Genomic DNA, 57671 nt, shown 5'->3' on the forward strand with positions numbered 1-57671 from the left:
GGTTTTAAACGGGTAACTCCTACTCCTAGCATTGATGTTAAGAAAATCCGTAAAAACTTACACATGAGCCAAAAAGATTTTTCACAGTATTTTGGCTTTAACCTCAAAACATTACGTGATTGGGAGCAACACCGTAGAGAACCAAGTGGCGCAGCTAAAAACTTACTAAAAATTATTGAGTTGGAGCCTAAAGTGGTTCAAAGGGTATTATCCACAAACTAAGGACATCATTTGATTTTTGCGTCAGGGCGCAAATTTCGGAGCACTAGACCAGGATGTGCGTATCCTTGATTATCATGATTGAGGAGAAAAAAATGTTACCCACTAATCGAACACCTGCCACTCCGGGAGAAATGCTTTTAGAAAAGTTTATTAAGCCAATGAACTTAACGCAGAAAAACTTTGCTTCTCATTTAGGTTGGCCTTATACCAAGCTCAATGAAATTGTCCATGGCAAACGAGGAATCACGCCTGAATCTGCTTTAGACTTAGCAGATGCTTTAAATATGGAACCTGAATTTTGGCTTAATCTACAAAGAGATTGGGATTTTTGGCATGCGAAACAAAAACATAAAGTAAAAAAAACTGCCTGAAAATATGGAAGCAGTTGAAGTAGGATCAAAGTCTTCAGGGACCAGTTCTAAGCTTACTATTGCATCTTGAACGTCTCTTGGCAAATGAGTACTCAGATAAGCCAATTGATGATTAGCTGGCCTCATATCAAATGTACTGATTTTTTCATCAAGAAATCCATATCGCAAGCCTGTAAAATTAATTCCAAGCACTTTCGCTACATCTAACATGCGCTCTAAATGCCGTTTTTTATCATCTATCATAACAATATGTGCTGGAAATTTTGGACATTGTGTTATAAATTGTTGCCACACTTTTATTTTTCCCATTACAAAAAATAATTCCTTTTTCATAAGATGGGTTATTAACATTAATACAGTTTCTAGAAAAATCAATCCCAATAGCCTCCATCTGACGAATAGTAGATTGTTTAATAGCTATGTCGCGTGCCGTTAGTGCAAATACAGGAATCCCAATGTCTTGTAATGCTTTAATGATCTTAACTATTCCTGGTTCCACTGCCTTAGTGCGAACATGCACTTGAACGGCACCATAAATCAAGAGAGCTAATCTCGTAGCTTCCCTTTGATCGAGAAAGACCTTCATTGCATAATCAACTAAGTTAGTAAACCATTGATCACTACCTACTTCCAGAACTGATTCCATAACCGTATTATCTAAATCAAGAACAAGCCAAGTATCGTAGCTAATATTTTTTAAAGCAGTTTTAATCGTTAGGGTTTCCTTGATCTCTTGTTCACTTTGTTTGTATGGCTTTGAGAAAAATGGATATAATCCTAGAGGAAATGCTGATTTTTTAAAATCAGCTCTAATTAATAACTCAATACGCTCTAGCAGTTCGATCGTTTCTTCATAAGCCTCCGATACTCCTGTGATTAGCTCCGTTTGCTGAGACGTTTGCGAGGAGAGTGATAAAAATTTTCTTGCTTCTAGCAATGCGCCTTTAAATTCTGACAAAGTTCCCCAACAACCTTGTTCATAAAATTCTCGACCAAAATTACGCCGGATTTTATTTTCAACTTTTGTTGTATCGCTTAAAACAATACCATCAAGATTCCTCAACGAAGCAACCCAGAAACTCTGGGTATTCGCCCCTCGTTTTCCAGAAAGACTTTGAATAGGTAATTGTACTAACATATTTAATAAAGAATGATCGCACCCCTCATTTTTTCGTAAATCAGCGCATGCTCCTCACGTGTTTCATGAATGGCTGTTACTAAGGGGTTTTCAACATAAATTTCAAATTTATTTTCAATTAAGCAAGTAATGATGTCTTGATAAGTTTGGTCTCTAAACAGTTTTCCAACGAACTTTTGTAAAAATCATATTCTAAACCAGTAAAAGGTTTTCCTACTTCTAGAAAAAAACGCTGTTCATCTTTTATGACAAGAATATCTTGAATTCCTGCTGGTGGCGCAATAGTCGTAGGTCCTACACGGTTTGATTTAACGCATCCCCAAATAATTTGATTACCTTGACGATAATAAGGTAAAACACCACAGCGCATAGTTGGGTAAGGATATAGCCCATTTTCACCTTTTTCTAAAAGTATAGGCGGATATTCACTGATATCATTTAGTTCGACTATTTTTGGCATGTGTGACCTTCCTATTCTTGAGGCTAAGTTTTTAGAAAGCAACATCCTTATCAAAAGCACTCTTTCAATGCTTATTCGGTTTATTAAACATTACTTTTTTAGGATAAAGTTTTTATGGATAAAATAGTCCACCAACCCCTATATCTTTATGCTTGATTAATACATCGATAAAATACGGAGCGACTTACCTTCATCGTGTCACAAATTTTTTTCACTGACATTTTACCTGCTTGGCGCAATGCCATTGTGGCTTCTGCTTTATCATCTGTCAATGTCTTTGGTCTACCTCCTTTTCGACCTTGCTGTTTCGCTGAGTCAAGTCCAGCTTTTACTCGTTCACAAATTAATTCACGCTCCATTTCAGAAAACGCGGCGCATATGTTGAATAACAGCATTCCCATATGTGTTGATGTATCTAAATTATTTTCTAATGATACAAATTCAATGCCTTTTTCTTTAAATTGATTAATCAGATCGACCAATCTCATCATGCGACGTCCAAGTCTATCTAATCGAACAACACAAAGCGTATCGCCTTTTCTTAATTTTTCCATCAAGGCTTTTAATTGTGGTCTATCATCTTTTGCTCCTGAAATTTTTTCTTGAAAAATGTCATCACAACCTGCTGCACTAGTGTCCGGGGAATTTGGTTCATGGCCGAGTGTCCACTCATTATAGCCTCGCCCTTTAAGCTGAATAGGACTGCTATCGAGCTTACGCACTACTTTGTGGACCTCTTTTCGTTTTTGCTTCGGGAGTAAGCTCATCAGCTGTTCGGCTAACCATAAGAAACACTCTGATGGCCGGCGGGCATTCGCATCACTCAGTGTAGAGCGACTCACAGAACTACAAGAGAGCCGGCTTTGTAGTGTTTTTTGACTATTAAACGCAATCTCAAGATCACGTAAACTTTTTACATCATGCAATTGAGCATAGAGAAGAATCAATAAGTGATCATAGGTCTTCAATGATTTACTGTAATAGTCCGAATCAAATCGTTTAACACCTTCTTCTAATAAATTTCTCGTAATAGGTGTTAATAATGCTTCAAATGTTGTAAATTCTTTCATCGTCCTTGTTCTTTATGAATGACTAGTTCAGCCGCTATTTTAGCGGATTAACAAGGACGTGCCCCTTTTTTTCTTCTTTTTTTTTAAATGTCCCTTTTTTAAACTAATTCCCCGGACACTAGTGCGTTTTCACGGGAATGACCTAAAAATAATTGAAAAGGTGTTTAACAATCACACAAAAAATGAGAGGATTACTCAGCGCGCAGGCGGGAAAGACAAGTCATGGAACAAAGTCTGGAAAGAAAATTTGCATATCCCGTGAACACTTACCCATACATTCAGTCTGAGGAGGCGCAAAGCCTTGTGGGATGAGACAGCTGCTTTGCATTCTCCTCAGACCGAACGGTGCAAAAATTCCTGTATCACTTTGCCAGGCTCTTTAGCTCTTGTAATAGATCGCCCTATTACTAAAAAATCGCTTCCCAGTTGAGCTGCCCGTTCTGGTGTCACTACCCTTGCCTGATCGTCTTTTGCATCACCAGACAGTCTTATTCCCGGGGTCACTGTCAAAAAAGATTGACCACACGCTTTTTTAATTAATGGCGCTTCCAATGCAGAACAGACCACACCATCTAATCCTGCTTTATGAGCAAGCATTGCCAGTTTTCTAACCTGGTTTTCCATTGAGCTGTTTAAGCCAATCGCGGGGAAAGCATCTTCTGTCATACTGGTTAATACAGTGACCGCAATTAGCAGCGGACGGTTGTTACCATAAGGTTCCAGGGCTTTTTTTGCAGCCTCCATCATTGCCAAACCACCCAGTGCGTGGACATTAATCATCCAGACCCCAAGTTCAGCGCAAGCACAACAAGCGTGGGCAACAGTATTAGGAATGTCATGAAACTTTAAATCAAGAAAGATTTTAAATCCTTTTTTTATTAGGCAGCGAACCCAATCCACTCCAAATAAAGTAAACATTTCACTGCCAATTTTTAACGCACATTGATTAGGATTTAATTGATCAACTAAAACCAAAGCCTCGTTTTGATTAGAAAAATCAAGGGCGACAATAAGTTTTAAACTCACTTACACTTCTGCCAATTCAGCTACAAGAGAAGTTTTAACCGCATTAGCAACTCGCTGTTGCTCCTCCAGACTCATATAAGGATGCATAGGTAAACTTACTACGTGCTGACTTGCCCGTTCAGCATGAGGAAAATCACCCGATTGATAACCAAAATTTTTCAAGGCTTGCTGTTGATGCATCGCGACCGGATAATGAACTGCTGTAGGAATCCCTTGTGATTGCATGTTTTTCTGAAATTCATCACGGTTGGGAACTTCTATAGTATATTGGGCATAGACACTCGTGTTACCTGGCTTAATCATGGGCGTTTTTACCAAGTCGGCCAGCAAGGTTTCATAGCGCTGCGCAACCCGTTGACGCATAATAATTTCATCGGGAAATAATTTCATCTTTTCAAGTAAAATAGCCGCTTGAATAGTATCCATACGACCATTAATACCAATTCGACCATGGCAATATCTTGCATTTTGTCCATGAATTCGTATTTCAATCAATCGTTCTGCCAATATATCATCATCAGTAAAACAGGCACCCGAATCACCATATCCGCCTAAAGGCTTTGAAGGGAAAAAACTCGTACATCCTATCGTTGACAAAGCACCAGAATAAATCCCATTATAAGTGGCTCCAAAACTTTGAGCCGCATCTTCAATAACAGGCAAACCATATTGTTTTGCAATGTAATTAATTGCCTGCATATCGGCACATTGACCATAAAGGCTAACAGGCATAATAGCCCTGGTTTTCGATGTTATCGCTGCTTCAATTTTTGTAGCATCGATATTATAGGTAACAGGATCAATATCCACAAAAACCGGTTTGGCTTGACATAGCGCAATAACTTCAGCAGTCGCAAAAAAACTAAAAGGACTGGTAATTACTTCATCACCAGGCCCAATATCCAAAGCCAAAAGTGCCATCAATAAAGCATCTGTACCACTTGAATTGACTATAGCGTGCCTTACGCCTAAAAACTCAGCCAATTGACGTTCCAGGCGAGTAATTTCCGGACCCATAATATATTGACCGTGCTCCAAAACTGTCTGGATCCCACGTAAAATATCTGTTTCAATTAATTTATATTGTTTCTTAAGATCAATAAATTGCATAATTTTCTCAATAATTAATAGCGCTCTATTTCGCAGCCTGATTTATAACAGGAATCGCACGGCAAAATCATTACTTATCTTACCTAATCGCCTTCTAGTCCATGAACGGGCTTCATTCTACCCCACTGTTTACAACTTGGGCAATGCCAATGCAAATGTTTACCGCCAAAACCACAATGACCGCAGCGATAAATGGGCTTATTATCTAAAAACTTGGACGTGATATCATATAACATTTGCAATTTATCGCGAACTCTTTACCGTGTGCTGTTTCAAGATGCCAGCAAATTAAACGATTTAATCCTCGTATAGATGGGTGCGTGCTGAGCTTTTCGGAAACAAAATCAATAGCAATATCCATATCTTTTTCGCGACGTAAAAATTCTGCTATAACAAAAATAATTGACGCACGAGGATGCTCTGCCAAAATTTGTTGTAAATATTCAATACAGGCTTCCATTTCATTTAGTTCACGATAGCAGACAACCAACGGATCAATAATTTCACCAAGAAAATCAGGATCTTGTTGAGGAACACGTTTTAAAGAGCGAATCGCCTGCTTATAACGCCCATATTGCATATCTAACGATGCCTGCATAAGACTGGCGCGCACTGACATTTTATCAACGAAGAGCGCTTGTTTGGCAGCGTATTGTGCTTTATCCAGAGCATTATTTTTCAAAGCCTGGCTTGCAATTTCACAGTAGTAGTGTGCAGCTTGAATGTGCATGCTTTGGCCAATGGACAATTCCAGTTTTTTAATCACATCCAATGCTTTTTCCCAGGCTTTCTCTTGCTGATAAATGGCAAGTAAACCATGTAAACTGGAAGCTTCGCGACTGCCGCCAAGCTCCACTACTTCAAGAAAGATTCGCTCGGCTCTGTCAAATACTCCGGCACTCATATAATCCTGTCCCAAAGCCATCAACGCCTCCTTACGTTCCTGTGGACTTAATTGGGGGCGTGCTATTAAATTCTGATGTATCCTTATTGCTCTGTCCACCTCGCCACGACGACGAAAAAGAGAACCTAAAGCCAAATGAGTTTCTACTGTTTCGCTATCCACTTCCAGCAGTTTGATAAACACATCGACTGCTTTATCAGGCTGTTCATTTAATAAGTAATTTAGTCCTACAACATATTCACGAGACAAACGATTATCAAAGCGTGTTTCTTTAGCAGAATAATTACGGCTTGCAACCCACCAACCTGACCAAGCCGCAGCAGGTAACAATAAAGGCCATAAATTAATCATTAAAGCTCTCCATTATTCAGCTTAAATCCAAATATTGCTATTAACGAGGGCGTACGCACTGCCATTTATCTGTAGTCACACTATCTATTCAACTAAATTTATAGCGCAGTGCTGTCAATATACTAATCTTTCAATTACAGTTCTGGCTTCATTTGTTGACAGCCATCATAACATCTAATTTTTGCTTGCAGTATAAATAATAAAATTTATCGACACGAGTATAAATTTTGAATTAACCAAGGTCAATTCCAAGATAGATCAGCTTCAAGTATTTCATACTCGCCAATAGAGTTCATTTACCGCGAAGTAAGCAGTAAATACATCCAAACTAACCAATCCCGGATTGATTAATGTTGATCTTTTAAAGGAATAGCCCTTAAATTTTTTATTTCTTTTTCTGTTAATTTTAATTGACTCTTAATTTTTAAATAAGCCACTTTAAGACGCCAATATCGATATAAAAATAACAAAAAACCTAATAGCAGCCCGATCCCGAGCATAATAGTCATTAATACTGATATAGGCATGGTAATGGTTTTAAAATAAAGATTAACCTCTACCGAAGAAGCATTCAGCGCAGCAAAACTTACTCCCAGCAATATTAATAACAAATAAAACAACATCATTAATAGGCGCATAGATTCACCTTTGATCTGTATATATCCAATATAATAGCCTAGTTGCAGGATTGATTAAATCGATAATCCTTCTTGGGGCTATTACCACCCTGTACTCTCAATCCGGGCGAGAGATTCTTAATAATTCTTTAATCTTAAGCTGACGTTATTGTGTGAACACTTACAATTTTTTTACCTATTCTCAAAAAAAAAGCGTAGTTAAACTACGCTTTTTTCATCAAGAAAGACTTATTCGCTCTCTTTATTTGCCATTTTTTCTTTTAATAAATCACCTAACGTTGTTGAAGCAACCTCTCCGCTACGTGAATATTTTTTAATAGCTTCTGCCTGATCATGAGCATCTTTCGCTTTAATTGAAAGCGCTATTGTACGATTTTTCTTATCAATATTGATAATTTTCGCTTCGATTTCATCGCCTTCCTTAAAGAGAGCAGAGGCATCGTCCACTCTGTCTTCAGACAATTCATTAGCTCGAATTGTACCGATCACTTCGGGAGCCAGATCAACAGTCACTGCTTTGGCGTCTACAGCAGATACTTTACCTTTGACAATAGAACCTTTTGTATGCTCTTCAACATAAGTGGTAAAAGAATCTCCTTCCAATTGTTTCAAACCTAAGGAAATCCGCTCCCGCTCAGCATCAATGGCAAGAATCACCGCTTCCATTTCCTGACCTTTCTTAAATTGCTTGACTGCTTCTTCACCAGGAATATTCCAGGAAATATCGGATAAGTGAACCAAACCATCAATTTCACCGTCCAATCCAATGAAGATCCCAAAATCAGTAATGGAACGGATTTTACCGTGAACTTTTTGACCTTTACTATGTGTTTGGGCAAATTGATGCCATGGATTACCAACGCATTGTTTCATACCTAATGATATACGGCGTCGCTCTTCATCGATTTCAAGAACCATAACATCGACCAAATCACCCATTGACACCACTTTACTTGGATGCACATTCTTGTTAGTCCAGTCCATTTCAGACATATGAACCAACCCTTCAACACCCTCTTCAATTTCAACAAAACAACCATAATCAGTGATATTAGTCACTTTACCTTGCAGTTTTTTACCGACTGGATAACGCTCAACCAAATCAACCCAAGGATCGTTTCCTAATTGCTTCATTCCCAATGAAACGCGGTTACGCTCACTGTCAAAACTTAAAACCTTCACTCTTACATCCTGTCCAACTGTCAATAGTTCGCTGGGATGTTTGACACGTTTCCAGGAGATATCGGTAATATGCAGTAAACCATCAATTCCACCCAAATCAATAAACGCACCATAATCGGTAAGGTTCTTAACAATACCATTGAGGATTTGACCATCATGTAATGACTCAAGAAGAGCTTGCCGGTCGGCACTACTTTCTTCTTCTACAACTGCACGGCGTGAAACAACAATGTTGTTACGTTTCAGATCCATTTTAATAACTTTAAACTCAAGTTCTTTTCCTTCAAGATAAGAAGGATCACGAACTGGTCTGACATCAACCAAAGAACCAGGTAAAAACGCACGAATGGTGCCAATTTCCACAGTGAAGCCACCTTTGACTTTTCCGGAAATTAAACCTGTTACAGTATCATTGTTTTCATGGCACTTGGATAATTTACGCCAGGCTTCCTGACGTTTCGCTTTTTCTCTTGATAGAAGTGTTTCGCCATAGCCATCTTCAACGGAGTCCAGGGCAACTTCAACCGTATCACCCAAATGGACTTCCAACTCGCCATTTTTATCCTGGAACTCTTCAACAGCAACGATACCTTCTGATTTTAAACCCGCATTCAAGGTTACAAAATCATCATCAATACCAATAACTTTTGCGGTAATAATTGCCCCAGGATAAAACTGGGCACCAATGATACTTTGTTCAAACAATTCTTTGAAACTTTCAGACATGTTAATAAACTCTTTAGTAAAAAAATGGAAGTCAGGCTCCCCCCAGCTTCCCCCTGTAGCCGTTTCATTTGCCAATCAAAACCGAGAAGTTCATCATTGAATAATGTTCAGGCCCACATTTAACTATGAAACAAGCGCTCATTTGTTAATTTTAATACATTATTGAACACCTGCACAACAGTTAAACCAGTTGTGTCGATTAAAACCGCGTCCGCTGCAGGTTTTAATGGCGCGTGCAAACGCGTGGAATCTCTTGCATCACGTTTAACCAATTCATCAACAACCTCCGCGAGGCTAACATCAATTCCTCTTTCTTTCAACTGAAAATAACGACGAGAGGCTCTTTCTTCTACTGTAGCATCCAAATAAATCTTTAAAATTGCGTCAGGGAACACAACTGTTCCCATGTCGCGACCGTCTGTCACTAACCCGGGGGGCATCGCAAAAGCCCTCTGTCGAGCCAGTAACGCCTCTCTGATTTGAGGCACTACTGCAATTTTAGAAGCATCCTGACCACATTGCTCCGATCTTATTTCATTAAAAACATCAATTCCTTCCAGAATAACCTGACTTTTTTGATGGGGATCAGTTTCAAAACGTAAATTCAAGGCATGAGCCAGTTCAACCATACTCAAAGTGTCATTAAAATGGAGCCCTTTTTTTTTCGCTGCATAAGCAAGAACACGATATAAACAACCACTATCGAGTACATGCCAGTCTAAATGATTGGCCAACATATGACACAAGGTTCCCTTTCCAGTGCCACTTGGCCCATCAAGGGTAATAACGGGTATCTCTTTATCTGACCTCATCCTATATTTCCTTTATAGCCAATTTAATTGTATTGGCTGTTTTTACAAAAGCCGGAAATGACGTTGCAATATTCGCACAATTTTTTATTGTAACCGGATTTTTAGCCACCGCTCCTGCAATAGCAAATGCCATGGCAATACGATGATCATTGAAACTATTGACTTCACCACCCTGTAATCTGCCGCCGATAATAGATAACCCATCTTCAAAAGCTTGAGCTTCTATACCTAAACGTTGTAAACCTTCCACCATAGCGCCTATCCGATCACTTTCTTTACAACGTAATTCCTTAGCACCATGTAGTAATGTTTGCCCCCTGGCACAAGCTGCTGCTACAAAAATAATCGGGAATTCATCAATGGCCAATGGTACAAGAGAGGCCGGGATATCAATTCCTTCCAACGGTGCATATTTCACCCATAGATCGGCAACTGGTTCTTCGCCATAAAACCGTTGGTTAATGCAATTTATATTAGCACCCATACTGGTTAAAATCTGAATAATACCGATACGAGTCGGATTGATGCCAACATTGCGAATCAGCAGTTCTGAATCAGGAATAAGCGTTGCGGCTACCATAAAAAAAGCAGCAGAAGAGATATCGCCGGGAACAATAACCTCTGTACCCAGACATTCACTTTCCGAATTTATTATAATCGTTTTTTCAGCGTTCTGAACAGGATAGGAGAATGTAGTGAGCATTTTTTCCGTATGATCGCGAGTAAAGCTTCGTTCAATTATTTTTGTTTCCCCTTGAGCATAAAGACCAGCTAGCAAGAGGCAGGATTTAACCTGCGCGCTTGCCTCTGGTATTTCATAACTGATGCCATGCAGTAAATGTCCGCCATGAATGGTTAAAGGGGCATGTCCGTCTGTTGTTATTATCTCAGCGCCCATTTTCATCAGCGGACGACTAATACGTTCCATCGGCCTTTGCTGCAGACTTTCATCGCCAAGAAGTGTGCTGTCAAATGCCTGCGCTGCGAGTAAACCCGCCAGCAAGCGCATACTGGTACCCGAATTACCACAATCGATAGCATCCGATGGACGCCTTAAACCATATTTACCTACTCCATGAATAACAACCCGCTGAGCGACAGGTCCTTCTATAACAACCCCCATGGACTGAAAAGCCTTTAGTGTGGCGAGACAATCCTGACTATCTAAAAAACCATTGATTGTTGTAGTTCCCTTTGCAATGGCACCGAAAATAACAGATCTGTGGGAAATAGATTTATCACCCGGAACGACTATATCTCCCTCTACAGCTTTTACCGGGCTGCTTATAAGACTCAGCAGCCCCATTATCTGTGTTTCCTGGCAAAATCATTCATAAATTCAACCAAATGCTCAACACCCTCCAAGGGCATGGCATTGTACATACTCGCGCGTAAACCACCCACAGTACGATGCCCTTTTAGTGCAAGCAGTCCTCTTGCCTTCGCCTCCTCAAGAAACACTTCCTCTAGCATGGGATCATCCAGAGAGAAACAAATATTGACTAACGAACGTGCTTCTTTAGCCACTCTGCAATGATAAAAATCAGAAGAATCGATACATGCGTATATTTTTTCTGCCTTTTTACAATTTATTTTGTAAAGTGCGTCTACTCCTCCCTGCTCTTTCACCCAACGAAACATTTTTGCAGCGAGATAGCAATTAAAAGTAGGTAAAGTAGCATAGGTTGAACGAGTTGAACTATAAGTTCGATAATCCAGCATGGTGGGAATATTTTCATTGGTAATTGTGTTTAATAATGCATCGCTAACAATAACCAGAGTCAGTCCGGCATTGGCAATATTTTTTTGCGCGCCGGCAAAAATTAAACCATAATCGCTTACATTAAGTGGCTCACTTAACAGACAGGAAGTCATGTCTGCAATAAGGGGGACATTGGAAACACCAGGTATTTTTGTAAAATGAACACCATTGACCGTTTCATTCGGCGTGAAATAGAAATAGCGCGTGTTGTCCTTAATTTGCCATTCTCGTTTAGGGGGAATATGGGTAAAACCTGTTTTCTCACCGTTAGCTACGCAATAAGCGTTTTTTAGTTTATATGCCTCTTCATAAGCGAGATAGGACCAAAGTCCTGTGACCAAATAACCAGCCTGTTCTTTTGCATCAAGAAAATTCAAGGGAATCATGGCAAACTGCATCCGTGCAGCGCCGCTTAAAAATAAAATATGATAATTATCAGGTATGTTTAAAATCTCTCTGAGATCGCTCTCTGCCTGCTCCATTAACTGGGTAAATGCCGGCGTACGATGACCAATTTCCATCACTGACATGCCCATATCCTGCCAATTTAAAAGCTCTTCTTGCGTTTCCCGCAAAATGGATTCGGGCAGCATAGAAGGACCGGCACCAAAATTGTACCCTCTATTCATCATCTGTTTCTTCAATGACGTTTTCATCACTATCCACACTATCCTCTGCAATGTCTTCTATACGCTGCATACCCACTACATGTTCGCCAGAACTGACATTAATAAGACGTACACCTTGAGTATTGCGGCCAATAATGGATAACTCATCCACTTTGAAACGAACTAATGTTCCCTTATCGGTAATCAGCATTGCTTCATCGGTATCTGCAACCTGAAGTGCACGAACTACTTTTCCATTCCGTTCATTAACCTGAATTGAAATAACCCCCTGTCCTCCACGTCCTGAAACACGGTATTCCTCCACATGAGTACGTTTACCGTATCCATTTTCAGTTGCTGTTAAAATGGTGCCGTGTGATTGAGCCACCACTAAAGAAATCACGGATTGATTTTCACTCAAACGAATACCTCGCACGCCACGAGCAGTACGTCCCATCGGTCTGACCAAATTTTCATCAAATCGAATCACTTTCCCCGCATCGGTAAAAAGCATGATATCTTTTGAGCCATCAGTAATATCAACACCCACCAGCCGATCATCGTCATTCAGGTCAACCGCAATAATTCCAGTGGAACGCGGGCGACTAAACGCTTCTAAAGGCACTTTCTTCACTGTACCCTTTCGGGTGGCCATAAATACAAAATAACCTTCCTGATAGTCACGAACAGGCAACATGGCATTGATTGACTCATCGGCTGCAAGAGGCAGGATATTAACAATCGGTTTGCCACGAGAAATCCGGCTGGCCAAAGGTAACTGGTAAGCTTTAAGCCAATACAGCTTGCCATGATTAGAGAAGCACAACAAAGTATCGTGAGTGCTTGCAATAATCAACCGTTCTATAAAATCCTCATCTTTTACATTCGTGGCTGACTTGCCTTTTCCACCACGGCGTTGAGCCTGATAAGCAGAAACAGGTTGATACTTCACATACCCCTGATGTGATAGAGTCACCACTACATTTTCTTCAGTAATTAAATCCTCTATCGTCAAATCTTCCTGTGAAGCGGTAATTTCCGTGCGGCGCGCATCGCCGAACTGTGACTTGACTTCGATCAACTCTTCACGGATAACTTCCATCAAACGCTCAGGAGAAGCAAGGATAGTCAGTAATTCTTTAATAACACCTAACAGCTCTTCAAACTCAGAAATAATTTTATCCTGTTCAAGTGCTGTTAAACGATGCAATCTTAATTCCAGAATAGCTTGTGCCTGATTAGGTGATAAGCGATAACCTGCCGCGACTAAACCAAACTCTTCTGACAAATCATCCGGGCGACAAGCGCTGCTACCTGCATTTTTCAGCATGGCTTCCACCATGCCTGCCTGCCATAAGCGTCCCAGCAACGCTTCTTTAGCGTCCTGTGGTGTAGGCGATTTTTTGATGAGATCAATCATTTCATCAATATTAGCCAGGGCAATACCCAAACCTTCCAAAAGGTGAGCGCGATTGCGGGCCTTTTTCAATTCAAAAATAGTGCGACGCGTGACTACTTCACGTCGGTGTTTAATAAAACATTCAAGGATTTCTTTTAAGTTGAGCGTGCGTGGCTGACCATCAACCAAAGCCACCATATTAATGCCAAACACGTTCTGCATTTGCGTATGTGCATATAAATTGTTAAGAACCACTTCTGCAACTTCACCACGCTTCAGCTCAATAACAACACGCATGCCTTGTTTATCCGATTCATCTCTTAAACCCGATATACCTTCCAATCGCTTTTCACGAACAAGCTCCGCTATCTTTTCCACTAAACGCGCTTTATTAACCTGATAAGGCAATTCGTTAATAATAATAGCCTGACGTCCTGAATGACTATCGGTTTCTATCTCTGTACGCGCCCGAATAGAAATTCGACCACGACCTGTACGATAGGCTTGAATGATACCCGCCCGACCATTAATAATAGCCGCAGTAGGAAAGTCAGGGCCGGGAATATACGTCATTAAATCATCAATGGTTAAACCCGGATCGGCAACAAGAGCAAGACAGGCGTTAATAACCTCACCAAGATTGTGAGGCGGGATATTGGTTGCCATACCCACTGCGATCCCTGATGAACCATTGACCAATAAGTTGGGAACACGAGAAGGTAAAACAACCGGAGCAAATTCTGTCTCATCATAGTTTGGACTAAAATCAACCGTTTCTTTTTCAAGATCAGCTAATAAAGCATGCGCCACTTTTGACATTCTGATTTCGGTATATCGCATTGCCGCGGCAAAATCACCGTCCACCGAACCGAAATTACCCTGTCCGTCAACCAGCATATAACGCATGGAAAAAGGCTGCGCCATACGAACTATCGTATCATAAACCGCTACATCACCGTGCGGATGGTATTTACCGATTACATCCCCTACCACACGGGCTGATTTTTTATAGGGCTTATTCCAATCGTTATTCAATTCACTCATCGCGAAAAGCACACGCCGATGAACGGGTTTTAAACCATCACGCACATCGGGTAAAGCACGCCCAACAATAACGCTCATAGCGTAATCCAGATAGGACTGCTTTAATTCGTCTTCAATAGTAACCGGTATGACTTCTTTGGCTAAATAAACCATAATAGGACGCACCCTTATGCAATGCGGTCAGTTGCCTGGTCGGTTATCTTGAATTAAACACCTTCTTGCTCTCCATTACGATGCTCGTAAGGCGCTTTAATACAGACGAACGACTAACAAAAGACTTTAATGAAAATTAAGTTAGAGGATACCACAGAGACCACTTTAATTGAATCTTATCAGGCTAAACTAAATATTCATCAGACTGTGCCAAACCATCCTGAGCTATCTGGATTTATTATATAAGGTGATTTTAACCTTAAAAATTACTACAGCTCAGGATAAATCCCTGGAGTGTCTGAATTCTATCAAAATAGCTACATACCATTTATATTATATTGTCCAAAAATTTCCTCTTCGTATGATAAACCTGCTGCTAAATTTACAGCAAAAGTCGAAAATTCTGGCGACATGGAAGAATCAAAGCTTACAGGCTCGTTACTTTCTAACGCCTGTACATAATGCTCTATAGAGATATTAAACGTTGTATGGGACAAAAAATCCCTATTAACACGAATTGCCGACAAAAGTCGGCGATTCGGTACTCTTTGAATTTTTTGTCCAGAACAAAGGGTATTAAAATCATCTAATCTCGGTTAGACAGAGAATTTTGTCTCTTTTAATAACTTAATGATTAAAAAAATCAAATCTGCCAAGCCTCATTTTTTATTCAATATTTTCAATTAATCATACTACCCATATCCATATCTAACGTTAAAATAGTAAATTGCGCCTCTACTCAATCAGTTATCTCATCATCTTCTATAAAAAAACTGGAAATAAGTTTGACTACAGTGATAAATTGACTGGATGAAGGCATTTTTATATAGTGCTGCACACTGATGCAAGTGAAAGGCTGTCAAGCCAAATAACATGAGGAGATTTAATGACAACGAAATTTGCACGGCTTAGTATAGAAGGCCATGAACCTATTGACTTACCTATCTACAGTCCGACACTTGGCAGTGATGTTATAGACATTAATAAACTGGGTGAAAAGGATATGTTTACCTATGATCCGGGTTTTGTTTCTACCGCTTCTTGTGAATCCAAAATTACTTTTATCGACGGCGATGCTGGCGTATTGCTGTATAGAGGATATCCCATTGAACAGTTAGCTGAAAAAAAGGATTTTTTAGATGTCAGCTACTTATTGCTAAATGGCGAACTACCCGATAAAAAAGAAAAGCAGGATTTTGTCAGCCTGATTAATAACCATACCATGGTACATCAGCAGATGTATAACTTTTTAAATGGTTTTCGTCGTGATGCCCATCCTATGGCGATTATGGTGGGTATTGTGGGCGCCTTGTCAGCGTTCTATCATGATTCAATGGATCTGACTAACCAGCAGGATCGGTATATTTCTGCCATTCGTCTAATTGCCAAAATGCCTACCTTAGCGGCAATGAGTTATAAATATTCAATTGGCCAACCTTACATGTATCCGCTCAATAAAATGTCCTATGCAGAAAATTTTCTCCATATGATGTTCGGGGTTCCTTCTGAAGAAATTGTTCCCAATCCTGTAATTGTTGATGCAATGGATACTATCTTCACTCTACACGCTGATCACGAACAGAATGCATCAACCTCAACAGTACGTCTTGCTGGCTCCACGGGCGCAAACCCTTTCGCCTGTATTTCTGCCGGTATCGGTGCTTTGTGGGGACCTGCACATGGGGGAGCTAACGAAGCTTGCCTTAATATGCTAAAAGAAATTGGTGATATCAAGCACATTAATCATTACATCAAACGTGCCAAAGACAAAGACGATTCTTTCCGTTTGATGGGCTTTGGTCATCGTGTTTACAAAAGCTATGATCCGCGAGCAAAAGTAATGCGAGAAACTTGCTACAAAGTATTAAATGCTGTTGGAGCACATGATGAACCTTTATTTAAACTGGCAATGGAGCTGGAAAGAATTGCCTTGGAAGATGATTATTTTATAGAAAAAAAGCTCTATCCTAACGTTGATTTTTACTCAGGCATTACGTTAAGTGCGATCGGTATTCCTACCAATATGTATACCGTCATTTTTGCTTTAGCCAGAACAGTAGGATGGATGTCTCACTGGATGGAAATGGTGGCTGGTAAATCCAAAATTGGCAGACCTCGCCAGCTTTACACCGGTGAAAAACAAAGGGATGTCCCTTGATTTAACTGGAGAACCACTTGCATTTATGAGTGACCGGTGAGCTTTAAGTTTTACTTGACACCCAAAAGGCCACGGTACGTGACATCATTAAAAGTCAATAAAACTTAAGCTAATTGGAGTTGCCTGTCTGAGCAGGCAACAGATTTTTGTAAGGACCTGGACTTTTGCTATAAAAATAAACACCTTAAGTTAACCTTGTTGTATGGACGCTTACTACGTTTTGCGGAGACAGAAACATGGAGCAGCTTTTTGATGTCGCTGTTATTGGTGGTGGGATCAATGGCTGTGGTGTTGCAGCCGATGCCGCTTTACGTGGTTTATCTGTTATTCTTTTAGAAAAAGATGACCTGGCTTCAAAAACGTCTTCTGCTAGCAGTAAATTGATTCACGGTGGCTTACGATATCTCGAATATTATGATTTTGCCCTGGTAAAAAAAGCCTTGGACGAACGGCAACTCTTATTGAATATTGCCCCTCATTTAGTCCATCCATTAGTTTTCGCGTTACCTTATCAACCTGACATGCGTCCGGCCTGGATATTACGGACAGGTCTGTTTGTTTATGATCATTTAAATCGTCAAAATAAACTTCCCCATAGCAAGTCAATACATCGCAATAAACAAACTAATTATTTTGCTCCTTTAAAAGAAGATTTCACTAAAGGTTTTTTATTTTATGATTGTGCGACTGACGATGCTCGTTTAACAATCGCAAATGCATTGCAAGCAAAAGAACATGGCGCGTCTATTCATACAAGGACAGCATTACAACATGTCATGGTTATGGATAATATCTGGCACCTCTCTGTTAAAACAAAAAGAGAACAAGAACAACTTGTTAAAGCAAGATCGCTAATTAATGCGGCCGGTCCGTGGGTTGAATCGATTAATAAGTTATCAGGGCTTCCCAATAGGTGCGCTCTGTCATTGATAAAAGGCAGTCACATTGTTGTTCACAAACTCTACGAAGGAGATCATGCCTATCTTTTACAAAATGAAGACAAACGAATTGTATTTATTGTCCCCTACCATAATCATACCATGATAGGCACAACTGATGTCCTTTTTCACGATTCACCGGATGAGGTGCACATTTCCTATGAAGAAATTGCCTATTTATGCAAGGTTGTTAACACGTATCTTAAATATCCTCTGGAGAAAAATCATATCATCAGCAGCTGGAGTGGAGTCAGACCTTTACTTGCTGCTGAAGGGCTAGAACCTAAAGCATTAAGTCGTGATTATCTTCACGCCTATACTCAGATTCCCGCGCCTGCCGTAACAATATACGGTGGCAAAATCACAACTTACCGTCAGTCCTCGTTAGAAGCAGTCAATCAATTAAAACCTCTTTTTCCTCATCTTAATCAATCGCGGACAAATTCAATACCTTTACCTGGTGCAACCCTTGATGATTGTTCTTATGAAAAATACCTGCAACACGCGCGGGAGAAATATTTTTGGCTCGATGAAGAATTAAAAGAACGCTATCTTGCCAATTATGGAACACGTACTGAATTATTATTAGCGGATTGCAATCAAATGTCTGATTTAGGTTATGATTTTGGCCATGGCTTATATCAAATTGAAGTAGATTATTTAGTGCGAGAAGAATGGGCTACTCATTGTGATGATATTTTATGGCGTCGCACTAAATTGGGTTTAAATTTTAACCCGCAAAATAAACAAAGATTAGCTGATTATTTACTTAATTCCATGTAAGTTTTCCATTCCATGTAAGATTTCCCTTGAATTTATTCCAAATTTTCGCTTTGTGCCGGACGAAAGCAGGAAATCGTTTGCAAAAACAAAATATTCTCCTTCATTATCTCTTAATATTTATGATTTATAATGAACTTATATATATATGTTTTTTGAGAATTCTTATGAGTATTAATATGACTGTAAATGCAAAAGCTTTAATAAAAGAAGCGATGGATGATCTGGTAAAATTTAAAGATGATGACATTAGTTTTTATTGTAACGATGCTTTTAACATTATGGAGAGAACTATTGCAGATGAAGAGATCTCTTCAAAAAAAGAGTTAGCTTCAATGATTGCTAGCTTAGATAAAGCATTTCCTAATATTTCTAATGATATAAAGAGCAAAAATAAGCAATATGAATTGCGCAAAAAAGGTAACGATGAGAGAGAAACACAATATCGCAGAAACGAAAATAAAATTTATGAACTAGAACAGCAATTAAATAGAATAAATTTAAAAATAATACCCTCAGAACAGCCAGGAATATGGTCTACTTTTTTAGCAGACAGAAATCCAGGTTTTTTTAAGCGTATTTTTTTCTTTTTTTTACCCCGTCAATCGATATTGGAAGCCCAAAATAAATATGACCGTTATGAAGAGCTTAAGCAAAATTTGACTGCGCGATTAACCCTGGAAAATATGATTACGTTATTAAATGAGGAAAATGCATCATTTTCTCATGAAATAGTTTTATATAGGCAAGAAGAAAAAAATCTAAAACCAAAAAAGGAAATTGAACAATTAATGACGGGAAAAGAAGAGTTTCAATTAATTGCTCAAAAATTAAAAGAAGCTTATCAAATATTATTTGACCACAATTTGCAATTTCCTATGGATAACACTGATAACAATAACGACTTGCAATTTCCTATGGATAATGATGATGATAATGACGATTTACAACGTCCTGCAGTAAGATTCAAATAATACACCATCCCTTACAAATAGATAAACCACAGGAGAGATTTATTTTTAAGAGTCTCCTTTATCAATTTGAACACGTATTTCACTAACATCAAGATTCTTCACCTGCCGCACTAAATCCTTAAGCAGGGACTCTTGTATTAAACCCGTTTCAGAATAAACAAGAATCCCTTGCTTAAAAATCATCAAGTGAGGTATTGAATGAATAAACAAACTCTCAGCTAACTCTGCTTCTCTCTCAATGTTAACTTGAACAAATTTTAAAGAAGGATTTTCTTCTGCAACTCGCTCATAAACGTCAGTAAACTGTTTACAAAGGTCACACCGCTCAGCCCAAAAATTAATAAATACAATCTCATTATTTTTAAGACAAGCCTCAAACTGAGCGGCTTTTATTGCTGGACTCACGCGCTTTCCTTAATTAGTAAGGCAAGATAAAATCGTCTTAAAAATACTTTCTACACTACCAATTCCGCTAACCTGATGAAATTGAGGCGCTTGACTGTCAAAGGTGTTAGCCCATTGTTGGTAATATCTTATCAATGGTTCCGTTTGCTGGTGATAAACAGCCAGGCGTTGTTTAATTGTTTCTTCTTTATCATCATCTCGTTGAATTAACGATTCACCCGTTACATCATCAATACCTTCTTTTTCAGGCGGATGAAATTTGACATGGTACACACGGCCTGAGGCTACATGTACTCGCCGTCCACTTATTCGACTGATAATTTCACTATCGGGTACTGCAATTTCAACCACATGATCCAGTTTGACATTAGCCTCTTTCAACGCGTCAGCCTGAGGAATTGTACGGGGGAAACCATCAAACAAAAAACCATTACGACAATCATCTTGTTGCAAACGTTCTTTTACCAAAGCAATAATAATTTCATCTGAAACAAGTTCGCCTGCATCCATGACTTTCTTTGCACTTTTACCCAACTCGGTTCCAGCAGCAATTGCGGAGCGTAGCATATCACCAGTGGAGATCTGTGGTATTTTAAAATAATCAATTAATTTAAGCGCCTGCGTGCCTTTACCCGCTCCAGGACCGCCTAATAACATTAATCGCATTGCTTCACTCCTATTATTTATCTATCAAGTCAAAAATTTTATTAAGACCACCAAGTTTCTTAATTAAAAATTTCTTAACTTAACAAATACTGTAGTTATACCATGATTAATCAGTAAGATCTTCTGCATTGATTTAATTGAGCCTGAAAGATCTGCGAACGTGCCTTCACCTTACGAGCTACTTGAATTAACCAGGGCTTTTGTAAATAGGTTTTACGTTGGTAACCACCTATCCCTTCATGATAAGCTAAATATAAACGGTAAGCATCATCGCGAGAAATACCTGCCCGACGATTGGCTTGATTCGCATACCAGCCAATAAAATCTACCGCATCAGAAAAAACATCGCGTGCAGCCCAAATACCACCGCCCCCTTCGTCTCGTTTATATTGTCTCCAGGTGCTATGCAGCGCCTGAGTATAACCATAAGCAGTAGACGGCCTTTTCCAGGGAATAATCCAAAGTAATTTGGTACGAGGCGGTTTTGCTCGTCCATCAAATTTTGATTCCTGATGAATAATTGCCATTTGGACAGACACTGGAATTCGCCAACGTTGTTCAACATCTTTGGCGTCCCGATACCATTTAGGGTATTGATTAAAAATGTGACAAATATGATTGACGTCAGAAGGTGGCCGACTCACACAGGATACCAGTAAAAAAGAAAAAATAGAGAGTATAAGCACTTTTAAGTTCATTTTATTCTTCTTTATTACATTGGAAAAATTAGTACGCGTATTAGTAGCAAAAAAGCAGATATAATTAAACTATTTTGTTAAGTTCTGTTAACATTTCTATTGTCTCAGCTAAAAATGCCTGATTTTCTACCTTATCCTGTTGAAAATCTACCGGCATTAAAAATACCGCTGAATTAGCAGGATGAAAATTAGATGAGTATTTTGGTATTCGATATAGAAACTATTCCTGATGTAACAGCAGGACGAAAATTACATGACCTTCATGAGTTATCTGATGAAGATACCGTTCATGCGCTTCACGCATTACGGCGCGCAAAAACAGGCAATGATTTTTTGCCTCATTATCTCCAACAAGTTGTGGCCATTTCATTAGTCTTAAATCAAGGTCCGCACATTAAAGTCTGGTCGCTTGGGGAAGAGGAATCGAGTGAAAAAGAATTAATTCAACGTTTTTTTTCCGGCATTGAGAAATATGCTCCCACATTAGTCAGTTGGAATGGCTGTGGTTTTGACTTGCCTGTTTTACACTATCGCGCCTTGCTGCATGGTATTTCTGCGCCAACCTATTGGGAAGCAGGAGAGAATCAGCAAAGCTTTCGCTGGAATAATTACCTCAATCGTTTTCATTACCGTCACCTGGATTTAATGGATGTACTGGCCGCTTATCAAGCCAAAGCATTTGCGCCTTTGGATGATATTGCCTCCATGCTTGGCTTTCCGGGGAAAATGGGAATGAGCGGCGCAAAAGTATGGGAACAATATCGTCTGGGTAACCTTAAAAATATTCGCAATTATTGTGAAACGGATGTATTAAATACTTATTGCGTTTATCTACGCTTTGAATTGATGAGAGGAGTCATCAATGAAGAAGCTTATAATAAAGCCATACAAACTTTACGTGACTATCTGCAAAGCGAAACAGATAAACTACATTTGCAAGAATTTTTGACAAAAATGAACCAGAACTTCAATAAATAAAAGAAATAACCTGTTTTTTTATCTCACTTGAAAATTCTCTTCATCTTTCTCATAATTGAATTATGCACATTCATCACAGTCTACCTGACAAGGAGAAAACATGAACTCCAATGAATATTTTAATCAACAGGAGACGCGGAAAAAAATATTTGAGTTGACTTCCGAGGAGGCAGCAAGAAAAAAGATACTCAATGAGATGATTAATGCTGAAATTGAATTTGTTAATAAAAATCTCTATAAAAAGCCGAACAAACCTATAAAGGCATCGGTTGATAATCGAGAAATTGAATTTAGCCTGAAACAGCCTGTTAATAATAAAAAGCAAGATATCATCGCCAATGAAATCCACTTTGAAAAACTCACACCTCATAATTTTTTTGAAAAAGTCAAAATAACAGACGTATCAAATGATGGCGAAGAAGCCGACTTAAGCGCTATTCTAAGAAATAAGCCTGAATTGATGCAAAAAATATGTGATGCACTTAACGAAATGACTCTTGATAAGATACAAAAATCATTAGGAGACTCTGAGAATCTAATCAAAATCGATGATGGCCAACGTCTGGGATATAGAAAAATCGCACCGGTAGCCGATAGTGCACAGGAAGTAAGCGATATTCTGGAGCGAGCAAAAAACTATAAAAATTCAATGGAAGCAACTCACTCAAATGAAGAAGAAAAAACGTTACCAGACAATTTTCAGCCTCGGATTTGAGATTTTTCTATTGAATCCGAGATTCTATTATGAAAATATTACCATTTAAATCCTCTTCAGTAGCATCCTTGGGTGTGGAGCTGGAATTACAAATTATTGATCCGCACAGCTATGCATTAGCCTCTCGTGCTAAAGAATTAATTCGATATCTTAACGAGCATCCTTATCAGAAACACATAAAACCTGAAATTACTCAATCCATGATTGAAATTAATTCTTCCATCCATCGCACAATAAACACCATGGAAGAGGAGTTGTGCGCCCTGCAAACCAGTTTATTAGCATTAGCTCAACAATTTGATTTGCATTTTTGTGGTGGGGGTATGCACCCTTTTCAGAAATGGTCCATGCAAAAAATATTTCCCGCCAAACGTTACAAAAATTTATCCAGACAGTATCGTTATTTATCCAAACGGGCAACAGTCTTCGGTCAACATATTCATGTTGGTTGTGAAAGCAGCGAAGATGCTCTCTATTTAACGCATGCATTCACTCGATATGTACCGCAATTTATAGCAATATGTGCTTCTTCACCTTTCTACCAAGGTGTTGATACCGGTTATTATTCTTCTCGAACCACCATATTCAATGCGTTTCCTCTAAGTGGAATCATGCCTTATTTAACCAATTGGCAAGAGTTTTCGGCCTATTTTTATAAGATGAAAGAGCTGGAAATTGTGTCTTCAATGAAAGATTTTTATTGGGATATTCGCCCTAAACCCGAATTTGGTACTGTCGAAATAAGGGTATGTGATACTCCACTGACTATAAAAAAAGCTGTGCTAATCACTGCTTATATCCAGGCACTGGCGCTTTATTTGTTAGAAGAAAGACCCTTTCAAATAGGCCAGGATTGGTATCATGTTTATAACTATAATCGTTTCCAGGCCAGTCGCTACGGTTTCGAAGGACATTTTATTAATCCCCTTACCACAGAAAACTATTTAATTAGCACTGATATTTTTGAAACGATAAAAAAAATTGAACGCTACGCCAATCGCTTGAATTCCATGGCCTACATTCTTCAATTAGCCCGCCATGTTACTGATAAAGAAAACGATACGATTCTTTTAAGGCAGTTCTTAAAACAGTTTAACTCCCTACCGAAGGTCGTCGCAGAACAATGTAAAATTTGGGCTTTATAAAGTCGAGATTTAATGCGTTACTTAATACACTACCGCTCTGGATTAAATAATCAGAAAAGAGCAGTTAAATTAAGAACGGTTTTCAGATAATAATATTTTAAAAATGATCTACCCATTCATTACTTTAATCTCTGATAAAAGAAGAGTATGCTCAGTATTTTCATTTTCAGGATAAAGAAATTTTTTAAAATGAGGCAAAAATGGATCTGCATACACTAAAATTTTATAGAGAATCTCCCGATCACATTTTTTTAAGAAATGATGCAAAGCAGTTTCTTTATTTTTCTCCAAAGTTCCCGAAAAAAAAGTAAGTCTTCTTTGTTTATTGGAGTTAACTAAATTTAAATAATTTTTTAATTCCTGAACATGTTCGTGAAGTGTGTTGCTGGTCATACTAATAGATAAACTATTAATTATACGATTAATAGTATGTTGATGTGCTTGGGGAATAGGTAGATGAGAATAAAATTCTCGTTTTTCTCTTATGTATTTATATATATTAGGTGTTAAAATTACTAAAAGTAATAAACCAATAACTCCGAATGTTATGAGGAGTATAGATACTAAATTGACACCCGATAGAATAAAATATTCAGCGTTAATTTTTTTTAACTTATTACAATAAGTCATGACCAATTGGCTACACAACTCAATAGTTATTTTTACTGGCGAGGGGCAATCGAAGCGAACCCCACCATAATGTCTCCAACAGGTGTTGTCTTCTGCCGCATACCACCCATCTATAAAATTATCTGCTATTTTCGCGTCTTTTTGCATCCAATTAATTGTATTATAAATACCATAATATAAAGCAAAAATACTTGCTCCGGGAGCCATTAAGCCTAATATAGCCCGTGAAACGTTCATTATTTGATGTTTAAATTTTTCTCTATCCAGAATATCAATGATTTTATGAATTTCATCATTTAGAGGATCAACTATTCCTTTCTTTTGCGGCATTTTTTTCTCCCTGAAAAAATTGAACCATTCTATTAAAAAATTTTTTTAAACACGAGTTCCAGAATCATTGAAAAAAAATACAGTTCTCTGAAAATAGTGTTACTAAAATGTTTTCTTTAACAAGATTGCATCCTCCTCCCCTTTTTCATCTTTATAATAACCTTCTTTGATAGAGTCTTTTTGAAAACCAAATTTTTTATATAAAGCAATCGCGACCTTATTACTGGGACGTACTTCGAGAATCACTGTATTAATATCAGATTGTTGAAATGAATCAAATACTGCTTGCAAAAGGAACTTGCCATAACCTTTTCCCTGTTCAGAACAAGCAACACAAAGATTAAGAATATGACAACTTTTAACGCTATAACGACAAATAATATAGCCAACAATTTTTTTATTGTGCTCTTCTATCAACTCCAATACGCGACAATCATAACCAACAAGCACACAATCCCTTAAAATATCATGACTCCAGGGTGTATGATGCGCTGAAGATTCAATAATATGGACTGTGTCAATGTCACTCTGCAGCATTGGGCGAATTTGAAGTGTCATAATAAGTATATTTTTGATAAGAAAAAGAAAGTTTCCGTCATCCAGAATCCTATTCAGCTTAATCTAGCGTTCATGCAAAGGCGTCACGCCATCTCAAGCGTGAGTAAGAGATTGCCGAATACCTGGAGATTCTTCCTCAAGCTCCTCAGAATGACGGCTAAACTTCTTATATTTTTGTGTCATTCCTGTGAAAACGGCGATCTGTTTCTCAAATTACACGACTGCTTTGCTTGAAAGATAGGTCCCGGCTTCAATTAAACATCAATCGCACAAAAAACGAAAGGCTCACTCAGCGCCTTCGCGACAACGATCACCATGATCAAAATCAAAACAAATAGATTGATTTTATAGCCCATAAACGCAGCATACACCAGTATGTGAGTTTCTGAGCTATTTGGCCAAGATAGTAGAATGACAACTCACCCTAATCTTTTTCTTTCTTCTTTTTAGGCATATAAAGATCAGTAATCGTCCCTTCAAAAATTTCAGCGGCTAAGCCTATAGGTTCAGAAAGAGTCGGATGTGGATGGATAGTTAAAGCAATATCCTCCACATCACATCCCATTTCAATGGCCAAAGACGCTTCACTAATTAAATCACCGGCACTTATTCCTACAATTCCAGCACCCAAAATCCGGTGGGTTGAAGAACAAAACAAGAGCTTGGTCATTCCTTCTTCACGTCCCATGCTTAAAGCACGTCCACTGGCAATCCAGGGGAAGATTGCTTTCTCATAAGCAATGCCTTTTTCTTTTGCTTCTTTTTCAGTAAGTCCAGTCCATGCTATTTCAGGATCAGTATAGGCAACGCTAGGTATACATTTCGGATCAAAATAATGTTTCATGCCTGCTATCACTTCAGCGGCCAGGCGTCCTTCTGGAATTGCCTTATGAGCCAACATCGGTTGCCCTACTACATCACCAATTGCAAATATATGGGGTACGTTAGTTCGCATTTGCTTATCAACATGGATAAAACCACGCTCATCAACTTCCACACCTGCTTTATCGGCATCAATCGTTCCACCATTTGGTTTTCTGCCCACCGCAACCAAAACTTGCTTGAAGATTAATGGCTTGTCTGTAGCATGTTCACCTTCCATTGAAACATGAATACCTTCCTTTTTTGCTTCCATGGCAGTCACTTTGGTTTTCAACAGGAACTTAACTCCTTTTTTAGTCATTCGTTTCTGTAAAACATTAACCAAATCAGCATCTGCACCGGGAATTAATTGATCCATAAACTCCACAACGGTTACTTCAACACCTAAGGCTGAATAAACCGTTGCCATTTCCAAACCAATAATACCTCCACCTAATACCAGTAAATTACCTTTGATATCGGCTAACTCCAAAGCACCTGTTGAGCTGAAAATACGCGGATCTTCGGGAATGAACGGTAAGTTAATTGATTCGCTCCCTACGGCAATAATAGCATTGTCAAACTCAACGGTTGTATTACCTTTCAACCCTTCAATAGTAACCCGATGAGGTCCTGAAAATTTGGCAGTACCTGTTACTACTTCTACTTTTCGCTGCTTAGCCAGGACTTTCAAACCGCCCGTTAGCTTGTTAACGACTGAATTTTTCCAGGCTACAATTTTCTTGCTGTCCAATTCAGGTTTACCAAAGGTTACCCCTTGTTCTGACATTTCGTGAGCTTCATCAACTACCTTGGCAATATGTAATAACGCTTTTGATGGAATACAGCCCACATTTAAACAAACTCCTCCCAAGGTATCAAAACGCTCAACCAATATTACTTTTTTACCCAAATCAGCAGCACGAAAAGCCGCAGAATACCCTCCTGGGCCACTACCAAATACCACTACTTCAGCTTTTAAATTTCCACTCATCTCAGGGCCTCTTAATAATTGCAATCTATGTTTTTATCTTAAATAACAGGTAATCATCGCTATAATAAAATCCGTCGTATATCACTAAGCGAATCGGCTATAAATCGTGTAAACCGTGCCGCTTCTGCCCCATCAATAACACGGTGGTCATAAGAAAGCGATAAAGGCAACATTAAGCGTGGCTTAAATTCGCCTTTGTCATAAACCGGTTTTATACTTGAACGGGATAAACCCAAAATAGCTACCTCAGGACTATTAACGATAGGCGTAAAGGCTGTTCCTCCTATACCGCCCAGACTCGAAATGGTAAAACAACCACCGCTCATATCGGCAGGCATTAATCCTTTATCACGCGCTTTAGTACTTAAACGTGCCATTTCAAGAGCAATTTCTCTAACAGAGCATTGATCCACATTTTTTATGACGGGGACTACAAGACCATTCGGTGTTTCAACGGCGATACCAATGTGACAATACCGTTTATAAATTAAATTCTGGCCACTTGAATCCAGTGAAGTATTAAATTGGGGATACACTGCCAGTGCCCTGGCAACCACTTTAGTTACAAAGGCGAGAATGGTTAATTTATAATCCGCATGCTTTGCCTGCTCTGTTTCTGATTTCCTGAAAGCTTCCAGTTCGGTAATATCCGCTTCGTCAAATTGGGTAACATGAGGGATAGTAACCCACGAACGGTGAACATTAACACCCGTTAACCGCTTAATCTTGTTTAAAGGCTTAATGTCTATTTCGCCAAACTTACTAAAATCAACAGCAGGAGCTGCTGGAAGGGCAAAACCATTTGCAGTGGTTTTTTCGCTTAACCGGGTTTTTACATAAAGCTGCACATCTTCTTTGGTTATTCTTGATTTTCGTCCGGAACCTTTAACATCAGCTAAATCAACACCCAACTCACGGGCCATACGGCGAACCGCAGGGCCTGCTGATACTATGGCATTACCCTTTTCCATTCCAGTAGCTGGTGACGAAGCTGATCTGGACAGGTTAACAGGTTTCTCAATCTCTGCTACTTCGGAATTTTTCCCGTCTCGTGTCGGTGAAGTGACTATTGATTCATTTTCTGATCCCGTTTCGGATTTCAAGGTTAAAACCGGACTGCCCTGAGACACTTTATCGCCTGTTTTCACCGCAATTTTTTCAACAATACCTGCTGCTGGTGAGGGGATATCCATCGTGGCCTTATCTCCTTCCAAAGTAATAAGTGCCTGATCCTTGCTGATGGCCTGACCAACCTCAACCATAATTTCAATCACATCAACATCCGTAGCGCCACCAATATCCGGGATGCAAACCTCAAGACTCTGAGTCCCTTTTACTGGTAGCTCCTTTTTTTCCGTTGATTGTTCTGCTTCCTTTTGAATTTCTACAGGTTTTTCAGCTAATTTTGTGTCTTTTTTATCCTCTTTTGATGTTAAGGTTAAAATAACATCATTTTCAGAAACTTTATCACCGACTTTTAGCCGTACTGCACTCACTTTCCCAGCCTGTGGCGAAGGTATTTCCATACTTGCCTTATCGGATTCAAGTGTAATCAAAGGAGTGTCTTTGTTTATTTCATCTCCAGGCTTAACCATGATTTCAATGACATCAACATTGGTTGCGCCACCAATATCAGGAACTTTAATTTCAATCTCATTGGTCATATTTATCCTCAGTGAGTCACAGGATTCGGTTTTTTACTGTCAATACCATAACGCTTCATGGCCTCAGTTACTGTTGATTTAGGCAATTCATCTTGCTGTGCCAAAGCATCCAACGCAGTTAAAACAATAAATTTGGCATCTACTTCGAAAAAGTGACGTAAACGTTGTCTTGTATCGCTGCGTCCGTACCCGTCAGTTCCCAAGGTAACAAAAGGAGCAGAAACAAAAGGTCTGATTTGATCAGCATACAAACGCATATAATCAGTGGCAGCAATAACAGGCCCCTTACGTTCAGCAAGCATTTTAGCGACATAACATTCATGCGGTTTATCTTCCGGATGCAAGCGATTATGCCGTTCAACCGCCAGGCCATCACGACGCAGTTCATTAAAGCTGGTTACGCTCCATATATCAGCAGTGACACCGTAATCTTCTTCAAGCATTTTTGCTGCAGTAATGACTTCACGCAAAATAGTTCCACTACCTAATAATTGCACATGTTTTTTAGCTTTTTTATTACTTTCCTGTAAGAGATACATTCCCTTGATAATGCCTTCTTCAACACCTTCTGGCATATCAGGATGAGTATAGTTTTCATTCATTACCGTAATATAGTAAAACACATTTTCCTGCTTTTCATACATACGGTACAATCCATGCTGAACGATGACAGCTAATTCGTAAGCGTAAGTTGGATCATAACTGACACAATTAGGAATGGTAGAAGCCAGTAAATGGCTATGACCATCCTGATGTTGCAAACCTTCGCCTGCCAAGGTAGTACGACCCGCCGTACCTCCCAAGAGAAATCCACGAGCCTGCATATCACCGGCGGCCCAGGCCAAATCGCCAATACGCTGAAAACCAAACATAGAGTAGTAGATATAAAAAGGGATCATTGTCAGTTTATTTGAACTATAGGACGTGGCGGCTGCCATCCAGGAACAGAATGCGCCTGCTTCATTGATACCTTCCTCAAGAATTTGGCCGTCTTTTGCCTCACGGTAATACATAACCTGCTCATGATCAACTGGTGTATACAATTGACCCACAGGAGAATAAATACCAATTTGACGGAATAAACCCTCCATACCAAAAGTTCGACACTCGTCAGGAACAATAGGGACTATTCTAGGACCTAACTCCTTATCTTTTAACAGAACAGAAAGGATGCGAACAAAAGCCATGGTGGTTGAAATTTCCCGATCACCCGAGCTTTTGGTAACCGCGGCAAAGCTGGAGAGATCAGGCGCTTTTAATGGCGCTACATTTACATGGCGTGCTGGCAAATACCCTCCCAAGGCTTCACGCTGTTTGCGTAAATATTGTATTTCCGGACTATCGTCATCAGGGCGATAAAAAGGAATTTCTGTAATCTTGTCATCACTGACTGGAATACTAAAACGATCTCGAAACGCGCGTAATTGCTCAATGCTCATTTTCTTTTGCTGATGAGTAATATTTTGTCCTTCACCCGCAGCCCCCATACCATACCCTTTAATTGTTTTAGCCAGGATTACAGTCGGACTTCCTTTATGCTCTACTGCCTGTGAATAAGCGGCATATACTTTTTGAGGATCATGACCACCACGGTTTAAACGCCAGATTTCTTCATCTGACATATTGTCTACTATTTTTTTCAACTCAGGATACTGGCCAAAAAAATGTTCGCGCACATAGGCCCCATTATTTGCCTTATAAGCCTGGTAATCACCATCAACACATTCTTCCATGCGTTTTTGCATTAAACCATTATGATCACGTTCAAATAACGGGTCCCAACGTCCGCCCCAGATAACCTTAATCACATTCCAGCCAGCGCCACGAAAAAGACCTTCCAGTTCCTGAATAATTTTGCCATTGCCACGCACGGGGCCATCAAGTCGCTGCAGATTGCAATTGACTACAAAAATAAGATTATCCAGCTTCTCTCGGGCAGCAATCGATAAAGCGCCGACTGATTCCGGTTCATCCATTTCTCCATCACCCAGAAACGCCCAGACTTTACGGCCTTCTGCTTTAATTAAACCTCTATTTTCAAGGTATTTGAGAAAACGTGCCTGATAGATTGCCTGTAGTGGGCCTAATCCCATCGATACCGTGGGAAACTGCCAGAATTCGCCCATTAACCAGGGATGAGGATAAGAGGATAATCCATCGACCTCAACTTCTTGTCTGAATTTATCCAGTTGTTGCTCGGTTAAACGCCCCTCAAGAAATGCGCGAGCATAAATCCCGGGGGAGGAGTGACCCTGTATATAAAGCAAATCACCACCATTGGAACCATTGGCGCCCTTAAAAAAATAATTAAATCCTGTTTCATAAAGAGTAGATGAGGATGCGTAAGAAGCGATATGCCCCCCAAGCTCCGGTGCATACTTTCCTGCGCGCAAAACCATAGCGACAGCGTTCCAGCGAATAAGTGCGCTAATCCGTTTACCCAGCCCTTCATCAGGGGGTATCTGTTTTTCTTCATACGTTTTTATGGTGTTACGATAAGGCGTATTAATCGATGTGTTTAAAGATATCCCCTCAGCATTCGCTTTATTTACAAGCTCCTGGATAAGGAAAGCAGCACGTTCATTACCATCACTGGCCAATACAGATTGTAAGGCATCCAGCCATTCGCGCGTTTCCATTGGATCGATATCATTACTATTTTCATGTGCCATGAATGTATCCTCATATACTCTTAGAGTTACCCAGTCATTCTATCAGAATTACTGAATTAATATTTTTAGCTATTACGAAATGGGGTCTGGTGTAAATACTTGGGAATAGTACCCTTACAGGCCCGCACACAAACCCGATAATCAGCCTGACAATTGCAAGTTGTTTTGCGGCATTGTAGTGGATCACAGAAGGAATTCAACTGAAGTGCAATAAATTCCCCTTTCACACGCTGCTCATGTAGGTAATGTGCATAATTTTTAGCTGTTAATTCTGTTGCAGCCGCAGAACACTGTAGATTATTATTACGACACACTTTAGTACAAATTTTTAGTCTGTTTTCGCAATTTATCTTACACGAGACAAAATGATTATTACCATAAAAAAGAAAGTGTTGCGTACAAGATAGTAAACATAGGAAGCTACAGTATAATACGAGCCTCATAATAGAATTTATCATAGATAACCCACTTAATTACACCTGTCCCAGGCAGCCTGTCCAACAAACCTTACCTTAAATGCATAACAAAATATACAGGGTATACGATTCCGCCCAATAATCAGTTCCACCTAAAAAAACTTAAAACAGGTTTATTAAAGGCTTATTTTAGCCAGGCAACCAAAGTAAAAAATGCAATAAAAACAAGGTAAACAATTAACGCATGTTCTACCAAACTTTCTGCATAGGACATCTGTACAGATTCATTATCGCTGGTACGCGCAGCAAGAAGTCCTCCTTCACTTAAAAATTCTGTATTATTTTCAGGAGACGATGGCAGTTTTTGAATAAAGAAATGAATACCTCGCTGAAAATTTCCTACTAATAAATAAAGAAACACGGTAAGCCTTACGGGAATCCAATCCAGTATATTTGTTAGAGAGGCGGCCAATTTAGCCGTCAGTTCCTGGTAGCGGCATAAAGAAATAAGGCGGTAAATGAGTACTCCAGATGCCCCAGTTATTATATACCAGAAAATAACGGCAAATAATTGTCCATTCACTTTTGCGAAATAGCGACCTGCTTCCATTTCGTTATGCTCTTCACCCATTTCCTGTCTGACAGGATAAAATGAATTTTCTGGGCCCAGACAATAATAAAAAATAGCTAAATTAAGAAGTAATCCAATAAATCCAAAGAGTACGTGATTAAAAACCAAAAACACCAGACCTGTTATAAATAACACAGGAAAAATAACAGCAATCATTCCTACCGCAGGTGTTGAAAAAAAGCTGTTTTGAGGAAGCCGTTGACGAATAGCATCAAAATAAGAAGAAAACCAATAAAATCGTTTGTAAGACAGAGCATGAACAAGAAAGCGCTCACTTAATAAACAAAGGACAATTACCAATAATTTCATTTTTAATCCTTGCGCATTTTATCAGACAGGGCTATGGGTGTTGGATACTTTAACACTACCAGATAGGAAGATACTATAAATGTTAAAATAGTTGTCGCTTGTATCAGGTTGGACGCCACTTCAGAGATAAGCTTTGTACTCAATGCAATACTTGCTACCAATAAAGAAAATTCACTGGCTTGCCCTAAACGTACCCCGACTTCGGCAGCTACTGTTTTCTTTTCTCCCGCTTTAACCAGAAGAAAATTAAATAAAACGGGTTTAACAAGAAGCATTAAAAAGGACAGGATACAAGCTGGTATAACAACTTGGGCGGCATAACCAAAATTAAAAGTAGCACCAATTGAAAAGAAAAACATTACGAGAAAAAAATCGCGCAGAGGCTTGAGACTTTCTGCAATGTAAAGAGAAATTGGACTAGCTGCAAGTGCAACACCGGCAATAAATGCACCGATATCTTCGGACAAACCTGATTTCTGTGCAAGAAAAGACATGCCTAAACACCAGCCAATTGATAAGAGAAAAACATATTCTTGCGTTCTATCAAAACGGGCAAGCAATTTTACAAGAACGTAACGTTCTACAGCAAAAGCAAAAAGAATAAGCGCTGGTAAAGCGATTCCTACTAAAATCAGATCATCCCAGGAAAAACCACCGGTAGCATTTCGGGCACCGTTAATTAGAATTAACACAATAATAGCGATAACGTCCTGCATTAAAAGCACACTGATCATTACTTCGCCAGTATGTTGATGATGCAAAATAGTGGTTGGTAACAATTTAAGGCCGATAATTGTACTTGAAAACATCATTGCCGCACCCAGAATCCAGGATTCGGTGGTCGTTAAACCAAACCAACGGCCAATCAAATAAGCAGTAACAGCAAAAAATAAAGAACTGATCAGCGCAATCCAGGTTATCTTTTTTAACATATGTACCAAATTCTGTGGTTGCAAATGCAGACCAAGTAAAAACAGCAGAAATACAATGCCAATATCCCCAACCTGTTGAACAACACTCACGTCTGAAACTAACTTTAATCCCCAGGGCCCTAGTGCTGCACCTAACAAAATGTAAGCAACCAGCAGCGATTGCCTTGTATACAATACCAGGGTTGAAAAAACAGCAGCCCCTGCAAATATTAAGAAAATGGTATAAAAAACTGCGCCACTGTGCATAAATTTAGCGTCTCACCAATAGAAAAATCGAATTAACGTTATTCAAAGCTATATACCACAAAATGGACTCATTAAACCAGAGTATTGTGTAATTTAGATCCAGTCTGGAGGCATTTGATTATCAGTTCGCTCAATAAATCCCGCATACAGGAACATTAATGGTAGCCTTCATGCGATTTGCCGCGAAAAACATAATAGGCATAAGCAGTATAAGCCATTAAAACAGGTAACATGATGCCAACACCGACCAAAATAAAAATCAACGTGGTATCGGGAGCGACTGCTTCCCATAAAGTGACCTGATGAGGGATCAAATAGGGATAAACACTGATAGCAATCCCTAAATAAGAACATAAAAAAATCACGATGCTAAAAATGAACGGTTTATACTCATGTCCCTCTGTCAGGCTTCGCCAGGTTAAAAAAATCATAACGGCCGTGATTATAGGCAATGGCGAGAGCAATAAAATATTCGGGAAGCTATACCAGCGATTAATGATCTCAGTACTGTGTAATGGAGTCCAAATACTGACGAATACTAAAAAGAAACTCACCAGGGTTAATAAACCTTTGGCAAAATCTCTCATTTTATTTTGCAGACTGCCTTCCGATTTCATAATCATCCAGGTTGCGCCCAATAGCCCATAACCACACACCAACGCAACACCTGTCAGAAGACTAAATGGAGTAAGCCACACGCTATTAATAGTTAATGCCATTTCATTGATAGAAAAACCTTGTACGAAACAACCTAATACGACTCCCTGAAAAAAAGAGGCGGCGATGGAGCTTATAGTAAATAACCAATTCCAGAGAGGTTTGGATGTGTCTGCTTTGAAACGAAATTCAAAACTTACTCCTCTAAAAATTAATGCAATCAACATAAGCATAAGAGGCATATATAACACGGGCAATAATAAGCCATAAACCACAGGAAAAGCACCATAGAGCATAGCTGCCCCGAAAACGAGCCAGGTTTCATTACCATCCCATACAGGCGCGATGGAATTCATCATTTGATCGCGCTCGTCTTCATTTTGGGTAAAAGGGAAAAGAACACCTATACCCAAATCAAAACCGTCTAAAATAACGTACATGATTATAATAAACGCTAATAAACCCGCAAAAATAAGTGGCAGCATCATTTTCTCTCTATATCAGTCATATATTGAAAGGAATGGGATTCAATGCCATGATGATCAAGCGCTAATGGTCCTGTACGAATCATTTTAAAAAGGTAATAAAGATAGAATCCAAAAACAATGCCATAAGCCAGAAGCAGTAGTATCATCGAAATAATCACTTCTTCCATACCAACAGCAGAAACAGCATCTCTGGTCTTCATAAGATTATAAATAACCCAGGGCTGTCGGCCCATTTCAGCCGTTAACCAGCCAGAAATACTGGCAATAAACCCCAGCGGCGCCATCAACAGACATAGTCGGTGAAAACGTCGCGATGAATAAAGAATACCTTTAGCGCGAAGCCATAATGCCAGCAATGCTATGCCAAACATTAAAAGCCCAATACCGACCATAATCCTGAATGTAAAGAAAACAGGAGCCACGCGAGGCTGCTCCATATTACTTACAGAATCCAGCCCCAACAATTCTCCATTCCATTCATGTGTATTTAATAAACTAGCCAATTTGGGAATAGTAATAGCGTATCTATTTTTTTGCTCTTCTTGCGAGGGGAATGCAAAAAGCACGAAAGGCGCGCCTTTTTGGGTATTCCAATTTCCTTCTATTGCTGCCGTTTTTAAAGGTTGATAACGATAAATAACAAGGCCTACAACATCACCTATAACAATTTGCAAAGGCACCACTATCAAAGCGGACCACATGACAAAGGACAGGCAAGTTTTTGCAACATGCAAGTGTTGCTTTTTAAGGAGAAAATAACACGCCACACCCGCTATTACAAAACAAGTCGTTGTATAGGAAGCCAAAATCATATGAATCAAGCGAGGAATAAAAGAAGGATTAAAAACAACATCCCACCAGTTCGCAACAACATATTTACCCGCTGAAATTTCATAGCCGGCGGGGGTTTGCATCCATGAATTGGCAGACATAATCCAGAATGCTGAAACAGTTGTTCCGATGGTTACAAAAAGAGTGGCTATAAAATGCAAGATCGGCGGAACGCGTTTCCAGCCAAAAAGCATCACCCCAAGAAAACCGGCTTCGAGAAAAAAAGCCGTTAACGTTTCATAAGCAAATAAAGCACCTAACACACTACCAAATCGAATAATTAAAGGTCCAAAATTGGTTCCTATCTGATAAGCCAGAACAATACCCGATACCACCCCCATCCCAAAAGTAAGCGCGAAAATTTTAGTCCAGAATTTACAAATTTTTAAATAAACAGGATTGTTAGTTTTTAGCCATACGGCTTCCATAATAACCAAAAATACGGCCAGACCTAAATTGAGCGTGGGAAAAAGAATGTGAAATCCAATGCTAAAAGCAAATTGTATCCTTGATAATAGTTCTACCACCATGCTGCCTCCTCAACGAAGGAATAATTTCTTATATCCTGCCAGCAAATTTCTCTCATGGTAAATACATCCAGAAGTTGTTATCATACACTTAATTTCAAATTATTAAACCTTCTTCACGTGTTTTATAATAAAAGCTTTGTGCTGGACAAAAAATTCAAAGAGTACCGAATTGCCAACGTAAGTCGTCGATTCCAATTAGCTTTAACAAGACATGCATGCCGACTTTTATCGGCAATTCGCGTTAATGGTTTTTTTGTCCGGCACAAAGGTTAAACTCGCCTGATGTACTGAGCATAATAGACAATTAGTAATCAAGCTGGTAACATTTTATTTTTGTCTATTTGTTTTATTAATCAGTCTGATTAGAGAGTATTTATTATTTCGTGTAGCAAAACCGACAAACATTCCGAATAACCTCACTAACAAGCATGATTGATACTTAACAGGAACTTTGGAGCAAAGAAGCTAATGACTTACGGTGGCAAACAACCTGCTACGGAAGAAAATCCTACTCGCAAATCAATAATGCCCTGGATTGTCTGGGGATTAGGATGTCTCTTCTACTTTTACGAGTGTTTACTTCAAGTATCCCCTTCCGTTATGAGTTCGGAACTAATGCGGGATTTTTCGGTTACCAGCCAAACCCTGGGTATTTTATCTGGCATTTATTTTTATTCTTACGCTGCAATGCAATTACCTGGTGGCGTGTTAATGGATCATTTTGGCCCACATCGCCTGTTGACTATCGCTACAACAATTTGTGCAATCAGCACAATTGCCTTTGGGTTAACGGACAATTTTTTTATGGCTTGTATTGCTCGTTTAATGATCGGTTTTGGTTCTGCCTTTGCTGCTGTAGGTTCAATGAAACTCGCTGCCAACTGGTTTCCGGCCCAACGTTTCGCCTTGTTGACAGGTATAATGGTTACCATCGGAATGTTAGGTGCTATTGGTGGCGAAGCACCTTTAGCTTTACTGGTGGATAATACTGGCTGGCGAAACAGCATGATTATTATGGGAGGCATTGGCCTTATTCTGGCATTTCTTATTTTGTTAATAGCTCAGGATTCACCTGCTCACCCGCTCCACTCAAGTTACCCTTCTTCCGATGAAGAGCCACTTTTACATAGTTTGCTTACGTTAATAAAAAATAAACAATTGTGGTTAGTTGCTACTTATGGCGGTCTCATGTACATGGCAACCCCTGTATTTTGCGGCTTGTGGGGTGTTCCCTTTCTCATGTTTAAAATGAACCTGACTAAACCGGTTGCTGCCAATTACATCTCTTTAGTCTTTGTAGGATGGGCTATTGCCAGTCCTTTATGGGGAATTTTTTCCAATCGTATCGGTTTAAGAAAACCGCCGATGTACATTGGCAGTATAGGCGCGCTAACAACCAGTCTGCTTTTTATTTACGCTCCTATTCAATCAAGTTGGCTCATGCAACTTTTACTCTTCCTTTTTGGTATATTTTCTGCCGGCTTTCTTCCTGCGTTTGCCGTTGCCAAAGAATTATGTAGCAAACGCTATGTAGCGACCGGCCTAAGCTTTATGAATATGATGAATATGATAGGGATTGCTCTTGCCCAACCTGTTATTGGTTTTATTCTTGATAAAATGTGGCAAGGAGAGATTCATGATAAAGTTCGCGTTTACCCACTGGAAGCCTATTATATAGCGCTGGCTTTATTGCCAGCAGGTATTTTAATATCCTTGCTGATTTTACCTCGTCTGCAAGAAACACATTGCCAAAGTGTACAAGGATAGGTCTTTTACTTACTAAAACAAACTCAGTATCGGGTTTTGTATAGAAAACAGGGCCTTTAACAAAAACGATTTTTATTAAAAGATAATGACGATGAAAAAACTTTTTATCAAAACAAACGGTTGCCAGATGAATGAATATGATTCATCTAAAATGGCTGAAGTATTATTACAATCCCATGGCCTGCAAAAAACAGAACAGCTCGAAGAAGCTGACGTTATTTTGCTGAATACTTGCTCTATTCGAGAAAAAGCACAGGAAAAAGTATTTTCTCAATTGGGTCAATGGCGTGAATTTAAAAAGAAAAACCCCCATGTAGTGATTGGTGTTGGCGGCTGTGTGGCTAGCCAGGAGGGTTCCGAGATCATTAAACGCGCCCCTTACGTTGACCTGGTTTTCGGCCCCCAGACATTACACAGACTTCCCGCTTTGCTTAACGAACGATTAAATACCAAAAAACCTGTCGTGGACATCAGTTTCCCCGAAATTGAAAAATTCGACCATCTGCCTGCCCCGCGCGCAAAAGGCCCGGTTGCCTTTGTATCCATTATGGAAGGTTGTAGTAAATATTGTAGTTATTGTGTGGTTCCTTATACCCGCGGCGAAGAAATCAGCCGTCCTTTTGATGATGTTTTGGCTGAATGTTATCATTTGGCAATGCAGGGTGTGCGGGAAATTAATCTCCTGGGACAAAATGTCAATGATTATCGTGGGTTAATGAACAATGGTGATATTGCTGATCTGGCTTTATTAATTCATTATCTTGCAGCGATAGATGGCATAGGCCGCATTCGTTTTACCACATCCCATCCACTCGCTTTTTCTGACAATTTAATTAACGCTTATGCCGAAGTGCCCGAATTAGCCAATCATCTTCATTTACCTGTACAAAGTGGCTCCGACAAAATTCTTGCGATGATGAAGCGTGGTTATACCGCAATGGAATTTAAATCAAAAATTCGCAAATTACGAAAAGTTCGTCCCGACATTCATCTTTCCACGGATATTATTGTAGGCTTTCCCGGTGAAACCGATCAGGATTTTCAAGATACCATGGATTTGATCCAGGATATCGGATTCGATACTTCCTTTAGCTTTATTTACAGCCCTCGTCCTGGAACCCCGGCAGCAAACTTACCTGATGACACACCTATGGAGACCAAAAAACAAAGACTGCAAATTTTACAAAACAGATTGCTTGTACAAGCTTCGCGATATAGTCAGGCAATGATTGGAAGTACGCAAAAAATTCTTGTTACAGGACAATCCAAAAAGAATTCCCAACAGTTATCCGGGCGAACCGACTGTAACCGCGTGGTCAATTTTGACGGTTCGCAGGAATTAGTGGGGCATTTTGTTCATGTATACATTAATGAAGCCTTGCCTAATTCCTTACGCGGACGTTTGGCCGAAGAGATTGTAACTGGCTAATGAGCGACCTGATTGCAAAATATGTTATTATTCCGCGCGATTATCATGGACAGCGACTTGACGTGGTACTCGCGCAATTGTTTCCCGATTATTCTCGCTCTCAACTAAGCAGCTGGTTAAAAGAAGGGGCAATCACTGTAAACCATCGTCTGTGCAAACCGAAAGACAAAGTACTGGGCGGTGAACAAATCACCCTGACAGTTGATTTTTCTACCTTTACAAGCGAGGAAGCTCTTGATCATCCTGAAGCTATCCCTCTGCACATTATTTATGAAGACGACCATTTATTAATTATTAATAAGCCCGCAGGGTTAGTTGTACACCCAGGTGCGGGTAATCGTCAGCACACGCTGGTTAATGGCCTTCTTCATCATGCGCCTGATTTACATTATTTACCTCGCGCAGGAATTATTCACCGCCTTGACAAAGACACAACAGGCTTATTGGTGGTCGCCAAAACGCTTACCGCCCATACTCAACTTATACGGCAAATGCAAAATCGTGAAATTCAACGCCGTTATTTAACATTAGTTCAAGGTCATCTTATTTCCGGTGGAGAAATTGATACTTTTTATGGCAGGCATCCCCGAAATCGTTTAAAAATGGCAGTTTGTACCCAAGGCAGACAAGCTGTTACCCTTTATTCGATTCGCAAGCATTATCAGGATATGACACTACTGGAAGTTCAATTGTTAACCGGACGAACCCACCAGATTCGCGTTCATATGGCTTATATCAATCATCCGGTTATAGGTGATCCTCTGTACGGAGGAAGACTTCGCATTCCCTCTCTGGCATCAGATGAATTGAAAGAAATACTAAGACAATTTCGGCGACAGGCTTTACACGCCTGGAAATTATCTTTTTTACATCCGGAAAACAATGAAACATTGACATTTGAGGCGCCTTTGCCTGATGATTTTCAACTACTTCTTTCCACACTGGATAATTCTTTTGCTTAATTTTTTTCCTGCTAATTGGCCAGCGCCGCCTGCTATTAGTGCACTAACAACTTTTCGTACTCCTGGTGCCAGTAAACTTTCTTATGCACAAAACAATTTCGGCCTTCATGTTGGGGACGATACTGTTGCCGTTAATACCAATCGCCAAACCTTAACCCGTTTATTAAAATTACCTGAAGAACCAGAATGGCTGGAACAGACACACTCCAATCGCTGCGTTATTGTTGAAGAGGAAACCGATCGTAAAGCAGACGCTGCTATTAGTCGTTCTAAAAAACATGTGTTAGCAATTATGACAGCAGATTGCCTCCCTATACTGCTTTGTAATCAGCAAGGAAATGAAATTGCGGCCATTCATTCTGGATGGCGAGGGCTGGTCAATGGCATTATTGAAAATACGATTACCAAAATGCAAAGTTCACCGACAAAATTGATAGCCTGGATTGGCCCAGCTATTTGCGGCTCCTGCTATGAAGTGGGCAATGACGTGCTTGAGGCTTGTCAAAATCGTTACTCTTTTGCAGCTAGTGGTTTTCAAGCTAAAGGTGTAAAATGGTTGGCAGATCTGCCACGACTTACCGAATTAGTCCTTAACTCTTTAGGCGTTTTTGCAGTCTTTCAAGCAAAAACATGCACTTTTGAGCAAAAAAAAGACTTTTATTCCTATCGCCGTGAGGCACAAACAGGTAGAATGGCTACTCTCATCTGGTTCAACGAATAAACGGGATAACATATATGACTTATAAAATTCATACTCTCCTGCTAAAAATCGCGTTTCTCTCTCTAATTTGCTCATTGAGTTGCACAGCTACAGCGGAAAATGGCTCCATAGCCCCTACTCTTGCTCCGGTACTCAAAAATGCCATGCCAGCTATTGTAAATGTCGCCGTGCAAGGCGTCATTCCCGGCACGCTGACCAATGCCGAAGAAGACGAAGAAGCCTCCACACAAAATCAGCAACCACACCAACCCCAATTAATTCCCGAAAAACCACGAAAATTTCAAAGTATTGGTTCAGGAGTCATTGTCGATCCTCGTAATGGTGTTGTGATTACCAACGATCATGTGGTGCGTAATGCAAACCTCATTACAGTTACTTTAAATGATGGCCGACGTCTGAAAGCAAAACTTATTGGCGGTGATAGTGAAACAGACATTGCCGTTTTAAAAATTGATGCAAAAAATCTTAAAAGTCTCCCTATTGGCGACTCTGATAAAGCAGAAGTAGGTGATTTTGTCGTTGCTATTGGTAATCCTTTTGGGCTAAACAGTTTTGGAAACAGCCAAACAGCTACTTTTGGGATTATCAGCGCAACAAAGCGTAGTGATTTAAATATTGAAGGCGTAGAGAACTTTATTCAAACGGATGCGGCAATCAATCCAGGCAATTCAGGTGGCGCTCTTGTTAATGCCGCAGGTGAATTGATTGGTATTAACACCGCTATTATATCACCCTATGGTGGCAACGTGGGTATTGGCTTCGCAATCCCTATTAATATGGCGAAGGATGTTGCCCAGCAGCTAATTAAATTCGGCTCGATACACCGTGGCCTTATGGGTATTTTTGTCCAGCATCTAACGCCCGAACTTGCTCAGGCAATGGGCTATCCAGAGGAGCTTCAGGGAGCCATTGTTTCTCAGGTTAATGAGGATTCACCCGCTGAAAAAGCAGGTCTGAAACCAGGCGATATCATTACTCAGATTAATGACACCAAAATCACGCAAGCAACTCAGGTAAAAACGACTATTGGTCTTTTACGTGTTGGTAGTGAAGCGAAAATAACGATAAAGCGTGACGGAAAGGAAATGACGCTGAATGCCGTAGTCACGGATGTTAAAAAACATGAACAAAAATTACAGGCTAATAACCCTTTTCTTTATGGGTTGGCTTTAAAAAGTTTTGAGCAGGAATCTCCATTGCACGGCCATGTGGCAGGTATACAGGTAGTGGGTGCCTCTGAAAATAGTGCGGGTTGGCGAGCAGGTTTAAGGCCCGGTGATATTATTATTTCGGCTAATAAACAACCCACTACCAATGTTAAAATGTTACAAGCGATAGCAACGCAAAAGAAACAACAGCTATTAGTGCAGGTATTACGGGGACCTGGTGCGCTCTTTCTTCTTATAGTTTAACATTCCTGTTTGCGGAAAGATGATTTAGCCTCATGTCAGCTCAGAAGTTATTGATACTGACCCTACTTTCCGCAGCTGCTCGTTCACAATTTTTAAGGAGGAATACGTACCATTGGGGGAATCTTACTCTTCATAGCATTGATATATGCTTTAGTGCATATACCCGCGTTTGTACCAACATTGTTGGTTGTTATAGTGGGTACAGCGATTGCACTATCTATACCGCTCATTGTATCAACAGGTTTGGATGCACTTACTAAAACAGTTGAGATAGTTAGAGCAATGTATTCATTGCCAAATTCGGCCTCCCTTGATTATCATCAGGACACCCTGGAATATTCTTATAGAACGGTTGATGAAAGCCATAATGTAACCATTACACAAATCAGAAAAATATATACCAATAACCTGACGGTAGCCGAAATAAAACACAGATTTTTTCAACCGCAAATGAATAAGGCAGTCACTTTGCAGGAAGAAGTTCAAACGGAATTTAATGCATTAAACAAACCATAATTTGATGCAATCCATTTTTGGAATCAAATACACAAGGAATGACCATTGGCATTCGAAAGTCGTTCGAATGCCAATGGTTAATGTGAGGATATATCTTTAATAATCACCTCACCATACTGAATTAGCGTCCTTTTTCTCAGTCTAAAAATATTAAGCTTCTGGTATTGACATCAAGCACATTAAAGGACAAAATCACCACCTCTTGTGGCTATGTAGCTCAGCCGGTTAGAGCGCGGCACTCATAATGCTGAGGTCGGTGGTTCGAGTCCACCCATAGCCACCATCTTTTCTGCTTTATATTTTCCTGTGATAAATTACTTAAAAACTCTAGGGTATCCCGGGAAATTTGGTTATGATGTAGTGATGGATGATTTGATGATTGTTTAATGCTAAAAATTGCGTTTTGTGTTTTGGTGCTATTTGGTTTAATTCCTTCTTATGCAAGTGGTATCATTATAAAAACAGTGCTTGTCGAAGGTAAACCGGCTTACATGCTGCAAGCGGGTAGTTTTCCTCACGAACATAATGCATTACAGTTAAAATTTAAATTGTCTTCATCAATTAACTACCCCGTTGTTATTGAACATCCAGCAAACCAGACTCATTATGTAGTTAACGTTGGCCCTGTTAACGATTATTCAGTTGCCAAAGATTTACAACGAAAATTAAGTACAGGGAGCCAGAATACATTCACACAGCCCACTCTCACTGAAACGAGTTCTGTGAAAACAACAAACCCCGCTACCCCGTTAATTACCGATACAGAAAATAAAAATACCCTTGCCCCCCAGACAACAAAAAAATTATGGAATTTACATAATGCCGATATCCGTGCTGTTATCGGAGAAGTGTCTCGCGTTACAGGCAAAAATTTTATAATTGATCCGCGCGTGCAAGGAAAAATATCCATCGTTTCCAGTACATCAATGTCAGAAAAAGAGCTTTATCAGGTTTTTTTATCAATGCTTCAGGTTTCCGGATACGCAGCGGTACCCAGTGGAAGCGTTATCAAAATCGTTCCTAATATTGATGCTAAAACGCTTTCCCCTGACTTATTAAGCCAGATGAAAAATCCTCCTCGAGGTGATGATATGATGGTTGCAGTCATTCCTGTTCATCATGTCCCTTCCGAACAGCTTATACCTGTCTTACGTCCTTTAATGCCTCAATGGAGTAATGTCTCTGCTTATCCCCCCTCCAATATGCTCATTCTTTCGGGACGAGCCAGTAATATTAAACAAATGGCTGCTATTATCAAACAGGTCGATAGCTCATCAGTGAACGGGATTGATTATGTTCATTTAAAGCATGCCCTGGCTATGGATATAGCCAATACCTTAAAAGATTTGGTAAAGCCTCAACCAGGCACGGGAGGACACAATCAAGTGATGCTGGCTGCTGATGATCGCAGCAATGCGATATTACTAAGTGGCAATAAAACTGAGCGCATCCGATTACGTTTATTGATCGCTCAATTAGACCGTCAAAGTCAACATGGTAACGATAGCAACACGCAGGTTATCTATTTAAATTATCTCCGCGCTGAAGATCTGGTGCCCATCCTGGCAGGCATTGCGCAGGCAAACTTTAGTGGCAACGTCGGTACTACTATAGGCACTATTACACGACCTGAATTAGACAGCACTAATCCAGCCTCTAATTTTGCTACTGGGACTTCAAGTACGAACAAAAATGGTTTTATGGGTATGCTTCCTCCTTTGCCCACATCCTCAGCTGCTATGGGTAATACAAACAGTGCAAATACGCAAAATGAAGGCACAACCAAGCCCACGGTACAAATCATCGCAGAACCCAATACCAATTCGATCATTGTCAATGCACCAGCAAGCCTGATCCGCATTTTAAAAGCAGTGATTACTCAATTAGACATTCGACCCGCTCAACTTCTTATCGAAGCGTTGGTTGCGGAGGTCAACGAACGAGACTTCTGTGATCTGGGTATCGAATGGGGCACCGATCAACAAACTGGTGACCCACTCAACTTTAGACCAGGATTTGCTATTATCAACGCAAAAACGACTATTAAAGATTTTCAGGCACAACTTTACGCACTGGCCAGACAACGGCGAGCTAATATTCTATCGACTCCATCCGTTGTAGTATTGGATAATCGACAAGCTAAAATTCTGGTAGGCAAGCAAGTCTCCGTTGCCACCACTACCTACCCAAATAACGCCGGAGGAACCGCGGCGGGAAGCCCCTATGTGACCTATGATCGCCTCAATGTGGCACTTCATCTTTATGTGAGGCCGCAAATTACGCGTGGAAAAGGGATCCAGCTACAGATTGACCAAGGTAACGATACGATCGATCCATCCAGTACAGAAAATAGTACCAATCCCACGTTTGACATCAGCAGTATCGTCACCTCTGTTCATGTAGAAAGCGGTGATATTGTAGTATTAGGGGGGTTAATTCAGAATAGTTTAGGCGATGACGATAGTAAAATTCCCATTATAGGAGATATTCCCGGAGTGGGGAGACTTTTCCAGCGTGATATTAATTCTCGGGAAAAACGGGTATTAATGGTATTCATACGACCGGTTATTTTAAGAAATGAAAACGAAGCAGTGCATGTTACCGGAGGTAAATACAATGACATTCGGCAATATGAATTAGATATGTTACGTCAGCAGCCTTACAATAGAGCCAATCAGGATATGATTTTACCTGCCTTGAATCGGGCCACTTTACCCAAGCCTTTTAATCACAGAAACAAACCAGCTTATGCCATGACTAAATAACCTATGGAAAATAATGAAAAATTCACACGGCTTCCTTATGCCTTTGCTAAAAATCAGGGAGTAATTGCCTGTCCCGATCCCAGTGATGAGAGCATAATAGTTTATCATCTGCCAAAACCTTCTTTACAAACGCTTGCTGAAGTCAAACGTCTGTTACAAAGTGAATTAAGATTCAAAGAAGTCAACGAAACAGAGTTTCAACAGCATTTGGCTCAACTTTATCAGTCCCAATCTTCTGTACTTGATGCGGCAGAAGGCATGGAAGAGGATATCGATCTGTCTCTGTTAGCAGGACAATTGCCAATAAGCGAGGATTTATTGGATAATCAGGACGATGCGCCTGTTATTCGTTTAATTAATGCTCTGTTTACTCAGGCAATAAAACAAAAAGCATCGGACATTCACATTGAAACTTACGAAAATCGGGTATTAGTTCGCAATCGCATTGACGGCGTCTTACATGAAGTTCTAGAGATTCAACGTGCTATTGCTCCTTTAGTTATTTCTCGTGTTAAAGTCATGGCCCGATTGGACATTGCTGAAAAACGTATTCCCCAGGATGGTCGTATTGCTCTCCGGATTGGCGGGCATAACATTGATGTACGTGTATCAACACTTCCTTCCAGTCATGGTGAACGTATTGTATTGCGAATTTTGGATAAACAAGCTGCTCAACTTGATTTGAGTCTGCTAGGGATGCCAAAATCCACTTTGACGGCTATGCGCAAAATGATTGCTCAACCCCATGGCATTATTTTAGTAACTGGCCCAACAGGTTCAGGTAAAACCACTTCCCTCTATGCCATGCTGACCGAACTGAATGAAGTCAGCCGTAATATTTTAACGATTGAAGATCCCATTGAATACGATCTGCCGGGCATCGGGCAAACTCAAGTCAATACTAAAGTGCAAATGACTTTTGCCAAAGGTCTGCGTGCTATCCTGCGCCAAGATCCCGATGTGGTAATGATTGGAGAAATTCGTGATCTGGAAACTGCCGAGATTGCGGTACAGGCCAGCCTCACGGGGCATTTGGTTCTTTCAACACTTCACACCAATAGCGCTTTGGGCGCTCTGACACGCCTTCACGACATGGGGGTTGAATCCTTTTTGTTATCATCCAGTATGATAGGTTTAATCGCTCAGCGACTGGTAAGAAAACTATGCTCTCATTGCAAGATTCCCCATCAGCTACGCGATGATGAACGCGAATTAATGGGATTAAATTCGGCTACAGACATCTCTAAAGTATGTGAGCCCAAAGGCTGTGATCAATGTAATCATTTAGGTTATCGCGGCCGTACAGGCATTTATGAACTGATTAGTATGGATGAAACGTTACGAAGCATGATTCATCGTAACGAAAGTTTACAAACAATCGATGCTTACCTGCGGCCCGCTAATCCCACTATACGCCAGGATGGTTTTAAACGAGTGTTAGCGGGCGATACTTCTCTCGCAGAGATCCTTCGAGTGACCAGTCAATACTGACCTAAAAGCTCCCTTTTTCCGGGGTAAGTTTCCAATTAATTGTACCTGGCTTTCTCCAAAAAGCTGAACCGGATTCAGTAGTATAAGATGCGTCAATACCTACTGTTTTTGATACGATTTGCCCACTAATTTTTCCTGCGCTAAACAAACAGTATTCTTGCTGGCTTTTAAAAGTAATATATTTTCCATTACAGTTATACTCAAGATTTATCTCAGGACCATAAACAGTTTGTGCTATCTCAAATCGTTTGGAGTCGTTCGATAAAATAGTGGCAGGAGGAGAACTATGAAGACTGCCATGTATCAGATTTGATGTCACTAAAAAACAACTTTCTGAAGTAAGATTTGCTATTTGTATATGTAGGGTACCACAAGCATTTTCAGTATCTGCCCAAGTGCAAGGACTGGTTAAACAAGCTAAAACGAACATTAAATAACAGACTTTTTTCATCTTTGACTCTTATCATTACATTTTCAATTATTTTAACATTATAAAAAAAAATTACGAGATACTTCGTTTAAAACAGGGATCATACCCGGGGGCTTTTACTCTCTTGTTATCTGAGGATGCTAATATTCAAAGGCAAATCGGAGTACAAAGTAAAGGATTTTTGCCTTTAAACCATTCGCTTGATATCATAATTTGAAATAGTTTTTTAACATCACTCAATCCAGAGTTTTGTAAATACCGAGATACAAAAAGCGCTCAACGAACACTGACAAATAGAGGTTGGTTATGAGTTTACCAACTACGGAAAAAGGGATTAGGCCGAGCTTTGAAACAGACCATGAATTCAGGATTAGCGCCCTCACTATATGGTACAAGGATAGCAACCATGCAAAGAACCAACAACCACTTTTTTATACGCAGAATACTGATGTTGCTATGCTGCGGGTCGATAGTAATGACCGCACAGGCAGCCGAGCCACTGTGGACGCTTGTTCCTGCTCCGGGAAGTAATCCCGTCCAGACTGTGCCGGCGAACGGGACAGCTACAGTACAGTATGTGGTCCAAAATCAGTCAGGTAAGCCTAAAACACTGGTCATTCAGTCCACACCGGGCATTAGCCAAACTGCTCCCTGTCAACTGATGCCCAGAGGACAGGCCGGCAGCAGTTGTGTCTTGAATCTTGCCATTATCGGCACTGTGTTACCTCAGGGAGGTGTTCATTACGGCCCCGTGCTGTGCCAGGCGAATCTGGATGGCAGCCCGAATCCAAACCAGTGTTATCAGCCAGGTGCCGCCACTAGTTTACATATTACCCGCGGCCCTGCCACAGGTGCTACGATTACGGTGAGTCCCTCTGCTTTAAATTTTGTTGCGGGAACAAATGGGTTGGTCACTGTAACCAATAGCCTGACCTCGCCAGAGCCTGCGAATAATGTGGTTGCCACCATTCCCTTCGGCAGTCCTATCAGCGTGCAAAGCACGACCTGCGGGGCGAGTCTTGCGATTGGCGCAAGCTGTACGATTACTTTTGCCTCAGGCGTTCAAGAAGGGCCAATCAGTATTTCCATTGCGGGCGACAATACCAACACGGTAAATGTTGATGTGACGGTGACCAGTCTGCCCCAAATAAACATTACCAATCCTGTACAGCAAGACCGGGTTATTACGGTAGCTGGAATGACACCGTTGTCTTTAGAAGTTACCAATGATGCGGGCAGTGTCGTGAATGCCAATGCAATTACAGTCAGCGATAAGACAGGCTGCACTAATCTATCTGTTGATGACAGCAATTGCGCCAGTGTGGCGCCCGGAGCAAGCTGCACACTGGAACTAACGTCAAACACGCCGTATGTGCCATGTACGATTACCGTTAGTGGCAGCAATACAGCCAATAGTCCACAAGCTTTGATTGCCTTTTCTCATTTAGGGGGATTGGTATTTGCGGAAAGCGGCGGCAGTGGTAAGGTCGTTATTGATGCGGCACAAGGCTTTAATAGCCTATGGACAAACACTTTTTCAGATATAAGCGGCGCAACAAGCCTTGATGATGGCGTTGCCAATACTAATGCAATTATTCTTGATGGAGCCTGTACAGGCAGTCTTGCTAATTGCGCTGCCCAGCGTTGCCGGGACATCAGTGCTGACTGGTATCTTCCCGCACAAAATGAGCTGTCTGCAGTTCATGACGCATTGTGCTCCAACCGTGTAACTCCCTGTAACTTTGGGGGGTTTCCGTCCGCATTCTACTGGAGTTCGTCACAATACCTCACCAACTTCGCGCGGGTCGTGACCTTTCCTTTGGGTAGCGACGACATCGCCGTCTTTAAGAACAATGAGCGACCTGTTCGGTGTGTCCGGGCTTTTACCCCTTAGCCCCTTTATCCTTTTTCTTTTGAGGCAGTAAAGCTGCCTCATGATTTTTTTGAAGACGAATGATTTGGATGTTAAGGTTACGGTCCTTGCGTCACAAATGGGAAAATGTATGTCTACTTATAGGCCGTATGAAATCTGATGAAACCACCAAAAGCACGATTACGCTGCTGTATTTGAGTTCAATTTAAGGCAACTTACTCGTTATTTTGGAGGTGAGGTACGTCAAAAAGTTGATGAAGTGAGTGATATTGTAGCAAACCAATGCAAATATTATCGAAAAGATGTCCATCATTTCGCGACAGCGACAACTTATCCCCAAAATATGGGGATAACCTTGTGTATAGTGGATTTAAGCCCTTGAAAAATAGCTAAAGATCGTGCGCTGCTTTCTTGAAAACAATGATCCTCTTTTTGCTATACTGCGGCAATCAAACTGGCGATTCGTATAACACTAACTCATCAATATCAGTATTTATCCATTACCACATTGATCTCAAACATTCTCATCCTAGTCGAGCGTCCGATGATATAGAAGAAGAATTGAATCCCCAACTAATAGCTTCTCCTTTTATTGCTGCCAACGCCTCCATTTTTATTTTTACTGCATAGGCATCCACATAATTTTCTATAATGGGTAATGCTTTTTTAATTGCCATTACCAGCTTGCCTAAAGATGATCCCGGTTCTTTTTTATAATGCTCCAGGTTTTTTTTCAATTGTTGGATTAGAGGATTTATGTATTTTCCTGTACCAGTCTCTTGCAGTTCAAACACATAAGCTAAAGAGGCTTCTAATTCGCTAAGTGGATCCTTCATCATAGCTCCTATCTGATTCTTATTATTAAAGTTAGTCTAAATATTACGATTTACCAAATAATATGCATAATGTGTGCTCAAAATCATGCGGACTTAATATTTTGGATTAGGGCAGGAGTATTCGTTGGTGGAACACTGAAGTAACTTTAAATTACTTCCATTCAAGATGACTGGAGGCTAAAGTAAGGGAATTTTTGAGCACATATTAGTCAACACAGTAAATTCAGAAAACTTCTTCTTGCCAAATGTTTACGTAATGGCGTCAACTTAAAGCCAATTTTCGTTATCTACATCCCGCAGCTTGTCTACGGCACTCAAGATTGACCTACGTGCTGGATTCCACGGACGAGCCGTGGAACGTAGGTATTTCCTTGAGTTGGCACCATTATACGGTCTTATAACGATAGCATCACTCAGCTCGCTTTCGCCAGGTCGTACCGTTAACATTATCCTCCAGCTCTATCCCCTGGCTCATTAAAATAGCCCTGATTTCATCGGCTCTTGTCCAGTCACGGGCCGCTCTGGCCTGCAAACGCTCTTCAATTAACTGTTCAATAGTAGTTTTCTCGTTTTCATCAAGACCTGCTTGTAGAAAAGATTCACATGAAAATTGTAATAAGCCCATTAGTGAGGCTAAATGCTTTAATGTTACCGCTTGCTTCACTGAATTGGTTTTATTGATTTCATGGCTTAATTGAAATAATACAGACAATGCAATCGGTGTATTAAAGTCGTCATTCATGGCAGCGTTAAACTGGTCAAGCCAATAGGTATCCAATTCTTCATCATTTGATATTTTCACATCTTTTATGGATTGATAAAGGCGAGTCAATGACTTTCTGGCATTATATAAATTATCTTCCGAATAATTTAACGGGCTACGATAATGACTGCTTAATAAAAAATAACGGACTACTTCAGGATGATGTTTTTGTAATACGTCTTCAATGGTTAAAAAATTTCCTGTTGATTTGGCCATTTTTTCATTATTAATCTGCAACATACCCACATGCAGCCAATAATTGGCAAATGTTTTGCCGCTTGCCCCTTCACTTTGGGCAATTTCATTTTCATGATGAGGAAACTGTAAATCTAATCCCCCTCCGTGAATATCAATATGATCTCCCAGTTCATCCATAGCCATTGCAGAACATTCAATATGCCATCCCGGACGTCCTTCTCCCCAGGGTGAAGGCCAACTCGGTTCGCCGGGTTTCGCTTTTTTCCACAATACGAAATCCAGAGGAGAACGTTTTTCTTTTACGATATTAATCCGTGCCCCAGCTTCTAAACCCGCCAAATCTTTATGAGATAATTTGCCATACTCTTTAAAGTGCTCAACCTGATAACACACATCACCATTATCACTAATATAGGCATAATTTTTATCAAGCAGACGCTCAATTAAATCAACAATAGACGCTATATAGTCAGTTGCGCAAGGCTCCAAATCCGGAGGTAAGATGTTCAAAGCATACATATCGTCATGCATTGCCTGAATATATTGCGCAGTCAATTCGTTGATCGATACTCCGCGCTCATTGGCACGAACAATAATTTTATCATCAATATCGGTGATATTGCGGACATAAGTGACATCATAACCTTGAGAACGCAGAAACCGTACAATAACATCAAAAGAAACCATTGAGCGCGCATGTCCCAAATGGCAGCGATCATAAACAGTGACACCGCAAACATACATCCGGATTTTGCCAGGATTAATGGGTTTAAAACGCTCTTTACTGCGGGTTAATGAATTATAAAGAATCAACATAACTATTTCTTTCCCCCGTTTGTCCAGGTATCTTTCAAACTTACCACACTATGAAATATACGAGTCTGTTTCCCTTCAACCTGATTAACGCAATAATAACCCAAGCGTTCAAATTGAAAAACTTCATTGGCGGGTTGTATAGTCAACGATGGCTCACAATATCCTTGTTGCACCTGTAATGAATCAGGATTCAGGAATTGGAGAAAATTATCTTCCCGAGCCGGGTTAGGATCATGAAATAAACGATCGTATTGATAAATAGTAATCGGATGCGCCTGTTGGCAAGAAAGCCAATGAATAACCCCCTTCACTTTTCTGTCAACAGGATTTTTACCTAATGTATCTTTATCATAGCTACAATGGATCTCAACAATCTCACCTTGATCATTATAAATCACATCGGTACAGCGAATGATGTAAGCATGCCGTAAACGAACTTCGGCACCGGGTGATAAGCGGAAATAATTTTTAGGCGGTTCTTCCATAAAATCACTACGCTCAATATAAATCTCGCGGCTAAAAGGAAGCGTACGAGACCCTCCTTGCGGATCTTGAGGATGAAACGGTGCCTCCAGATTCTCAACGCTGCCTTCAGGGTAATTATCAATAATGACTTTTAAAGGGTCGAGTACACACATCGCTCTTCGTGCAGTCTTATTCAGTTCATTGCGCACACATTCTTCCAATAGCGACATATCAATCACTGAGTCACTGCGCGATATACCAATAATCTCACAAAATTGTCTAATCGCTGCTGCCGGATAACCTCGTTTACGCATACCTCGCAACGTAGGTAACCGTGGATCGTCCCAGCCTGAAACAACCTGCTGTTCAACCAGTTGTCTAAGTTTGCGTTTTGAAGTAACGGTATGCGATAAATTAAGGCGTGCAAATTCAGTTTGAACAGGCTGGACTGGCACCGGCAAATTATTAATAAACCAATCGTACAAGGGGCGATGATCCTGGAATTCCAAAGTACAAAGTGAATGCGTTATTTTTTCCAGGGCGTCCGAAACCGGATGAGCGTAATCATACATGGGATAAATACACCAGGTATTCCCTGTGCGCTGATGAGAGACATGCCTTATTCGATAGATAACCGGATCACGCATATTGACGTTCCCTGAACGCATGTCAATCCGGGCGCGCAAGACATGACTGCCATCCGCAAATTCGCCTGCTTTCATGCGATGAAATAAATCAAGGTTTTCGTCTACGGATCTATCGCGATAAGGACTTTCACGACCAGGCTCTTGTAAAGTACCTCGATAAGCACGGATGTCTTCCATACTTAAACTGTCCACATAGGCTTTACCTTCTTTAATTAAACAGACAGCATAATCATAAAGCTGCTGGTAATAATCAGAACAGTGGGTCATTTCACACCACTCAAAACCGAGCCAGCGGACATCCTCAATAATAGCGTTAACGTACTCCTCTTCCTCTTTAATAGGATTTGTATCATCAAACCGTAAAAAACAGCGCCCATTAAATTCATTAGCCAAACCAAAATTCAGGCAGATTGATTTAGCATGCCCAATATGCAAATAACCATTGGGTTCAGGAGGAAAACGAGTTACAACCTCATGATGTTTACCAGTCGCTAATTCTTCTGTAATTAATTGTCGTATAAAGTTTGATCTTTTTTCACTGATTTCAGTCATGATTTTTTCCATTATTATCCATCGCATACCGCATGTCGCGTATTAAAAAAGCCCCGGCCGCAGAAGCATTGCCAGAAGAAGTGTAAGAATCAAAAATCCGACTGACAAGTGCTGCATCAACAATTACGCCATCAGCAAAGGCTGCTACCTCCGCTGCCATGGGGGCTGTGCCAGCCTCTACCATGAGAGGTAATGCTGTCTGCGACTTTCGATGTTGATAAAGTTCTTTCATCGTCAGTGGGTCAAAATCATGAGAACCGATGACTTCTTCCAACGAGGCATAGTAGAGATAGCCTTTAGCATAACGATCAATCAGGGGCATACGCTCATCAGCAGTAGCAGGCGAACATAAATAAATGCTATATAGCCCATAAGTGTCCCATAATTTTGCCATTATTTCACTTTCTTCCGGTGGCAAATCAACCAGGATAGTGCCATCAACGCCAACCTGACTCGCTCGTTTGGCAAAATTTTCATAACCATACACTTCAACAGGATTCATGTAACCCATTAACACAATGGGAGTTAGCTGATCGCGTTCACGAAATTTTTCCACCCTAGAAAATACATCATCGCAATTTATTCCATAAGCTAAAGCACGCTCCATAGACGCCTGGATCACTGGGCCTTCGACCATCGGATCAGAAAAAGGAATGCCTATTTCGAGGGTGTCAGCACCAGCCGCCACTAACTCGTGCATTAAAGGGACAGTCATATCGGGATGAGGATCACCTGCTGTCAGATAAGGGCTTAACATTTTTTTATTACTGGCTCGTAGTCTTTCCAGCATTTTATCAATTCGATTCATGGATTACCTTTTTACACCTTGCGAATTCTATTTGAAGAATTATTTAAAGTCATTGTTAATTTTTATAAAAATGTACACTCAAAATACCGGGATTAGCGAGCGGTTCTTCAATTAGCTTCTACCTGATTCTCTTTGATTTCGTTCGATTTATACCATTTTAAACAGAATTTGCCTTATAAAGATAAATTATCAATGTGAGCCACCGTATGCATATCTTTATCACCACGGCCCGACAAATTGACAATAATTCGCTGAGAAGAATGCATACTCTTGGCTAATTTCATAGCATACGCTATAGCATGACTGGATTCCAAAGCAGGAATAATTCCTTCCAATCGGGTTAGCATACGAAAAGCGCCAAGGGCCTCTTCATCGTTAATAACTACATAATGTGCTCGACCACTCTCTTTGAGATAAGCGTGTTCGGGACCTACGCCCGGATAATCAAGACCTGCTGCTATTGAATAGGTATCATTGATCTGACCATGTTCATCGCAAAGCAAATAGCTGCGACAACCATGAAGAACACCTGGCTTACCAGCTAATAATGAAGCAGCATGTTCACCACTATCAAGTCCTTTACCTCCCGCTTCGACACCATACAACGCAACTGACTTATCCTGCAAAAAAGGATAAAACAATCCTATCGCGTTAGAGCCACCGCCTACACAAGCGACTAAAGCATCGGGTAGAGAACCTGTTTTCTCTATGATTTGCTCTTTTGTTTCCCGACCAATAACTGCCTGAAAATCTCTTACCATTTGAGGGTAAGGATGAGGTCCGGCTACTGTGCCAATCATATAAAAAGTACTATCGATATTACTCACCCAGTCACGCATTGCTTCATTTAAAGCATCTTTCAGCGTTTTGGAACCCGCTGTAACAGGTACCACTTCCGCACCCAAAAGCTTCATACGAAGGACATTAGAGGTTTGGCGTTTTATATCGTCGACCCCCATATAAACCACACACTCCAACCCCATTCTGGCGGCTACAGTTGCAGAAGCGACCCCATGCTGCCCAGCTCCTGTTTCAGCAATAACTCTTTTTTTCCCCATGCGTTTGGCCAGTAGAGCCTGGCCTATCGTATTATTAATCTTGTGAGAGCCGGTATGATTTAAATCCTCACGTTTTAAATAAATCTGCGCTCCCCCTGCTTTAGCAGTTAAACGTCGCGCATGATATAAAGGGGTTGGTCGACCTGTGTAGTCTCGTAAGTCTGTGCTTAATTCTGCTAAAAATTCAGTATCAAAACGATAATGTTGATACGCCTTTTGTAATTGCTCCAGAGCATTCATTAAGGTATCAGCAACAAACATTCCACCGTAGACACCAAAATGACCAGCATGATTTGGCAGGTCTTCCTCATTCATTTTCATGATCACCGGGATTCCACAATGCACTGACAAACTGGCTCATTTTGACATGATCTTTAATACCAGGTGATGCTTCGATACCACTACAAACATCGACTGCATAAGGAAGACAACGATTCGCGGCCGCGCTTACATTGGTTTCGTTAAGGCCGCCAGACAGGATAAAAGGTTTATCCAGATTTTGAGGGATTAACCCCCAATCGAACGTTTTACCGGTACCGCCATAACCTAAATCAGAAGGAGTATCCAGGAGAATCGCTGCTGCATCATGATATTCAGCAAAGCAACTGTAGATGGACGCAGCAGTACTTACCTGCATTGCTTTAATATAAGGTTTTTTGAATTGACCACAAAAATTGGGCGATTCCTCGCCATGAAATTGTAACCATACGATGGGTAATTCGCTGATAATCTCATCAACCAATAAAGACGAAGGATTAACAAGAACAGCTACCACATCCATAAAGACTGGTATTTTACGTAATAATTTTTTCGCCTGAGTCAATGAAATACAACGTGGACTTTCAGGATAAAAAATTAAACCAATGGCATCTACCCCTAATGCAGCCGCCTGCGCTATATCTTCCTCGCGCATCATGCCACACATTTTTATTCTTACTCTGGACTCAGTCAATTAGCGCTCCCAAAGAAATAAAGGTCCC

Annotated in this window: 47 protein-coding genes, 1 tRNA gene and 2 pseudogenes (1 of these 50 running past the window's edge); 18 read left to right on the forward strand and 32 right to left on the reverse strand. The window is 40.2% G+C overall.

What is annotated here, in order from left to right:
- Both T345_RS14930 and T345_RS0100505 read left to right on the forward strand, forming a co-directional pair.
- The coding region (locus tag T345_RS14930; protein WP_211249726.1) for a helix-turn-helix domain-containing protein at window positions 1-222 on the forward strand (222 nt) is incomplete at its 5' end.
- Between the two features lie 74 nt (window positions 223-296).
- Window positions 297-593: a HigA family addiction module antitoxin gene (locus T345_RS0100505; protein WP_242604540.1), complete on the forward strand. Its 297-nt coding sequence runs from the start codon at window positions 297-299 to the stop codon at window positions 591-593.
- On the opposite strand, the pseudogene T345_RS14430 reads toward T345_RS0100505, so the two are convergent.
- The 12 genes and pseudogenes from T345_RS14430 to gyrA all read right to left on the reverse strand — a co-directional run bounded on the left by T345_RS14430 (window position 531) and on the right by gyrA (window position 14976).
- A pseudogene (locus T345_RS14430) lies at window positions 531-1731 on the reverse strand (DUF2608 domain-containing protein). The gene T345_RS0100505 and the pseudogene T345_RS14430 sit on opposite strands and share 63 nt — an antisense overlap.
- A gap of 118 nt (window positions 1732-1849) precedes the next feature.
- Window positions 1850-2191, reverse strand: a complete 342-nt coding sequence (locus T345_RS0100515; protein ID WP_028387606.1) for a hypothetical protein — start codon at window positions 2189-2191, stop codon at window positions 1850-1852.
- A 146-nt stretch (window positions 2192-2337) separates the two neighbouring features.
- The gene (locus T345_RS14690) at window positions 2338-3261 is read right to left on the reverse strand and encodes a recombinase family protein (RefSeq protein WP_084273696.1); all 924 of its coding nucleotides are present in this window, start codon (window positions 3259-3261) and stop codon (window positions 2338-2340) included.
- Window positions 3262-3594: 333 nt separating this feature from the next.
- Window positions 3595-4287, reverse strand: coding sequence for an orotidine-5'-phosphate decarboxylase (pyrF, locus tag T345_RS0100525; protein WP_028387607.1), 693 nt, complete (start codon window positions 4285-4287; stop codon window positions 3595-3597).
- Window positions 4288-5397, reverse strand: a complete 1110-nt coding sequence (locus tag T345_RS0100530; RefSeq protein WP_028387608.1) for a DegT/DnrJ/EryC1/StrS family aminotransferase — start codon at window positions 5395-5397, stop codon at window positions 4288-4290.
- 83 nt (window positions 5398-5480) lie between these two features.
- A pseudogene (gene lapB / locus T345_RS13165) lies at window positions 5481-6652 on the reverse strand (lipopolysaccharide assembly protein LapB).
- 347 nt (window positions 6653-6999) lie between these two features.
- A complete protein-coding gene (locus tag T345_RS0100540) occupies window positions 7000-7290 on the reverse strand; it encodes a lipopolysaccharide assembly protein LapA domain-containing protein (RefSeq protein WP_028387609.1) in 291 nt (96 codons plus the stop codon).
- A gap of 228 nt (window positions 7291-7518) precedes the next feature.
- Window positions 7519-9198 (reverse strand): 30S ribosomal protein S1, encoded by a 1680-nt coding sequence (rpsA, locus tag T345_RS0100545; RefSeq protein ID WP_028387610.1) that lies wholly within the window; start codon window positions 9196-9198, stop codon window positions 7519-7521.
- Between the two features lie 119 nt (window positions 9199-9317).
- Complete coding sequence (cmk, locus tag T345_RS0100550; protein ID WP_028387611.1) at window positions 9318-10010, reverse strand: (d)CMP kinase; 693 nt, start codon at window positions 10008-10010, stop codon at window positions 9318-9320.
- Between the two features lies 1 nt (window position 10011).
- Window positions 10012-11316, reverse strand: a complete 1305-nt coding sequence (gene aroA / locus T345_RS0100555) for a 3-phosphoshikimate 1-carboxyvinyltransferase (protein ID WP_035917849.1) — start codon at window positions 11314-11316, stop codon at window positions 10012-10014.
- A complete protein-coding gene (gene serC, locus T345_RS0100560) occupies window positions 11316-12404 on the reverse strand; it encodes a 3-phosphoserine/phosphohydroxythreonine transaminase (protein WP_028387613.1) in 1089 nt (362 codons plus the stop codon). Before serC ends, aroA begins: the two co-directional genes overlap by 1 nt.
- The gene (gene gyrA, locus T345_RS0100565) at window positions 12394-14976 is read right to left on the reverse strand and encodes a DNA gyrase subunit A (protein WP_028387614.1); all 2583 of its coding nucleotides are present in this window, start codon (window positions 14974-14976) and stop codon (window positions 12394-12396) included. Before gyrA ends, serC begins: the two co-directional genes overlap by 11 nt.
- A gap of 886 nt (window positions 14977-15862) precedes the next feature.
- Between gyrA and gltA the strand changes: the two genes are divergently transcribed.
- From gltA to T345_RS0100585, 3 genes are all read left to right on the forward strand, one after another.
- Window positions 15863-17134: a citrate synthase gene (gene gltA, locus T345_RS0100575; RefSeq protein ID WP_028387616.1), complete on the forward strand. Its 1272-nt coding sequence runs from the start codon at window positions 15863-15865 to the stop codon at window positions 17132-17134.
- Window positions 17135-17370: 236 nt separating this feature from the next.
- Window positions 17371-18855, forward strand: coding sequence for a glycerol-3-phosphate dehydrogenase (gene glpD, locus T345_RS0100580; RefSeq protein ID WP_028387617.1), 1485 nt, complete (start codon window positions 17371-17373; stop codon window positions 18853-18855).
- 176 nt (window positions 18856-19031) lie between these two features.
- Window positions 19032-19826, forward strand: a complete 795-nt coding sequence (locus T345_RS0100585; protein WP_131777687.1) for a hypothetical protein — start codon at window positions 19032-19034, stop codon at window positions 19824-19826.
- Between the two features lie 45 nt (window positions 19827-19871).
- Here the strand turns inward: T345_RS0100585 and T345_RS0100590 are convergent, their stop codons facing one another.
- From T345_RS0100590 to T345_RS0100600, 3 genes are all read right to left on the reverse strand, one after another.
- On the reverse strand, window positions 19872-20231 hold the full coding sequence (locus T345_RS0100590) for a thioredoxin family protein (protein ID WP_028387619.1): 360 nt from the start codon (window positions 20229-20231) through the stop codon (window positions 19872-19874).
- Window positions 20232-20240: 9 nt separating this feature from the next.
- The gene (gene adk, locus T345_RS0100595; RefSeq protein ID WP_028387620.1) at window positions 20241-20897 is read right to left on the reverse strand and encodes an adenylate kinase; all 657 of its coding nucleotides are present in this window, start codon (window positions 20895-20897) and stop codon (window positions 20241-20243) included.
- 110 nt (window positions 20898-21007) lie between these two features.
- Window positions 21008-21595: a transglycosylase SLT domain-containing protein gene (locus T345_RS0100600; RefSeq protein ID WP_028387621.1), complete on the reverse strand. Its 588-nt coding sequence runs from the start codon at window positions 21593-21595 to the stop codon at window positions 21008-21010.
- Window positions 21596-21787: 192 nt separating this feature from the next.
- Between T345_RS0100600 and T345_RS0100605 the strand changes: the two genes are divergently transcribed.
- The 3 genes from T345_RS0100605 to T345_RS0100615 all read left to right on the forward strand — a co-directional run bounded on the left by T345_RS0100605 (window position 21788) and on the right by T345_RS0100615 (window position 24433).
- A complete protein-coding gene (locus tag T345_RS0100605) occupies window positions 21788-22573 on the forward strand; it encodes a 3'-5' exonuclease (RefSeq protein WP_028387622.1) in 786 nt (261 codons plus the stop codon).
- A gap of 100 nt (window positions 22574-22673) precedes the next feature.
- Complete coding sequence (locus T345_RS0100610; RefSeq protein ID WP_028387623.1) at window positions 22674-23288, forward strand: hypothetical protein; 615 nt, start codon at window positions 22674-22676, stop codon at window positions 23286-23288.
- A 29-nt stretch (window positions 23289-23317) separates the two neighbouring features.
- Window positions 23318-24433, forward strand: a complete 1116-nt coding sequence (locus T345_RS0100615; protein WP_028387624.1) for a YbdK family carboxylate-amine ligase — start codon at window positions 23318-23320, stop codon at window positions 24431-24433.
- 108 nt (window positions 24434-24541) lie between these two features.
- Here the strand turns inward: T345_RS0100615 and T345_RS0100620 are convergent, their stop codons facing one another.
- The 9 genes from T345_RS0100620 to T345_RS0100660 form a co-directional block, all read right to left on the reverse strand.
- Entirely contained in the window at window positions 24542-25393 is an 852-nt protein-coding gene (locus tag T345_RS0100620; RefSeq protein ID WP_028387625.1) for a hypothetical protein, read from the reverse strand.
- Window positions 25394-25495: 102 nt separating this feature from the next.
- The gene (gene rimI, locus T345_RS0100625) at window positions 25496-25951 is read right to left on the reverse strand and encodes a ribosomal protein S18-alanine N-acetyltransferase (RefSeq protein WP_028387626.1); all 456 of its coding nucleotides are present in this window, start codon (window positions 25949-25951) and stop codon (window positions 25496-25498) included.
- Window positions 25952-26375: 424 nt separating this feature from the next.
- Window positions 26376-27806, reverse strand: coding sequence for a dihydrolipoyl dehydrogenase (gene lpdA / locus T345_RS0100630; RefSeq protein ID WP_028387627.1), 1431 nt, complete (start codon window positions 27804-27806; stop codon window positions 26376-26378).
- Window positions 27807-27865: 59 nt separating this feature from the next.
- A complete protein-coding gene (gene aceF, locus T345_RS0100635; RefSeq protein ID WP_028387628.1) occupies window positions 27866-29470 on the reverse strand; it encodes a dihydrolipoyllysine-residue acetyltransferase in 1605 nt (534 codons plus the stop codon).
- 8 nt (window positions 29471-29478) lie between these two features.
- Window positions 29479-32142 carry a pyruvate dehydrogenase (acetyl-transferring), homodimeric type gene (aceE, locus tag T345_RS0100640; protein ID WP_028387629.1) on the reverse strand — a complete coding sequence of 888 codons (2664 nt, stop codon included), beginning with the start codon at window positions 32140-32142 and terminating at the stop codon, window positions 29479-29481.
- A gap of 600 nt (window positions 32143-32742) precedes the next feature.
- The gene (ampE, locus tag T345_RS0100645) at window positions 32743-33498 is read right to left on the reverse strand and encodes a regulatory signaling modulator protein AmpE (RefSeq protein ID WP_028387630.1); all 756 of its coding nucleotides are present in this window, start codon (window positions 33496-33498) and stop codon (window positions 32743-32745) included.
- 2 nt (window positions 33499-33500) lie between these two features.
- A complete protein-coding gene (locus T345_RS0100650) occupies window positions 33501-34676 on the reverse strand; it encodes a cation:proton antiporter (protein WP_028387631.1) in 1176 nt (391 codons plus the stop codon).
- Between the two features lie 155 nt (window positions 34677-34831).
- Entirely contained in the window at window positions 34832-35818 is a 987-nt protein-coding gene (gene cydB, locus T345_RS0100655) for a cytochrome d ubiquinol oxidase subunit II (protein ID WP_028387632.1), read from the reverse strand.
- Complete coding sequence (locus tag T345_RS0100660; RefSeq protein ID WP_028387633.1) at window positions 35818-37182, reverse strand: cytochrome ubiquinol oxidase subunit I; 1365 nt, start codon at window positions 37180-37182, stop codon at window positions 35818-35820. The genes cydB and T345_RS0100660 overlap by 1 nt, the downstream gene beginning before the upstream one ends.
- Window positions 37183-37650: 468 nt before the next feature.
- Here T345_RS0100660 and T345_RS0100665 point away from each other — a divergent pair, with 468 nt between their 5' ends.
- The 9 genes from T345_RS0100665 (at window position 37651) to lspE (ending at window position 48245) form a co-directional block, all read left to right on the forward strand.
- Entirely contained in the window at window positions 37651-38949 is a 1299-nt protein-coding gene (locus T345_RS0100665) for an MFS transporter (RefSeq protein ID WP_028387634.1), read from the forward strand.
- Between the two features lie 91 nt (window positions 38950-39040).
- Window positions 39041-40378: a tRNA (N6-isopentenyl adenosine(37)-C2)-methylthiotransferase MiaB gene (miaB, locus tag T345_RS0100670; protein WP_028387635.1), complete on the forward strand. Its 1338-nt coding sequence runs from the start codon at window positions 39041-39043 to the stop codon at window positions 40376-40378.
- Window positions 40378-41340 carry a 23S rRNA pseudouridine(1911/1915/1917) synthase RluD gene (gene rluD, locus T345_RS0100675; RefSeq protein ID WP_028387636.1) on the forward strand — a complete coding sequence of 321 codons (963 nt, stop codon included), beginning with the start codon at window positions 40378-40380 and terminating at the stop codon, window positions 41338-41340. The genes miaB and rluD overlap by 1 nt, the downstream gene beginning before the upstream one ends.
- On the forward strand, window positions 41333-42061 hold the full coding sequence (pgeF, locus tag T345_RS0100680; protein WP_028387637.1) for a peptidoglycan editing factor PgeF: 729 nt from the start codon (window positions 41333-41335) through the stop codon (window positions 42059-42061). The genes rluD and pgeF overlap by 8 nt, the downstream gene beginning before the upstream one ends.
- A 143-nt stretch (window positions 42062-42204) precedes the next feature.
- Entirely contained in the window at window positions 42205-43473 is a 1269-nt protein-coding gene (locus tag T345_RS0100685) for a Do family serine endopeptidase (RefSeq protein WP_242604545.1), read from the forward strand.
- Window positions 43474-43626: 153 nt separating this feature from the next.
- Entirely contained in the window at window positions 43627-43989 is a 363-nt protein-coding gene (locus T345_RS0100690; RefSeq protein ID WP_131777686.1) for a hypothetical protein, read from the forward strand.
- A 206-nt stretch (window positions 43990-44195) separates the two neighbouring features.
- Window positions 44196-44272: transfer RNA gene (locus T345_RS0100695), tRNA-Met, on the forward strand.
- 103 nt (window positions 44273-44375) lie between these two features.
- Window positions 44376-46754, forward strand: coding sequence for a GspD family T2SS secretin variant LspD (lspD, locus tag T345_RS0100700; RefSeq protein WP_051555066.1), 2379 nt, complete (start codon window positions 44376-44378; stop codon window positions 46752-46754).
- A gap of 3 nt (window positions 46755-46757) precedes the next feature.
- Window positions 46758-48245, forward strand: a complete 1488-nt coding sequence (lspE, locus tag T345_RS0100705) for a GspE family T2SS ATPase variant LspE (RefSeq protein ID WP_028387641.1) — start codon at window positions 46758-46760, stop codon at window positions 48243-48245.
- Window position 48246: 1 nt separating this feature from the next.
- Here the strand turns inward: lspE and T345_RS0100710 are convergent, their stop codons facing one another.
- Window positions 48247-48696, reverse strand: a complete 450-nt coding sequence (locus T345_RS0100710; RefSeq protein ID WP_028387642.1) for a hypothetical protein — start codon at window positions 48694-48696, stop codon at window positions 48247-48249.
- 385 nt (window positions 48697-49081) lie between these two features.
- Between T345_RS0100710 and T345_RS15145 the strand changes: the two genes are divergently transcribed.
- The gene (locus tag T345_RS15145) at window positions 49082-50569 is read left to right on the forward strand and encodes an Lcl C-terminal domain-containing protein (RefSeq protein ID WP_028387643.1); all 1488 of its coding nucleotides are present in this window, start codon (window positions 49082-49084) and stop codon (window positions 50567-50569) included.
- Between the two features lie 503 nt (window positions 50570-51072).
- Here T345_RS15145 and T345_RS0100720 read toward each other — a convergent pair.
- The 7 genes from T345_RS0100720 to truA form a co-directional block, all read right to left on the reverse strand.
- Window positions 51073-51384, reverse strand: a complete 312-nt coding sequence (locus T345_RS0100720; RefSeq protein WP_028387644.1) for a hypothetical protein — start codon at window positions 51382-51384, stop codon at window positions 51073-51075.
- 409 nt (window positions 51385-51793) lie between these two features.
- Complete coding sequence (gene cysS, locus T345_RS0100725; RefSeq protein ID WP_028387645.1) at window positions 51794-53161, reverse strand: cysteine--tRNA ligase; 1368 nt, start codon at window positions 53159-53161, stop codon at window positions 51794-51796.
- A gap of 2 nt (window positions 53162-53163) precedes the next feature.
- A complete protein-coding gene (locus T345_RS0100730) occupies window positions 53164-54825 on the reverse strand; it encodes a glutamine--tRNA ligase/YqeY domain fusion protein (protein ID WP_028387646.1) in 1662 nt (553 codons plus the stop codon).
- Entirely contained in the window at window positions 54818-55633 is an 816-nt protein-coding gene (gene trpA, locus T345_RS0100735; protein WP_028387647.1) for a tryptophan synthase subunit alpha, read from the reverse strand. The genes T345_RS0100730 and trpA overlap by 8 nt, the downstream gene beginning before the upstream one ends.
- A gap of 173 nt (window positions 55634-55806) precedes the next feature.
- On the reverse strand, window positions 55807-57006 hold the full coding sequence (gene trpB / locus T345_RS0100740) for a tryptophan synthase subunit beta (RefSeq protein WP_028387648.1): 1200 nt from the start codon (window positions 57004-57006) through the stop codon (window positions 55807-55809).
- Complete coding sequence (locus T345_RS0100745) at window positions 56999-57643, reverse strand: phosphoribosylanthranilate isomerase (RefSeq protein WP_131777757.1); 645 nt, start codon at window positions 57641-57643, stop codon at window positions 56999-57001. The genes trpB and T345_RS0100745 overlap by 8 nt, the downstream gene beginning before the upstream one ends.
- Window positions 57644-57671: the end of a tRNA pseudouridine(38-40) synthase TruA gene (truA, locus tag T345_RS0100750; protein WP_028387650.1), read on the reverse strand. 761 nt of this gene lie beyond the right edge of the window; only the last 28 of its 789 coding nucleotides appear in the window; its start codon lies beyond the right edge, outside the window; its stop codon occupies window positions 57644-57646.

It is taken from the genome of Legionella fairfieldensis ATCC 49588 (genome assembly GCF_000621525.1).
In the GTDB taxonomy this organism is placed as follows: Bacteria; Pseudomonadota; Gammaproteobacteria; order Legionellales; family Legionellaceae; genus Tatlockia; species Tatlockia fairfieldensis.

Coding starts and splice junctions, on each gene's coding strand:
- T345_RS0100600 (WP_028387621.1), bottom strand. CDS start 21,595: ATGAACTTAAAAGTGCTTATACTCTCTATTTTTTCTTTTTTACTGGTA.
- rluD (WP_028387636.1), top strand. CDS start 40,378: ATGAGCGACCTGATTGCAAAATATGTTATTATTCCGCGCGATTATCAT.
- T345_RS0100665 (WP_028387634.1), top strand. CDS start 37,651: ATGACTTACGGTGGCAAACAACCTGCTACGGAAGAAAATCCTACTCGC.
- gltA (WP_028387616.1), top strand. CDS start 15,863: ATGACAACGAAATTTGCACGGCTTAGTATAGAAGGCCATGAACCTATT.
- trpB (WP_028387648.1), bottom strand. CDS start 57,006: ATGAATGAGGAAGACCTGCCAAATCATGCTGGTCATTTTGGTGTCTAC.
- cydB (WP_028387632.1), bottom strand. CDS start 35,818: ATGCTGCCACTTATTTTTGCGGGTTTATTAGCGTTTATTATAATCATG.
- T345_RS0100540 (WP_028387609.1), bottom strand. CDS start 7,290: ATGCGCCTATTAATGATGTTGTTTTATTTGTTATTAATATTGCTGGGA.
- T345_RS0100620 (WP_028387625.1), bottom strand. CDS start 25,393: ATGCCGCAAAAGAAAGGAATAGTTGATCCTCTAAATGATGAAATTCAT.
- T345_RS0100505 (WP_242604540.1), top strand. CDS start 297: ATGATTGAGGAGAAAAAAATGTTACCCACTAATCGAACACCTGCCACT.
- trpA (WP_028387647.1), bottom strand. CDS start 55,633: ATGAATCGAATTGATAAAATGCTGGAAAGACTACGAGCCAGTAATAAA.
- lspD (WP_051555066.1), top strand. CDS start 44,376: ATGCTAAAAATTGCGTTTTGTGTTTTGGTGCTATTTGGTTTAATTCCT.
- T345_RS0100660 (WP_028387633.1), bottom strand. CDS start 37,182: ATGGTGGTAGAACTATTATCAAGGATACAATTTGCTTTTAGCATTGGA.
- aceF (WP_028387628.1), bottom strand. CDS start 29,470: ATGACCAATGAGATTGAAATTAAAGTTCCTGATATTGGTGGCGCAACC.
- aceE (WP_028387629.1), bottom strand. CDS start 32,142: ATGGCACATGAAAATAGTAATGATATCGATCCAATGGAAACGCGCGAA.
- serC (WP_028387613.1), bottom strand. CDS start 12,404: ATGATGAATAGAGGGTACAATTTTGGTGCCGGTCCTTCTATGCTGCCC.
- T345_RS14690 (WP_084273696.1), bottom strand. CDS start 3,261: ATGAAAGAATTTACAACATTTGAAGCATTATTAACACCTATTACGAGA.
- T345_RS0100710 (WP_028387642.1), bottom strand. CDS start 48,696: ATGAAAAAAGTCTGTTATTTAATGTTCGTTTTAGCTTGTTTAACCAGT.
- T345_RS0100605 (WP_028387622.1), top strand. CDS start 21,788: ATGAGTATTTTGGTATTCGATATAGAAACTATTCCTGATGTAACAGCA.
- T345_RS0100610 (WP_028387623.1), top strand. CDS start 22,674: ATGAACTCCAATGAATATTTTAATCAACAGGAGACGCGGAAAAAAATA.
- T345_RS0100685 (WP_242604545.1), top strand. CDS start 42,205: ATGCCAGCTATTGTAAATGTCGCCGTGCAAGGCGTCATTCCCGGCACG.
- T345_RS0100515 (WP_028387606.1), bottom strand. CDS start 2,191: ATGCCAAAAATAGTCGAACTAAATGATATCAGTGAATATCCGCCTATA.
- ampE (WP_028387630.1), bottom strand. CDS start 33,498: ATGAAATTATTGGTAATTGTCCTTTGTTTATTAAGTGAGCGCTTTCTT.
- rimI (WP_028387626.1), bottom strand. CDS start 25,951: ATGACACTTCAAATTCGCCCAATGCTGCAGAGTGACATTGACACAGTC.
- cmk (WP_028387611.1), bottom strand. CDS start 10,010: ATGAGGTCAGATAAAGAGATACCCGTTATTACCCTTGATGGGCCAAGT.
- rpsA (WP_028387610.1), bottom strand. CDS start 9,198: ATGTCTGAAAGTTTCAAAGAATTGTTTGAACAAAGTATCATTGGTGCC.
- gyrA (WP_028387614.1), bottom strand. CDS start 14,976: ATGGTTTATTTAGCCAAAGAAGTCATACCGGTTACTATTGAAGACGAA.
- glpD (WP_028387617.1), top strand. CDS start 17,371: ATGGAGCAGCTTTTTGATGTCGCTGTTATTGGTGGTGGGATCAATGGC.
- T345_RS0100720 (WP_028387644.1), bottom strand. CDS start 51,384: ATGAAGGATCCACTTAGCGAATTAGAAGCCTCTTTAGCTTATGTGTTT.
- T345_RS0100530 (WP_028387608.1), bottom strand. CDS start 5,397: ATGCAATTTATTGATCTTAAGAAACAATATAAATTAATTGAAACAGAT.
- lpdA (WP_028387627.1), bottom strand. CDS start 27,806: ATGAGTGGAAATTTAAAAGCTGAAGTAGTGGTATTTGGTAGTGGCCCA.
- T345_RS0100585 (WP_131777687.1), top strand. CDS start 19,032: ATGACTGTAAATGCAAAAGCTTTAATAAAAGAAGCGATGGATGATCTG.
- lspE (WP_028387641.1), top strand. CDS start 46,758: ATGGAAAATAATGAAAAATTCACACGGCTTCCTTATGCCTTTGCTAAA.
- T345_RS15145 (WP_028387643.1), top strand. CDS start 49,082: ATGCAAAGAACCAACAACCACTTTTTTATACGCAGAATACTGATGTTG.
- miaB (WP_028387635.1), top strand. CDS start 39,041: ATGAAAAAACTTTTTATCAAAACAAACGGTTGCCAGATGAATGAATAT.
- aroA (WP_035917849.1), bottom strand. CDS start 11,316: ATGGGGCTGCTGAGTCTTATAAGCAGCCCGGTAAAAGCTGTAGAGGGA.
- T345_RS0100730 (WP_028387646.1), bottom strand. CDS start 54,825: ATGACTGAAATCAGTGAAAAAAGATCAAACTTTATACGACAATTAATT.
- T345_RS0100650 (WP_028387631.1), bottom strand. CDS start 34,676: ATGCACAGTGGCGCAGTTTTTTATACCATTTTCTTAATATTTGCAGGG.
- cysS (WP_028387645.1), bottom strand. CDS start 53,161: ATGTTGATTCTTTATAATTCATTAACCCGCAGTAAAGAGCGTTTTAAA.
- adk (WP_028387620.1), bottom strand. CDS start 20,897: ATGCGATTAATGTTATTAGGCGGTCCTGGAGCGGGTAAAGGCACGCAG.
- T345_RS0100615 (WP_028387624.1), top strand. CDS start 23,318: ATGAAAATATTACCATTTAAATCCTCTTCAGTAGCATCCTTGGGTGTG.